Below are 56,262 nucleotides of genomic sequence, written 5' to 3' on the forward strand. Positions count from 1 at the left end.
TTCCTTCGTTTTGTGGGCGCGGCGCGGCGGCGCCCACCCCCCCCCCCCCCCCAACAACCCCCCCCCCCCCCCCCCCCCCCCCACTACCCGATCCCATTCTTGTTCAGGCCGTTGCGACGCGCCCGCCACCCAGCAGCCGCGCCGGAAGCATCAACAGCGCACGCAGGAAGGCAAACAGCGCCGAGAACGTGATGCCGACCAGGCGGAACGGCAGGCTGACCAGCCACACCAACGGCCACGCCACCAGGGCCAGGAGCGCCAGCGGCCAGCACAGCACGAACAGCAGGCACCACACGCCCAGCGCGAACAGGGTCTTCATCGTTGGTCTCCGTTGACGGCACCCTGCCGCCCGGAGACCACCATCGCGCCCTGCCCGGGCGCACTGCAACGGGTTTGCGACGAAGCCCGGCATTTGCCGATGAAACGGTCGTGCCGGCGGCTGGCCGGCTCTGCACGATGACGGTTCCACGGGAGCCGGCCAGCGGCCGGCACTACCGTAACGCCTTCGGCGTTACTCGAACGAACCCACCGAGTCGTGCGACAGGTTGTCGAAGCGGGTGTACTCACCGAAGAACTTGAGCTTGCACGAGCCGGTCGGGCCGCCTCGATGCTTGCCGATGATGATCTCGGCCAAGCCCTTGTCCGGCGACGTTTCCTTGTTGTAGTAGTCGTCGCGGTAGATGAAGACGATCATGTCCGCATCCTGCTCGATAGCGCCGGATTCGCGAAGATCGGCCATCACCGGGCGCTTGTCGGTACGCGTTTCCAGCGAGCGATTGAGCTGGGACAGTGCGATCACCGGCACGTTGAGCTCTTTGGCCAGGCCCTTCAACGATCGCGAGATTTCCGAGATTTCGGTCGCGCGGTTTTCGCTGTTGCCCGGCACGCTCATCAGCTGCAGGTAGTCGATGACGATCAGGCCCAGGTCGTGCTCGCGCTTGAGGCGGCGGCACTTGGAACGCAGGATCTCCGGCGACACACCGGGCGTATCGTCGATGAAGATCTTGGTTTCCTTCAGCATCCGGATCGCACCGGTCACCCGGCTCCAATCCTCATCTTCCAGCTGACCGGTACGCAGGCGCTGGGCGTTGATGCGGCCGTTGGAGGAAATCAGACGCATCGCCAGCTGCGAGGCCGACATTTCCATCGAGAACACCGCCACGCCTTTCTTGGACTTGATCGCGGCGTACTCGGCGATGTTCAGCGCCAGCGTGGTCTTGCCCATGGCCGGGCGCGCAGCCAGGATGATCAGATCGGTCGGCTGCAGGCCGGCGGTCATCGCATCGAAATCGGTATAACCGGTTGGCAGGCCGGTGATGTTGCCGCCGTTCTCGAAGCGGTTGCGCAGCTCTTCAAAGGCGTCTTTCAACGCACCGGGCATCGCCACGAAATCAGTACGGCCACGCGCGCCCTGTTCGGCGATCGCGAACACGGATTTTTCCGCTGCCGAGAGCAGCTCGCTGCTTTCGCGGCCTTCGGGCTGGAAGCCGTCGTTGACGATGTCGGTGCCGACCTGGATCAGCTGGCGCAGCACGGCCTTGTCACGCACGATCTCCGCGTAGGCACTGATGTTGGCGGCCGACGGCGTGGTGCTGGCCAGCTCGATCAGGTACGCGCCATCCCCCACCAGCTCCATCTTGCCCTGCGATTCAAACCACTCGCCCAGGGTCACCGCATCGAACGGGCGATCGCGTTCGGACAGCTCGCGGATCGCGCGGTAGATCATCTGGTGATCGCGGCGGTAGAAGTCGGTTTCGGTCAGCTGGTCGTTGACCCGGTCATAGCTTTCCGGGGCCAGCATCAGCCCGCCCAGCACCGCCTGCTCGGCCTCGATCGAATGCGGCGGCACGCGCAGGGCGTCGATGCGCATCTCATCGCGATCAAAGCGGTCACCGCGGTCTTTGCGGTCGGAACGGAAGCCAGAACGGGCGGACATGGGGGGCGTATTTCCTGCAGTGTGAGGCGTAGGACATGGTAGGCACGCGGGGCGCCCCGCAGCCATGCACAAACCTGTGGATAAGCAGTGGATGAGCTGGGGATACCGGCGCCTGCCGGTACGATCGGCCGGGGCCGTCGCATCGCGTGCGACGGACGCCCTTGCGGCGCCCGTCCACGCCATTATCGCAGATGCATGACCCGCCCGCGGTGGATCAGTGCGTGCCGCCGTGGGTGCCGACCCAGGCGATGAATTTGTCCACGAAGCCCTGCAGGAAGTCCCTGGTGCCCTCATTGCTGATCGTGCCGTGCGCGTCGATCAGCCCTTCCTTGAAGTGCAGGAAGGCCTCGGGCTGGCCCAGCACCGGCATGTCCAGGTAGGCCAGGATGTTGCGCAGGTGCTGCTGGGCCAGCGCCGTGCCGATCACCCCGATCGAGGCGCCGATCACCGCCGCGGGCTTGCCGGCGAAGGCGCTGTCGCCATACGGGCGCGAGCCCAGGTCGATGGCATTCTTGAGCACGCCCGGGACCGAGCGATTGTATTCGGGGGTGACGAACAGCACCGCATCGGCCTCCCGGATCTGCTGCTTCAGGCGGACGCCCTGGCTGGGGTAGTCCTTGTCGAAATCCTGGTTGTACAACGGCAGGTCACCGATCTCCACGTAGGAGAACACCGCCTTGCCGGCGGCGAGTTTCTCCAGCGCGTGAGCCAACGCCTGGTTGTGCGAGCCCTTGCGCAGGCTGCCGACCAGTACGGCAATCTTGTATTCGGCCATCACGTTCGCTCCGTTGGGGGAAAGGCCCAGCCTAGGCGGGCCCACCTTCGGCAACGGTGAAGGCGGCGTCAGCCACGCATGGCGTGGCGCTACGGCCGACACCACATACGGTAGAGCCACCCCATGGGTGGCTGCCTTACGTCTGCACCCGCACGCGCGGCACTACGCGCGCGTCACGTCGGCGCGTGCGTTGCGCCAATGCGCCTGCCAAGCCTGAAACATCAGCACGTTCCACAGATGCGTGTGCCATTTGCGCTCGCCCTGCTTGAACTGCTGCCACAGCGGGGCGACCGCCTCGACGTTGAACACCCCCTCCTCGGCCAGCCGCGCCGGATCCAGCAGTTCATCGGCCCAGCCACGCAGGTCGCCCTTGAGCCACGCGCTGACCGGGGCCCCGAAGCCGCGTTTGGGGCGGTGCACCATATCCTGCGGCACATAGCGGCCCAGCACGCGCTTGAGCAGGTACTTGCTGACGCCATCGCGCTGTTTCATCGCCATCGGCAGCGACCAGGCGAACTCGGCCACCCGCCAGTCCAGCAGCGGTGCACGCGCCTCCAGGCTGACTGCCATGCTGGTGCGGTCCACCTTGCACAGCAGATCATCCGGCAGATAGGTGCTGAAATCGGCCAGCATCATCGCGTCCGCCGGCGAGCCGGCGCCATGCAGCGGATCGGCCAGGTCGTAGAAGCTGCCGGCCGCCCGCGCGCCACGCACGGCGGCCACTGGATCACGCCAACGCGAAATGCGGTTGCGGTAGACATCCCCAATCCCACGCGCGCCGGACTCGGCCAGCAGCGCCGCCAGCCCGCCGGTGCGCGAGGCCTCGCCCTGCGTGTGCGCATGGCGGGCCATCCAGCGCCGCAGCGGCGCAGGCACCTTGCCCAGCAGGCGCCAGTTGCGCATCGCACGCTGGTAACGGGTGTAGCCGAAGAACAGTTCATCGCCACCGTCGCCGGACAGCGCCACGGTCACGCCCTGCCGCGCCAGCTTGGCGACCAGCGCCGTGGGCACCTGCGAGGCATCGGCGAAGGGCTCATCGAACATTGCCGGAAGACTGGGCACGACGGCCAACGCATCGGCACCGCTGACATACAGCTCGGTGTGATCGCAGCCCAGGTGCTGGGCCAGCGACTTGGCCAGCGGCGCCTCGTCATGGTCCGAGCCGGTGAAGCCGATGCTGAAACTGTGCACCGGCTGGCTCGACTGCGCCTGCATCAAGGCGGCCACCACCGAAGAATCGGTGCCGCCGGAAAGGAAGACGCCGACCGGCACATCGGCCACCATGCGCAGCGCCACCGCGTCGCGCAGCACGGCATCCAGACGTTCTTCGGCCTCGGCATCGTTACCGGTGAACGGCGCGGCCAGGGCCTGCTGCATGCGCTCGCGCGCGTTCCAGAACGGCTGCTGCAACTGGTCCGGGCGATGCGCGGCAGCGCCGGCGGCCACCGCCTCGGCATCCAGCCGCAGCACGCGACCCGGCATCAGCTTGAAACAACGTTCGTGGATGCAGTGCGGCGCCGGGATGTAGTCCAGCCGCAGCAACAGGGTCAGCGCATCGCGGTCGACCTCGTTGTCGAAGCCCGGGTGCTGCCACAGGGCCTTGAGCTCGGAGCCGAACACCAGTGTTTCACCGGCCCAGCCGTAGTACAGCGGTTTCTTGCCGACCCGGTCGCGGGCCAGCCACAGGCAGCGCTCCGCGCGGTCCCACAGCGCGATGGCGAACATGCCGTTGCTGCGCTGCAGGGTCTCGTCGAAGCCCCACTCGGTGATCGCGGCGAGCAGCACTTCCGTATCCGAATGGCCGCGGAAGCCATGCTCCAGCGCTTCCAGCTCGGCGCGCAGCTCGGCGAAGTTGTAGACCTCGCCGTTGTAGGCCAGCACGTAGCGGCCATCGGCCGAGGTCATCGGCTGATGCCCCAGCGGCGACAGGTCCAGGATGCTCAGCCGGCGATGCGCCAGCGCGATGCCGGCCGAGGCATCGGCCCACACCCCGCTGTCATCCGGGCCGCGGTGCACCAATGCGTCGCCCATGCGCCGCGCCTGTTCTTCCAGTGCTGCCTGCTCCCTTGCCGGAGCGGGCAGCAACATGCCTGCCAATCCACACATGTATCAATGGTCCTGCGCCAGCGCGAGGGCGGCGTTCAATACCGCATTGTCGCTTGGAAGCACGCACAATGCTGCCCCCGCCAGCGGCGTGTAGGTATCGGCCCCGCATACCCGCCGGATCGGCAGGTGCCCCAACCCGGCCTCGACCAGCGCGGTGATCACGCCCTCCCCCACCCCCGCGCTGTGCCGCCCCTCATCGACCACCAGCACCCGCTGGGCATCGGCAGCCTGGCCAGCGATGAAACCGGCATTGAGCGGCACCAGCCAGCGCAGATCGACCACCCGCACCTGCCAGCCCAGCTGCTGCTCGATCGCCCTCGCCGCCCGCAGGCTCATCGGCACGCCATTGCCGTAGGTGAAGATGACCAGGTCACTGGCCTCCGGCGCGTAGACCCGGCCCTCGCCGGGTACCAGTGCCTGGTCGGCGGCCGGATACGGGAACAGCCATTGGCCATCGCCCGGCGCGTGCAGGTCCTTGGTCATGTACAGCGCGATCGGCTCGAGAAACACCGCGACCCGGCCGTCGAAGGTCGCCAGCGCGGCCAAGGTACGCAGCATCATCGCCGCATCGTCGCCGCGCGAGGGACAGCCGACCACCAGGCCGGGGATGTCGCGCAGCGCGGCGATCGAGTTGTCGTTGTGGAAATGCCCGCCGAAGCCCTTCTGGTAGCCCAGCCCGGCAATGCGCACCAGCATCGGATTGCGGTACTGATCGTTGGAGAAGAACTGCAGTGAGCACGCCTCGCCACGCAGCTGGTCAGCCGCGTTGTGCAGATACGCCAGGTACTGGATCTCGGGGATCGGCAGCATGCCCAGGTTGGCCAGGCCCTGTGCCATGCCCAGGATCATGGTTTCATCGAGCAGGGTATTGAACACACGGCGCGGCCCGAAGGCCTTGAGCAGACCCTTGCTGACTGTGTACACCCCGCCTTTCTGCGCGACGTCCTCGCCGAACAGCAGCGTGGCCGGGTACTTGGCCATCAGATCGTGCAGCGCCTGGTTGATCTGGATCGCCAGATGGCGCGGCGGCTGTGTCTCGGGCAGCTGCGCCTCACCTCCAAACGCGGCGGCACGCGCGTCATCGGCAGCCACCCGCGTGGCTTCGGCATGGACCGCCGCCGGCGAGTACGGCGCCAATGGTGCGATCACTTCCGCGAGATCGGTCAGTTTCGGGCGGCGATCCGCCTCGGCGGCCGCGGCGAAACAGCGCGCGCGCACGCGCTCGTACAGATCGAGCACCTGCGCGGCGGTCATCCACCCGGACTGCAGGGCGATCGCCGCCGAGCGCAGCAGCGGATCGCTGGCCTCGGCCGCGCACAGCTCCGGCAACGGCCGCCATTCGATCTCGAAATCGGTGCCGGCATGGCCCATCAAACGCGTGGTGCGCAGGTGCAGGAAGGTCGGGCGGCGGGTCTGCCGGCAATGCGCCAGCGCGCGCTCGACCTGCGCATGCCCCTCGACCAGATCCAGCCCATCAGCGAAGAAGTAATCCAGGCCCGGGCGGTGCGCGAAACTCTGCGCGATCCAGCCGTCCGGGGTCTTGACCGAAATGCCGATGCCGTTGTCTTCGCAGACGAACAGGATCGGCGCTGGCAGCCGCTGGTAGGCCGCCCACGCCGCCGTGTTGAACGCGGTCTGCGCGGTGGCGTGGTTGGCCGAGGCATCGCCGAAGGAGCAGATCACCACGCTGTCCTCGGGAATCGGCAGCGTGTGACCGATGCGTCGCCCGCTTTCGATGGCCAGCGCGGTGCCCAGGGCCTTGGGCAGGTGCGAGGCGATCGTCGAGGTCTGCGGCAATACCCACAGCGGCTTGCTGCCCCACACTTTGTGGCGCCCGCCGCTGGCCGGATCGTCCCGACTGGCCGCGAACGAGAGCGCCGCGTCCATCACCGGGTCCATGCCGGACAGCTTGCGGAAGCGCTCGGCCATGAAGCCGCCGGAACGGTAGTGCAGGAACGCCGGATCGGTGTGCCGGGACAGGCGCGCCACCAGCGCATTGCCCTCGTGGCCAGACGAACCGATCGTATAGAAGACCTTGTTCTGCACGCGCAGCACGCGTGCCATCAGGTCCAGATGGCGGCTGATCAGCTGCGACTCGAAGAGGTCGGCAAAGCCCTGCGCGTCCAGCGAACTGCCAGGCAGGATGGGGCTGCCGGGGGCTGGCCTCGGCGCAGGATCGCCACGCCACTGCTGCACGAAATCGATGAAGTTGGCGTCGCATATCTCGGCCCGGTTGAGGCCCTTCATGCGCGCGGGAATCGGATCGGGAACCACGGCAAACATGCATCACCCTCCGTGACGTGTTGCGTAGGCGGATAACCGGACGAACTCAGCGGGACTGTGCGAACAGGGCCTGCACCTCCGGCAGCGGTGTGGGCATGGGGACGAAGCGCGGCTGCTCGCGCACGCGCTGCAGCCAGGCCTGGACGGCCGGATACGGTGCCAGCGCGACGCCGCCATCCGCCGCGACATCGGTGTACGCGAACAATGCGATGTCGGCGATGCCGTAGGCGCGGCCACTGAACCACGGCGCCGTGCCCAGATGCTCCTCCATCACCGCCAGCGCCTGGGCCGAGCGCTCACGCAGGCGCGGCAGCTCGGCACGGCGCGGTGACTCCAGCGGCGTCCAGCCGCTGATGAAGCGCGCGACCGCCAGGCATGGTTCGTGGCTGTACTGTTCGAAGAACATCCAGCGCAGCGTCTGTGCGCGCTCCCAGCCATCCGTGGGCAGATACGGTGTGCCCTCGGCCAGCCAGAACAGGATCGCGTTGGATTCGGGCAGCACACGCCCGTCATCGCGCTGCACCAGCGGCACCTTGGCATTGGGGTTCATCGCCAGGAAATCCGGTGTATGGGTCTGGCCGTGCGCACTGTCGACCTCGACCCAGTGGTAGCGCGTGCCCAGCTGCTCCAGCAGCATCCGCACCTTGTGGCAGTTGCCCGATACGGACATGCCGTACACCGTCAATGGAGCCCGCAACGACGTCATCGCTACCCTCTTGCGCATGCACCGCGGGCGGCTCGCCCGCGATGCCGAGTCTGGCCTCACCCGATCGCCTTTGCCAAGCGCGGGTGCAGCATCACCGTTGGCCGGCGCGGCGCTGCTGCCACTGCTGCCGCGACTGGCCCCAGATCTCTATCGGCTTGCCAGCGTGCGGCGGCGGCAGCTCGCCCATGCGCAACAGCGAACTACCCAGCTTGCGCGCGACGACCTTGGAGTTTTCGTTGGCGGCATCGATGGTGTGGATGACCTCGTCCCAGCCCAGCGTGTCGAACGCCCAGTCCATGCTGGCCACCGCCGCTTCGGGCGCATAGCCCTTGCCCCAGCTCTCGCGGCGGATGCTCCAGCCGACCTCGGTGCCCGGCCAGTCCAGCGGCTGCCAGGGGCCCATGCGCCCGACCCACTCACCGCTGCTCTTTTCGATCACCGAAAACATCGAAAACCCGTACAGATGCCAGCTGCCGACCAGGCAGCTGAAACTGCGCCAGGCCTGCGACGGGGCCTGCACACCACCGAGGTGCTGCATCACCTCCGGGTCCGAGCAGAAGCGCAGGAAGGCATCGAAATCCTCGGCGCGCGGTGGGCGCAGGATCAGACGGTCGGTCTCCAGCTGGAGGTCGAAAATGCTCATGGCGTCCTCGTGTGTTGCATGCGTGCCGGCATGATCGCAGATGCCGTGATCGGCAGGCCGTGCGGCGCACCCCAAAACGCAGCACGCCGGCAGTGGCCGGCGTGCTGGTGGTGCTTTCGAGCTGCAGGAACTTACTGCCTGTTCGCATCCAGTGCGGCGGTCTGGGTCACCAGCTGGCCATCGATCACCGGCAGGCGATCGCTGCTCGGCTTGTTGTCCATCTTCACGGTCTTCTCGGCGCCGTCGTAACGGTAGGTCACGTTGTAACCGGTGACCGCATTGGTGGTGCCCATCGGGATGCGGTTGCCCGGCTTGCTGGCCATGCGCATGGTGCCGGTGGTGCCGTCTTCATTGCGGTAGGTGACGTTGTAGCCGGTCACGCGGGTCGACTCGGAGGTGGCGGTTTCGGTGTGGCACTGGCGCTCGGTGCGGTTGACCACGCGGCCACCCACATGGCGCTTGTCCACCTGGTTGCCGATCATGCCGCCAGCGACAGCACCAGCGGCCGTGGCGGCCTTGCGGCCATTGCCACCACCGACCTGGTTACCCAGCAGGCCGCCGATCACGGCACCAGCGACGGTACCGCCAACGTTGCCGTCGCGTTCGGGCAGGCGTTCCTGCACCACCACGTCCTGGCAGACTTCATGCGGGGTCTGGGTGCTGGACGTCTCCCGCACCGGCTCGGTGCCGATCACGGTGGCGTACGCCTTTTCCTTCTTGGTCAACGGATCGACCTTGACGATGTCGGCGTATTCCAGCTTGCCCGCCTTGTCTTCAATGGCCAGCTGGTCGGTGCGCGCGCCATCGTCGGCGAGCGGCGTGGTGTCCAGAGTGGGCCGGGTCTGAGCAGCGGTCACCGCATCGGGCGAGGAACTGCCGCCCTTCATGAAGGCAGCGGTGGCGATACCGCCAACCAGCAGCGCACCCGCAGCGACCAACGCAGTAGTAGTTGTACTTTTCATAACCGGCTCCTTGCGGACGATCCGCAACGTTCTTGAGTGAATTCCAGCACGGCCACCCTGAACGGAATCTCCACGGATCGTGAACATCCTGCCGCCCATTCAGGTTCGGTGAGCCTTCAGCTCGTGATAGCGTTTACAGCATCTGCCCAGGAGTGCCTCATGTCCAATCCCATACTGTTGCAGGTGCTGGAATGGGCGCGTCGGCTGCGCTACCCCACCCTGTTCAAGATCACCGCCGCGCTGTTCGCAGTGACGCTGGTGATTCCCGACCCGCTGCCGTTCGTGGATGAAATCCTGTTCGGCCTGGGCACGCTGCTGCTGGCCAACTGGAAGCGACGCGGCGACAAGCTTCCGCCGCCGCTGCCGGCCAAGCGCCGCGCGTGAGGTTGATCGACAGCCACTGCCATCTGGATGCGGGTGAGTTCGATGCGGATCGCCCTGAGGTGATCGCGCGCGCGCGCGCGGCCGGCGTCATGGCCCAGGTCGTTCCCGCCGTCACTGCCGCCAGTTGGCCCGGCCTGCGCGATGCCTGCCGGCTGGCCGATGGTCTGCACCCGGCCTACGGGCTGCACCCGATGTTTCTGGACCAGCACCGCCCCGAACACCTGGAGGCGCTGCGTGCGTGGCTCGAACGCGAGCGCCCCTGCGCGGTTGGGGAATGCGGGTTGGACTTCTTCGTGGAGGGTCTGGACGTGGACGCTCAGCTGCACTACTTCCTGGGCCAGCTGCGGCTGGCACGCGAGTTCGACCTGCCGGTGATCGTACATGCGCGCCGCGCGGTAGATGCGGTGATCGCGGCGATCAAGCAGATCGGCGGGCTGCGCGGCGTGGTGCACAGCTTCTCCGGCAGCCCCGAGCAGGCACGGCAACTGCACCAGCTGGGCTTCCTGATCGGACTGGGCGGCCCGTTGACCTATGACCGCGCCCAGCGCCTGCACCGTCTGGTCGCCAGCATGCCGCTGGCGCAGCTGCTCCTGGAAACCGACGCGCCGGATCAGCCGGATGCGGGGATCCGCGGAGAGCGTAATGAACCGGCACGCTTGCCGGTGATCCTGGCGACGGTGGCGCGGCTGCGCGGGGAGCGGGCCGAAGTGATTGCCGCGCAGACCACGGCCAATGCGCGCACCCTATTCGGGCTTCACGGCTTCTCCTGAAGCGCGCAACGGGTGGAGTGGCCCCGGCCGCATGCCAGACCAGCACAGGACGCTCGCCAGCAATAACGCTCCCGCCGACATGCCGATCGAGATGTGCATGCCATGCATGAACGCATCCGGCGCGCCATCGCCGATCAGGCTGCCAAACAGGGCGACACCCAGCATGCCGCCGACCTGTCGCGCACAGTTGAGTACGCTGGAGGCGATGCCTGCCCGCGACCGGTCGACCGATGCAAGCGTCGCGTTGGTCATGGTCGGCACCACCAAGGCGACCCCGCTTGCCGCCATCAGCATCGGTACGATCAACAGCGCGTAATGGCCCCCGATGCTCACCCGCATCAACAACAGGTAACCCGATCCTGCCAGCGCAAGACCCATGAACATCAGCAACCTGGGACCGAGCCGCGTAATCAGGCGCCCCGCCACCACATTGAGTGCGACCAGAACGAGGGTCATCGGCAGAAAGGCCAGCCCGGTCTGTTGCGGGGACAGATGCTGCTGCATCTGAAAAAACAGACTGAACACGAAAATCAGACCGTAATAGGCGAAATTCACCGCGACGCCTGCCAGCGAGACGATGGAGAACGTGTGATTTCGAAACAGATTCAATGGCAGCATGGGTGAGGTGCTGTGAGCTTCAATCCAGAGGAAGGCGGTGAGGGACATGAGCGCCAACAGGGCCCCTCCGCGCACCACGCCATGCGCCCAACCCAGCTGACCTGCCTCGATCAGGGTCATGGTCGTCGCTGCCAGCGCAACCATGGCAGCCACCTGCCCACTCCAATCGAGGCCACGCCGATGCCCGCCGCCGGACGGCGCCGCATGCCGAAGCGTCAGGCAGATCCCGATCAAACCAACCGGAAGATTGATCAGAAACACGCTGCGCCAGCCTGCATGCGCTACCAGCACTCCGCCCAGCACGGGACCGGCAGCCAGCGCCGCTCCCCCGAGAGCGCCCCACCACCCGACGGCACGACTACGCGCCTGGCTGTCCGGAAATGCCCGCTGCACCATGACCAGCGAGTTGGGTACCAGCAGCGCCGCGCCCATGCCCTGGATCAGTCTGGCTCCCACCATCACAGGCAGACTGCCCGCAAGCCCGCAGGCAGCCGACGCCAGAGTAAACACCGCCAGGCCCGAGAGATAGAGCCGGCGCGCGCCGAAGCGGTCGCCCAGCGCCCCGCTTGTCAGCAGCAGTGCGGCGAATGCCAAGGTGTAGGCGTTGACCACCCACTGCAGGCCGGCCACATCAGTTGAAAATTCACGCTGCAGGGCATCCAGTGCAACGTTGACCACACTGATGTCCAGCAGCACCACGACGAAGCCGAACGCGGCGGCCCAGAGCGTACCGCGCGCGGAAGCAGAAAAAGCTGCCATTTGGGGTCCCACAAGCATAAGAGACCGTCCATGCTAGGCTTGGTTGGCACCCTCGAAAATTCCCCGAAATCACACTCCAGACCTGCGAAAACGCACCGATGTTCGACTGGGAGAATCTCCGTCATTTCTTGGCGGTTGCGCGCGACGGCACCTTGTCAGGCGCGGCTCGGGCGCTGCATGTCGACCATGCAACCGTCAGCCGTCGTGTTGCGGCCCTGGAGGTCGAACTGCAGGTTGCGCTGGTCGAGCGCTTGCCACGCTCCATCCGCCTTACCGCGATGGGCGTCCAGATTTACGAGCACGCCAAGGCCATGGACACCTCAGCATTTGCTGTCGCCCGCGCGAGCCGGGCCAGCCAGGAGGCTATCAATGCCAGGGTGACCCTTAGTGCACCGCCAGTGCTGGTGGCGCACCTGCTGGCGGAACGGGTTGCCGACTTCCGGGCAGCGCAGCCCGGCATTCAACTTTCCGTGTCGGCCCAAGCCCAGCAGGTATCACTCGCCCGCCGCGAGGCGGATGTGGCTCTGCGGCTCGTCCGTCCCAAGGAAGCCAGCAGCGTTGTGCGCAGAATCGGACGAATGTCGTTCGCTCTCTATGCCAGCCACGATTACGTCGCCACCCGTCGGCCCGAAGAGTGGGCCTTCATTGCCTATGACACGCAGTTTGCTGACATGCCCCAGCAGAAGTGGCTGCTGCAGATCGCAGGAAGCCGTGCCGTGTCGTGCGAACTGAGCGACATCAGCAGTCATCGGGCAGCTGCTCTGGCCGGAGCGGGCGTGGCCGGGTTGCCGCGCTTTCTGGGTGATGCCGCGCCAGGACTGATTCAGCTGGCGCATGACGGAGCGCCGTTCTCACGTGACATCTGGCTGGTGGTGCACCGTGACCTCCGGCGGTCACCCTCGGTACGCACGGTCATGGACTTTGTGGCGACCGTCGTCGCGGACCGGCCCGGCCTTGCGTTGAACGCGTGAGCCGGTCCACTGCCGTGCCGATAGCGGCTCAGTCGGCCGTGACCACCGTGGCCGGCTTCTTCATCAACATCTCCAGCGCCTTCCCGACCGCCGCGAACGCGAACGCGCCGGTGATATGCGTGGCCGCGCCCAGCCCGGCGCCGCAGTCCAGCTTCAGCGCCGCGTCGGCGCCAAGGTTCGGGCGGATGCCGCACACGCTGCCGTCGGCCTGCGGGTACTTCACGTTTTCCAGCGAGTACACCGCCGGCACGCCGAAGTAACGCGAGGCGTTCTTGGGGAAGTTGAAATCGCTGCGCAGCTTCTTGCGGATCAGCGCCATCATTGCGTCGTGTTCGGTGCGCGAGACATCGCGGATCCGCACCAAGGTGGGATCAGTACGGCCACCGGCCGCCCCCACGGTGAGAATGGGCAGCTTGCGGCGGCGGCACCAGGCGATGGTCTCGACCTTGACCCGGAAGCTGTCGCAGGCATCGATCACCAGATCGAAATCGCGGTCCAGCAGCTCGACCATGTTGGACACGGTCAGGAACGAGGCAACCGCATCGACGCTGATGTCCGGGTTGATCGCGCGGCAGCGCTCGGCCATCGCCTCGGCCTTGTTGCGGCCGTACTGGCCGGCCAGCGCCGGCAGCTGGCGGTTGGTGTTGGACACGCAGATGTCATCGGCATCGATCAGGGTCAGGTGCCCGACCGCCGTGCGCGCCAGCGCCTCGACCACCCACGAGCCGACGCCGCCCATGCCCACCACCGCCACCCGGCGGCTGGCGAGCAGATCCACGGTGCCTACTCCATACAACCGGTCGATGCCGGCAAATCGTTCGCGCAGTAAGTCGTTCATGCGCCTATTTTAATGCGCCCAGGCCCGGCCGGGACGCGCCGTGGACAGGACGCGTCGTACCATCGCCGCAGCCACCCTCACCGAAGCCCTCACCATGAACGACCCCGTGACCCCGCAGCGCCGCCCGTCCGCCGCGTACCGCTACCTGTTCGTCGGCCTGCTTGGCCTGGTGATCGGCCTGATCGCCACGGTGATGGTCTCGCGCGCCATCCAGGCCCGCCAGGATCCCTTCCCCGATTCGCTGATGCACGTGATGAACCGCCAGGTGCAGCTGCTGCAGGCCGCGCAGGCGCAGAACCGCTGCAGCCTGGCCGACACCGTGCCGCGGCTGCAGACGCTGCGCTCGCTCTCCAATGATCTGGACCTGGCCTTTCCCGGCCTGAAGGACAGCCAAGGCTTCCAGCAGCACGCCAGCGCCCTGCGCGCCACCCTCAATGAGGCCTTGGCCGCACCGCCGACCGACTGCCCGGGCATGGCCACGCTGGTGGAGAAGATCCAGGCGGACTGCAAGGCCTGCCACCAGGATTTCCGCTGATTCATCTTCCAGCCACGCTGGCGGCCCGGGATTGGCACGCTGTTCACGCAGCACAGGACACGATCTGCTCCATGCGCACCAGACGCATTCGACCACCCCTCTGGCCAGGAGATACACCATGAAGATTCAACTGATTGCCGCCGCTGCCGTTGCCACCGTCGCCCTGGCTGGCTGTGCCACCACCTCGCCGGGTTACGGCAGCAGTGGCTACAACAACGGGTACGGCAATTCCGGCGGCAACTACAACACCAACCGGTGTGCCGACTGCGGCATCGTGACCCGCATCAACCAGGTCGCTTCGGGCCGCAGCGCGCCGAGCGCGACCGGCGCGGTGCTGGGTGGCATCGTCGGCGCGGTCGCCGGCCATGAGATCTCCGACCACACCGGCGGCAGCCGCGGCAACAAGAACATCGCCGCCGCCGCAGGCGCGGTGGGTGGTGCGCTGGCCGGCAACCAGATCCAGAAGAACGTGACCAGCGATACCTTCGACATCACCGTGCGCATGGATGACGGCCGTACCGTGGTCGTCAACCAGCGCGATCTGGGTGGCATCCGCGAGAACACCTACGTCCGCGTGGTCAACGGCAAGGTGATCCTGCGCTGATCGGCGCAACGCACACGTAGACAAAAAAGGGCCCGCGCAAGCGGGCCCTTTTCGTGTTTCAACCAGGCAGGACCCGGTCTGCGCTCAGAGCGGCTTGACCTTGTCGGCCTGCAGGCCCTTCTGGCCAGTGACCACTTCGAACTCGACCGCTTGACCTTCCTTCAGGCTCTTGAAGCCCTGGGATTCGATCGCACGGAAGTGCACGAACACATCTTCGCCGCTCTCACGGCTGATGAACCCGAAACCCTTCGCGTCGTTGAACCACTTGACGGTGCCCTTCTCAGCCATCTCAGCTACTCCCTAACTGTCTTGTTGTTGGATACACCCGTACAGGCGGCTGACAGCAAGGGGAAGCGGGGTGCAACGATGCAGCGGATCTGGAAGATCTACCATCATCAGGCCACGATCCACGGTGACCTTGCCAAGCTCAGCGTCTGCAACTTAACCCGAGCAAAACGAAAAAGCAACTGGCCAAAACCTTCGGATGTCAACCCCATTTCAGGAACCATACTGGACAGCATGGACTATTCATTCATCTTGTACCTGCTAGCCGTCGTTCTGGTGCTCGTCGGCATTGCCGGCGTGATTCTTCCCGCCCTGCCCGGCATCCCGCTGGTGTTCGCCGGGCTGGTGCTGGCGGCATGGGCCGACGATTTCGTCCATGTGGGCTGGCTGCCGCTGACGGTCCTGGGCCTGTTGACCCTGCTGTCTTTCGCCGTGGACATCCTGGCCACGGTGGTCGGCGCACAGCGGGTAGGTGCCAGCCGCAAGGCCCTGTGGGGAACCTTCTTGGGCAGCATCGTCGGGGTGTTCTTCATGCCGATCGGCCTGTTCGTGGGCCCGCTCGCCGGCGCACTGCTGGGCGAGTACTGGCACACCCGCGAGCTGGGCCGCTCCACCAAGGTGGGCCTGGCGACCTGGCTTGGCATCCTGCTGGGGTTCGCGCTCAAGCTGGCGCTGGTGATCGCGATGCTGGGCCTGTTCGCGTTCGCCTGGTTCTTCTGAGGTCACCGCCAGACCGGGGCTTCACGCCCTGACCACACCATTGACCGGCATAAACCGGATCAGATCGACCGTGTCGTGCGCTGGCGGGATTATTCCTCAGCGGCCACACTGTGCCGGTTGACCCATTCATTCTTGTCACGCGGCCCTGCTCCCATGACCATGCCCCATTCCCGTTCCGTCCTGTTCACTGCCCTGGCCTTGGCCGGCACCGCCCTGCCCGCCGCAGCACAGGAGGCGGCACCGAAGCCGGCGTCACCGGAGGCCTGCGCACTGGTGGACACCGACGCAGCGCGCCTGGCCTGCTACGACACGCTGTTCGGGCGCACGCCCGACGTGACGCTGGCCGCCGATGCCGCCGCCACCGCCGCCAAGCAGGAGCGCCGGGAAGAACGTCATGCCGCCCGCAGTGCCGACGCCGACGCGCCCGCGACGCAGCGGGTCAAGCAGCGCCTCGGAGAAGTGTTCAAGAACGACGGCCATGAAGATGCGCTGGCCAATGCCGGCAAGGGCTCGCTGCTCGACAGCCGTTGGGAGCTCGCGCAGGACTCCAAGCTTGGCGCGTTCCAGCTGCGCGCCTACAAGCCGGTCTACCTGCTGCCCGCGTTCTGGACCAGCGACAAGAACCAGATGCCGCAGTCGCCCAATCCGGTCAACACGGTCACCACCTCGCAGCAGCTGGACAGCGCGGAACTGAAGTTCCAGCTCAGCTTCAAGACCAAGATCGTGGAGAACCTGTTCGGCGACAACGGCGACATCTGGGCCGGCTACACGCAGAGCTCGCGCTGGCAGGCCTACAACGCCGACAACTCGCGCCCGTTCCGTGAGACCAATTACGAGCCGGAAGTGATGATGATGTTCCGCAACGGCTACTCGATCGGCGGCTGGCGCGGGCGCATGAGCGGGATCGGCGTCAACCACATGTCCAACGGCCGCGCCGATCCCCTGTCGCGCAGCTGGAACCGGGTGATCGCCACCGTCGGCCTGGACCGGGAAAACTGGGCGCTGGTGCTGCGCCCGTGGTATCGCATCCCGGAAGACCGCAAGGACGACAACAACCCGGACATCTCCGATTACATGGGCCGCGGCGACGCGACCCTGACCTGGAACAAGAACGGCCACGAGGTCTCGCTGATGGCGCGGCACTCGCTGCGCGGCGGTGATCGCTCGCACGGCGCGCTGCAGCTTGATTACGGCTTCCCGATCAGCAACCTGCTGCGCGGCCATGTGCAGATCTTCGATGGTTACGGCGAGAGCATGATCGACTACAACCACAAGGCCACCTATGTCGGCCTGGGTGTGTCGCTGCTGGAGTGGTATTGATGGCGGTGACGATCTGGCACAACCCGCGCTGCAGCAACTCGCGCGGGGCGCTGGAGATCCTGCGTGAGCACGGCATCGAGCCGGTGGTGATCGAGTACCTCAAGACCCCGCCGGACCGTGCCACGCTGGCAGGGCTGATCACGCGCATGGGCATCGCCCCGCGTGCGTTGCTGCGCAACAAGGAGCCGGCCTATGGTTCGCTCGGGCTGGACGACGATGCGTTGTCCGATGCCGCGTTGATCGAGGCGATGGTCGCCCACCCGGAGCTGATCAACCGCCCGATCGTGGAGACCCCGCGCGGTGCACGCCTGTGCCGGCCGCCAGAGACGGTGCTGGAGATCCTACCGGCGTAAAACCGCGCCTCAGCTGCCGCCGCAGCGGCTGGTACACCGGTTGTTATCCTCCCCGCAGGTCAGCGCCGGCAGCCGGTTGCGGCAGTAGTCGCTGCTGGCCTGGCATGATTTACGCAGGTCCGGGTTGTCGATCTTGTCGCACTTCGCATCGCGCTGGGTCGCCACCCCGGCGCCACAGCTATCGCCGCTGCCAAATCCCGTACGGTTGGTCATGCAACTGTCGTACTGGCGTTGGCACTGCTGCATGCACTGGTTGGCGGCGGTGACCTCGCGCAGGCTGGGCGGGGCGGTGTGGAAATCGCCATCACTGCTGCAGGCGGTGACCAGCAGGATCAACAGCAGGGCGGAAAGCATCCTCGGCATCGTCGTGCTCCGTGTGGAAAGCATCCGGCCGTGGCCGGCATGTGTGCATGCCCGGAATGTAGCACTGCTTGTTTTCCGAATTAAGGCCGGGGTTCCCGGCGCGGTCGCAGACGCCTGTTGCGTTACATCGGCTGCGGCGCGCGTCGCATCTTCGACGCGCACATCGACTGACGTCCTTCAACGCCAGTCGGTGATGCCCTCGCGCCGGTAGACCTCGGCGAACGCCGGCCGTGCTTTCAGACGATCGGCGTAGGCCTTCAATGCCGGCCAGGTGTCACTGGGCGTGGGCATGTTGCGCGACCAGCGCATCAGCATCACCAGCATGAAATCGACCACGCTCAACGACTCGCCCAGCACATACGGGCCGCGCGTGGACAGATGCTCGGCCAGATGCTGCCACGCGCCTTCCAGCCGCTCGCGCGCCCGCTGGCGGGTCGCGTCCACGTGCTCGGGGCCCGCCATTTCCTGCGGGTAGAACCACGCCCGATACGCCGGTTGCACGGTATTGGCGCACCAGAACATCCAGCGGTACGCCTCGGCACGGTCGGCAGTCCCCGGGGCTGGCAGCAGGGCCGCTTCCGGATGGCGGTCTGCCAGATGCAGCGCGATCGCTGCCGCTTCGGTCAATACCTGCCCGTCCAGCACCAGCGTCGGCACCAGGCCCGCCGGATTCAAGGCGAGATACGCTGCATCCTTGTGCTCGCGCTTGTCGAAATCCAGCAGCACCAGATCGTGCTCGATCTGCAGTTCCAGCAACAGCCAATGGACGACCAGGGCGGCGGTACTCGGCGATCCATACAACGTGGTGCGCATGCTCAGGGCCTCTTGAGGGAGGCGCACAGTATGCGCTCGCGCTCCGTGCCATCACATGGGTACAGAGCACGGGCGATGGGGACGCGTTCTGTCTCTGCCACTGCGCCGCGGACGCTCGCAGAATGCGTCTTCTGCCCCGCCGCCAGCCCAGGATCCTCCCATGCCCGATTCGTCCGCTCTGCTCGCCTTCGGTCTGATTTCGCTGGGCATGGTGCTGACGCCCGGGCCGAACATGATCTATCTGATCTCGCGCTCGATCTGCCAGGGACGCACCGCCGGGCTGATCTCGCTGGGCGGTGTCGCGCTGGGTTTTCTGGTGTACCTGGTGTGCGCAGCACTGGGCATCACCGCGCTGCTGATGGCAGTGCCGCATGCCTACGATGTGTTGCGTTTCGCCGGCGCGGCGTATCTGCTGTACCTGGCCTGGCAGGCGCTGCGCCCTGGCGGACGTTCGCCGTTCCAGCTGCGCACGCTGGACCATGACAGCCCGCGCAGATTGTTCGGCATGGGGCTGTTCACCGCGCTGCTCAATCCGAAGATCGCCGTGATGTATCTCTCGCTGCTGCCGCAGTTCATCCAGCCCCATGGGCATGGCAGCGTGATGGTGCAATCGGTGGTGCTCGGGCTGGTGCAGATCGCGACCAGCGTCAGTGTCAACGCACTGATCGTACTGGCCGCCGGCAGTATTGCCACCTTCCTGGCCGGACGCCCGCGCTGGCAGACGGTGCAGCGCGGCCTGATGGGTACGGTGCTCGGCGCGCTGGCGGTGCGCATGCTGGTGGACGCGCGCCGCTGAGGAGAAGCACTGGCCAACGGTCGGTGCCTGCCCGCCTCAGCCACGAAAAACGGCGCCCTTGGGGCGCCGTTTTCGTGTGCAGCGTTATCGCGACGGGAAGCCTCAGGCGACGACGACCGGAATCTTGCCGATGCGGGCCTGCCACTCGCGCGGGCCGGTCTGGTGCACGGACTCGCCGGTGGAATCCACCGCCACGGTCACCGGCATGTCCTGCACGGTGAACTCGTAGATCGCTTCCATGCCCAGATCCGCGAAGCCGACCACCTTGGCCGCCTTGATCGCCTTGGAGACCAGGTAGGCCGAGCCGCCGACCGCCATCAGGTAGGCCGACTTGTTGTCACGGATCGCCTCGATCGCCGCCGGGCCGCGCTCGGCCTTGCCGACCATGCCCAGCAGGCCGGTCTGTTCCAGCACCTGGCGGGTGAACTTGTCCATGCGGGTCGCGGTGGTCGGGCCGGCCGGGCCCACCACTTCGTCGCGCACCGGATCGACCGGGCCGACGTAGTAGATGAAGCGGCCCTTGAGGTCGACCGGCAGCGGCTCGCCCTTGTCCAGCATCTCCACCATGCGCTTGTGCGCGGCGTCGCGGCCGGTCAGCAGCTTGCCGTTGAGCAGCAGGGTCTGGCCGGGCTTCCAGCTGGCGACGTCTTCCGGAGTGATCGTGTCCAGATCGACCCGGGTGCCCTTGGAGGCGTCATAGGTGATCTGCGGCCAGTCTTCCAATGACGGCGGATCGAGCATCACCGGGCCGCTGCCATCCAGCGTGAAATGCGCATGGCGGGTGGCCGCGCAGTTCGGGATCATCGCCACCGGCAGGTTGGCCGCGTGGGTCGGGAAATCCTTGACCTTGATGTCCAGCACGGTGGTCAGGCCGCCCAGTCCCTGCGCGCCGATGCCCAGCGCGTTGACCTTGTCGAACAGTTCCAGGCGCAGTTCTTCGGCACGGTTGGAGGCGCCACGGGCCTTGAGCTCGTTGATGTCGATCGGCTCCATCAGCGACTCCTTGGCCAGCAGCATCGCCTTCTCGGCGGTGCCGCCGATGCCGATGCCGAGCATGCCCGGCGGACACCAGCCGGCGCCCATGGTCGGCACGGTCTTGAGCACCCAGTCCACGATCGAGTCGGACGGGTTGAGCATGGCGAACTTGGACTTGGCTTCCGAACCGCCGCCCTTGGCCGCGACGATCACCTCGACGGTGTCACCCGGCACCACCTTGACGTTGACCACGCCCGGGGTGTTGTCCTTGGTGTTGATGCGCTTGCCGGCCGGATCGGCCAGCACCGAGGCGCGCAGCTTGTTGTCCGGATAGTTGTAGGCGCGGCGCACGCCTTCGTTGGCCATGTCCTCCACGCCCATCGTGGCGTCGTCCCAGCGCACGTTCATGCCGATTTCCAGGAACACGGTGACGATGCCGGTGTCCTGGCAGATCGGCCGGTGGCCTTCGGCACACATGCGCGAGTTGATCAGGATCTGGGCCATCGCCTCCTTCGCGGCCGGCGACTCTTCGCGCTCGTAGGCAGCGTTGAGGCTCTTGATGTAATCGACCGGGTGGTAGTACGAAATGTACTGCAGCGCGTCGGCGATGGACTGGATGAGGTCTTCCTGCTTGATCGATGTCACGACTTGCTCGCTTGCTGGAGGCTGGCGGGGTTGAACCGCCGATTTTAACAAGGACCGCCACGCGGCGTTGAGAATCGCTCGCGGTGGCCCGGTTTGGTGCACAGTGGCTGCCCAGCCTTGTCACAGCGGTCTGCCCGGCCGCGTCCTTCCGGCATGACCCCGACCGATACCTTCCAGACCCACCGCCCCCGCCTGTTCGCCCTGGCCTACCGCCTGCTGGGCAGCCGCAGCGACGCCGAGGACACCGTCCAGGACGCCTGGCTGCGCTGGCAGGGCACCGACACCGCCGTGATCCGCGATCCGGAGGGTTGGCTGGTCACCGCCACCACCCGGCTCGGGCTGGACCGGCTGCGCGCCCGGCGCAGCGCGCGCCTGGACTACGTGGGGCCGTGGCTGCCCGAGCCGCTGGAGATCACCCTGGACCCGGATCCGCTGCAGGACCCGGCCCAGCGCCACGCGCTGGCCGACGAGGTTTCCGTGGCGTTCCTGGCGCTGCTGGAGCAGCTCACGCCGGACGAGCGTGCTGCCTTCCTGCTCAAGGACGTGTTCGACTACGACTACCCGGACATCGCCCCGCTGCTGGAGCACTCCCCCGCCAACTGCCGGCAACTGGTGCACCGGGCGCGGCAGCGGCTGCAGACCGGCGCCCCACGCTTCGCGGTCTCGCCCGCGCAGCACCGCGACCTGCTGGCACGCTTCATGGACGCCTCGCAGCAGGGCGACCTGACGGCGATCCGCTCGCTGCTCGACGCCAACGCCGAGATGATCTCCGATGGCGGCGGTCGCGTGACCGCGGCGATCCGCCCCCTGCTGGGCGCTGAGCGTATCGCGCAGCTGTACTGGGCGATCGCCCGTCGCAATGGCCAGCATCCCGCCCAGCTCGGCCAGGTCAACGGCGAGCCGGCGATCCTGCGTTTTGCCGGGGACCAGTTGCACTCGGTCACGATGATCACGGTCGATGGGGAGCGCATCGTGCGCGTGCTCAGCGTGCTCAATCCGGAAAAACTCACCGCGCTTGTCACAGCGCGCGAGGCTGGCGCGTCCTCCTGATGAAGACGGCCATTGCGGCCGTCATGGAGTACTCACATGTCCGCTTCGCCCCGCGTTCCCTACACCCGTCTGGCCGCTGAGGCCTTCAAGGGCCTGCTGGCCACCAGCAAGGCCGTCCACGACAGCTCCATCGATCCTGTATTGATGGAGCTGGTGTTCATGCGGGTCTCGCAGATCAATGGCTGTGGCTACTGCATGGACATGCACGGCACCACCCTGCGCAAGGGGGGGATCGAACCGCGCAAGCTCGATACGCTGCCGGCCTGGCACGAGAGCCGCTTCTTCGATGCGCGCGAGCGTGCCGCGCTGGGCTGGGCCGAAGCGCTGACCCGGCTGAGCAGCGCAGCGCCGTCCGATGCGGCCTACGACGCACTGGCCCTGCATTTCGATGAGAAGGGCATCAGCGATCTGAGCATGGGCATCGCGGTGATCAACGCCTGGAACCGCCTCGGCGCCGGCCTGCTGCCGCCGCTGCCATAAGGAAAGGGTAGTGCCGGCCGCTGGCCGGCTCCGCATGATCGTCGTGCTGCACGGGTAGTGCCGGCCGCTGGCCGGCTCCGCACGATCGTCGTGCTGCACGGGTAGTGCCGGCCGCTGGCCGGCTCCGCACGATGCTGGATGCAACCTGGCGCCGGCCAGCGGCCGGCACTACCGGGCTGCGGTCCGCGTGCACTGAATTCATGCATCAACCACGGTCACGGCGCGCACAATACCGCCCATGCCCGCCTCCCCCGCTGCCGGTGCACCCGGCCAGAAGAATCCCAGCCTGCGCGAGCGCGTCAATGCGATGCGCAACCTGCCCCCGTTCCTGCGCCAGGTCTGGCAGACCAGCCCCGGGCTGACCCTGGCCAGCCTCGGGCTGCGTGTGATCCGTGCGTTGCTGCCGGTGGCGATGCTGTATGTCGGCAAGCTGATCATCGATGCGGCGGTACTGCTCAGCCAGCACGATGCGGGCTTCCCGCCGTTCGGCGAGGCGCTCTCCAGCGGGCTGCTGAACCCGCTGCTCGGGTTGCTCGCACTCGAGTTCGGCCTGGCCATGGCCTCGGACCTGCTCGGCCGCATGGTCAGCTACGCCGATACGTTGTTGTCAGAGCTGTTCACCAACGTCACCAGCGTGCGCCTGATGGAACACGCCGCCGAGCTGGACCTGGAAGATTTCGAAGACCCCGACCTGCAGGACAAGCTGGACCGCGCACGGCGCCAGACCATGGGCCGGATGAACCTGATGAGCCAGCTGTTCGGCCAGGTGCAGGACAGCATCACCGTGGCCAGCCTTGCGGTCGGCCTGATCGTGTACGCGCCGTGGTTGATCCTGCTGCTCGCGGTGGCGCTGATCCCGGCGTTCATCGGCGAATCGCATTTCAACGCCGCCGGCTACAGCCTCAATTTCCAGTGGACGCCCGAGCGTCGGCAGCTGGAGTACCTGCGCCAGATCGGGGCCAGCGTGGAAACCGCCAAGGAGGTGAAAATCTTCAACCTCCATCGCTTCCTGATCGACCGCTACAAACGGCTGGCCGAGAAGTTCTACCTGGCCAACCGCGCCCTCGCGCGCAAGCGCGCGATCTGGGGCACGCTGCTCGCCGCGCTGGGGACGCTCGGGTACTACGCGGCGTATGCCTACATCGCCTGGCGCACGGTACGCGGCGATTTCTCGATCGGCGACCTCACCTTCCTGGCCGGCAGTTTCCTGCGCCTGCGCCAGCTGCTCGAAGGGCTGCTGATCGGCTTTTCGCAGGTCGCCGGGCAAGCGCTGTACCTGGACGATCTGTTCTCGTTCTTCCAGATCGAACCGGAGATCCATTCGCGCCCGGACGCGGTCGCCATCCCGCAGCCGATCACCCAGGGCTTCGTGTTCGAGAATGTCGGATTCCGCTACCCCGACGCCGAAAGCTGGGCGGTACGCCATCTGGATTTCGACCTGCGTGCCGGCGAAGTGCTGGCGCTGGTCGGCGAGAACGGTGCCGGCAAGACCACCCTGGTCAAGCTGCTGGCCCGCCTGTACGACCCCGACGAAGGCCGCATCCTGCTTGATGGCCGCGACCTGCGCGATTACGACCTGGATGACTTGCGCGCCAACATGGGCGTGATCTTCCAGGACTTCGTGCGCTACAACCTCAGCGCCGGCGAGAACATCGGCGTCGGCCTGGTCGAGGCGATGACCGACGACGCCCGCATCCGCGATGCCGCGCGCCGCGGCATGGCCGATGAAGTGATCGCCGGCCTGCCCGGCGGCTACGACCAGCTCATCGGCCGCCGCTTCAAGATGGGCGTGGACCTGTCCGGCGGTCAGTGGCAGAAGATCGCGATCGCGCGTGCCTACATGCGCGATGCACAGGTCATGATCCTGGATGAACCGACCGCGGCGCTGGATGCGCGCAGCGAGTTCGAGGTGTTCCAGCGCTTCAAGGAACTGTCCGACAACCGCACCGCGGTGCTGATCTCGCACCGGTTCTCCTCGGTGCGCATGGCCGACCGCATCCTGGTGCTGGCCGGCGGCCGGATCGAGGCCAGCGGCACCCATGCCGAACTGATGACCCAGGGCGGACGGTATGCCGAACTGTTCGAGCTGCAGGCCGCCGGGTACCGCTGAAACCCAGACGCGACAGGCCTGTCCGGCCAGTCAATGAGAATTTATCTCATTTGAGATAAACTAGACCCGACGAAACCGACCAGAACCCCACCCCCATGTCTTCCGCTTTTGGCGCCGAAACGGTGCTTGAGGTCCGTCACTGGACCGACGCCTACTTCAGCTTCACCACGACCCGCGACAGCGGCTTCCGCTTCGAGAACGGCCAGTTCGTGATGATCGGCCTGGAAACCGAGGCGCGCCCGCTGCTGCGCGCGTACTCCATCGCCAGTGCCAACTGGGAAGAAAACCTGGAGTTCTTCAGCATCAAGGTCCAGGACGGCCCGCTGACCTCGCGCCTGCAGCACATCAAGCCGGGCGACAAGGTGCTGGTCGGCAAGAAGCCTACCGGCACCCTGCTGATCAGCGACCTGCACCCGGGCAAGCACCTGTACCTGCTCGGCACCGGCACCGGCCTGGCGCCGTGGCTGTCGGTGATCAAGGACCCGGAAACCTACGAGCGCTTCGACAAGGTGATCCTCACCCACGGCGTGCGCTACGAAAAAGACCTGGCCTACCGCGACCTGTTCGAGAAGGAACTGCGCGAGCACGAATTCCTCGGCGATATGATCGGCGACAAGCTGCTGTACTACCCGGCCGTCACCCGTGAGGCGTTCCCCAACCAGGGCCGCCTGACCTCGCTGATGGAAAGCGGCGAGATGCAGAAGACCCTCGGCCTGCCGCCGCTGGATCCGGAAAACGACCGCGTCATGATCTGCGGCAGCCCGCAGATGCTGGCCGACCTGCGCACCGTGCTGGACAGCCGCGGCTTCCAGACCTCGCCGCGCATCGGCACCCCGGGCCACTACGTCTTCGAGCGCGCGTTCGTCGAAAAGTAATCGCGGCGCCGGGCTCCGCCCGGCTGATCGACGAACCTGCGCGCCAGCCGGGCAGCGCCTGGCTCTACGGGGCTGATTCGCCAACCGCAGCCCTGCCGGGTAGAGCCGACCGTTGGTCGGCTCCCGCGGCAACGATCGCATGCACGTTGGGCTATATTCCGCGTCAGCCCGGCAACGGCCGGGCCTGACCTGGAGCCGTACCGATGATCAGGAAGATCCGCCCCGCCCTCGCCTGCCTGCTGCTCGCCATGAGCCTGGCTGCCAGCGCCGCCGCGCCCGCAACGCCCTCACCGAAAGCCGGCGATATCCCGCCGCAGATCCTGGGCAAGGACCGCCGGGGCAATGTGGTGGACCTGGCCAGCCAGCGCGGCAAGGTCGTCATCGTCACGTTCTGGGCCTCGTGGTGCGGCCCGTGCCGCAAGGAACTGCCGATCCTGGGCCAGCTGCAGAAGGTCATCGGGCATGACGCGCTGCAGGTCTACGCGGTGAACCTGAAGGAACCGCGCGCCGATTTCGCCGCCATCGCCCGCAGCCGCAACGCCCCGCCACTGGACTACATCCACGACGCCAAGGGCGAGGTCAGCGACCAGTACGGCATCCAGACCATCCCGCACATGTTCATCATCGGCCACGACGGCAGCATCGCCGGCGTGCATCGCGGCTACTCCGAGCAGAGCCTGCCGAAAATCGTCGACGACATCCTCGCCCTCCTGCCCGAAGACGTGCGCAACCGGAAAGCAGGCGGCTGATTCCACCGCTGCGGTGTAGAGCCACGCCATGCGTGGCTGGAACGTCGGCGATCCGATGATGCGAGCCGGTAGAGCCACGCCATGCGTGGCTGGAACGTCGGCGATCCGATGATGCGAGCCGGTAGAGCCACGCCATGCGTGGCTGGAACGTTGGGCGAACCGGTGATGCGAGCCGGTAGAGCCACGCCATGCGTGGCTGGAACGTTGGGCGAACCGGTGATGCGAGGAGCCGGCCAGCGGCCGGCACTACCGGGATCACGGAGCCGGGCAGAGCCCGGCGCTACGCCGGCGCTGCCTCGCTCCGGCGTTACGCCAACGCCGCCTCGATGTCGCCGCGCAGCGACTCGGGCTTGTCGGTCGGCGCATACCGCGCCAGCACCTGCCCATCGCGCCCGACCAGGAACTTGCTGAAGTTCCACTTGATCCCGCGCGTGCCCAATACCCCTGCCTTCTCGGCCTTGAGCCACTGCCACAGCGGATCAGCGCCGGCGCCGTTGACCTCGACCTTGTCCGACATCGGGAAACTGACCCCGTAGGTCAGCGAGCAGAATTCCCCGATCTGCGCCGCATCGCCCGGCTCCTGGTGCCCGAACTGATCGCAGGGAAACCCGACCACCACCAGCCCCCGTGGCCCGAACTCCCGCCACAGCGCCTCCAGCCCCTCGTACTGCGGCGTAAAGCCGCACTTGCTGGCCACATTGACCAGCAGCAACACCTTGCCCCGGTACTGCGCCAACGCCTGCGGCTGGCCGGACAGGTCCACGAACGGGAAGTCGAAGGCAGTGGTCATGGCAGGGGATTCCGGTGGAAAGACCTCATCTTAGCTTGCCTGCTGGGCTCGTCCTGCACGGCTGGGGAGCCGGCCAGCGGCCGGCACTACTGCTCCCAATCTGGCCACACGCCGCTTTTTAAGGCGCCAATCAACTGTCCGGCGCCGCAGTTGCTTTCGCCATGCCCCGGCCGTGGTCCGGCCAAAACATGCCTTTCGACACAAGCCCCTCCGCAACGGCTCGGGTTACCCTCAAAGACTTGTCTGACCGGAGAATTCCCCTTGACCACCCGTCTTGCCCTCGCCGTCGCCGTGACCCTCGGCCTTGCCCTGCCCGCCTATTCGGCCACCGCCGCCACCCCGGCCGCGACCAGCGCCCAGCAGGCCAACCCGTTCTTCGCCGACAGCCCGCTGCCGCTGCACTTCCCGCAGTTCGACAAGATCAAGGACAGCGACTTCGCGCCCGCCTTCGACGCCGGCATGGCCCAGCAGCTGAAGGAAGTCGAGGCGATCGCCAACAACAAGGCCAAGCCGACCTTCGACAACACCCTCATCGCCCTGGAAAAGAGCGGTGAGACCCTGGACCGCGCCACCACCGTCTTCTTCAGCCTGGTCGGTGCCGACACCAACGACGCACGCAAGAAGCTGCAGGCCGATTACTCCGCCCGCTTCGCCGCGCACAGCGACGCGATCGCGCTGAACGGCAAGCTGTTCGCCCGCATCCAGACCCTGTACGACACCCGCGCCCAGCTCGGCCTCGACGCCGAGGGCGTGCGCCTGGTCGAGAAGTACTACGAGAGCTACGTCCGCGCCGGCGCCAAGCTGTCCGAAGCCGACAAGACCAAGCTCAAGGAAATGAACGCCGAACTGGCCAACCTGGGCACCAAGTTCAGCCAGAACGTGCTGGCCGAAGTGAACGCCTCGGCGATCACCGTCGATGACGTCAAGGAACTGGCCGGCCTCTCGCAGGAGCAGATCTCCGCCGCTGCCGAAGCCGCCAAGGCCCGTGGCCAGGACGGCAAGTACGTCATCACCCTGCTCAACACCACCGGCCAGCCGCCGCTGACCAACCTGGCCAACCGCGCGCTGCGCCAGAAGATCTACGAAGCCTCCATCACCCGCGGCAGCCGCGGCGGTGAGTACGACAACACCGCCCTGGTCTCGCGCGTCATGCAGCTGCGTGCCGACAAGGCCAAGCTGATGGGCTTTGCGAACTTCGCCGCCTACAACCTGACCAACCAGACCGCCAAGACCCCCGAAGCGGTCAACGCCATGCTCGGCCAGCTCGCCCCGGCCGCCGTCGCCAACGCCAAGCGCGAAGCCGCCGACCTGCAGGCGATGATCGACAAGGAGCAGAAGGCCGCCGGCAAGCCCACCTTCAAGCTGGAAGCCTGGGACTGGGCGTTCTACAGCGAGAAGGTCCGCCAGGCCAAGTACAACTTCGACGAATCCCAGCTCAAGCCGTACTTCGAAATGAAGAACGTGCTCGAAAACGGCGTCTTCCACGCCGCCCAGCTTGAATTCGGCCTGACCTTCAAGCAGCGCACCGACCTGCCGGTCTACCACGAAGACGTCACCGTCTATGACGTGTTCGATGCCGACGGCAGCCAGCTGGCGATCTTCATCTTCGACCCGTACGCACGCGCCTCCAAGCGCGGCGGTGCGTGGATGAACTCGTACGTCTCGCAGTCCGAACTGACCGGCTTCAAGCCGGTGGTCGCCAACCACCTCAACATCCCCAAGCCGCCGGCCGGCAAGCCGACCCTGCTGACCTGGGATGAAGTGACCACCACCTTCCATGAATTCGGCCATGCCCTGCACGGCATGTTCTCGAACGTGAAGTACCCCTACTTCTCGGGCACCTCGGTGCCGCGCGACTTCGTCGAGTTCCCCTCGCAGGTCAACGAGATGTGGGCCGATGATCCGGTCATCCTGAAGAACTACGCCAAGCACTACCAGAACGGCACGGCCATGCCGCAGGCCCTGCTCGACAAGGTCGTCGCTGCCGCCAAGTTCAACCAGGGCTTCGCCACCACCGAGTACCTCGGTGCGGCCATGCTCGATCAGCGCTGGCACCAGATCGGCCCGGACCAGGTGCCGGCTGCCAAGGACGTCATGAAGTTCGAAGCCGATGCCCTGGCCAAGGACGGCATCTTCTACGCGCCGGTCCCGCCGCGTTACAAGACCCCGTACTTCAGCCACATCATGGGCGGCTACTCGGCCGGCTACTACGCCTACATCTGGTCCGAAGTGTTGGATGCCAACACCCAGAAGTGGTTCCGCGAGAACGGCGGCCTGAGCCGCAAGAACGGTGACCACTTCCGCCAGACCCTGCTCTCCAAGGGCGGCAGCGTCGATGCGATGGAGCTGTTCCAGAACTTCGCCGGCCACGCCCCGCAGATCGAGCCGCTGCTCGAAAAGCGCGGCCTGACCTCCGGTGACAGCAAGAAGTAAGCGTCCGCTGCAACGACGTGCAGTACAAAAAACGCCCGGCACTGCCGGGCGTTTTTTTTGGTTCTTCTACCCATGGCGATACGGACGTGACGGTAGGTACCAACCGTTGGTTGGTGCGACCCTCAATGCGCCTGCGGGTCGAACCAGGCTTCCCAGGTAAACGGTGAGGCAGCCATCGTGCGCGCCTGTTCGAACGCCGCCCTCGCCTGCGCCGTGCGCCCGGTATTGAGCAACGCCACGCCAAGGTTGAATGCCGCATGCCGATCGTCGCTACCCAGCGCCAACGCCCGCTGCAACACCTCACGCGCACGGGCGTACTGCGCGCGGTCACAGGCAACGGCGCCGAGCCCGGTCAGGAGCAGCGGATCTTCGCTGTGTGCCGACAACGCGGCCTCCAGCGTGGCCGTGGCCGTTGCAAGTGCAGCGTCCGCATCACGCGTACCGGCGAACGCGGCCTCCACCTCGCTGCGGGCGCTCAGCAACGCGTGGACTACGACGGAAGAAACGGCGTCATGCATGCGGCGCAATGCTAACGGGAAACACACCCGACCGGCGATGCCGGGCGGGATCAACGCGGCTGCCAGCGCTGTGCCGGCAGCCGCAACCGCGCTTAGTTCGAGGCGGTGGTATAGACGTAACCCAGCGGCGATCCTGCCTGGTCAACCTTCGCCTTCACCTTGAAGTGGAACGCCGGCAAGTTGGAGCCGCTCATCCGGCAGTTTTCGGTCTCGGTCACATTGCAGGTGTACGCCTGCTCGGTCGGCTCGAAACCCATGCCGATGTACATGTCCAGATCTGGATTGGTGCGCAGCATGGTGGTGGTGTAACGGTTCGCCCTCGGCTTGATCACACCGGAGATCGTCTCACCTGCCATCAGCGTTACAGTCATGCCCGCCGTGCGTGAGCCGCCCGGCGCCGTCTGCAGGTTCCAGGACAGGCACACCATGTCGGACGGATCAGTGCACGCCACTTCTTCCACGTCGTAGGCCTTGCGCGCGGCCGACGCCTGGCTGGCCAGGGTGCAGGCGAACAGCACCGCGATGGCGCTGGCGAAATGGGTTTTCTTGTTGCTCGTCATCTGTTGATCAACTTCATGTTGGGAACGGATGCCATCGCGAACCGCAGCCGAGAGGCCACGGCGCGCAACGACCGCGCCAACTTGGCCATGCGGCGGCGGCGAAAAACTGCGCACCGAGCCACGTATCGTCCGGTCCCGCAGCGCAGCGTGCCCGCGAGGCATTGAACGACCCAACCGCGACACATCGTGATTCTTTCAGCCTATCGAAACTGAACGAATGCAATCCCGTAATAACGCCTCGAGGGGCGACACGCGGTATCCATGCCGATCCCGTCAGCGCGGCGCCACATACCCACCCGGCACCCCATGCGGCGACAGCACCAGCTGCCACAGCTGCGCATGCCGGCAACGGAAGCTGGCCATCGAGGCGGCCAGGTAGAAACGCCACATGCGCTTGAAGCGTTCGTCGTAACGCTGCGGATCCAGCTGCGGCCACGCGTTTTCCACGTTCAACCGCCACGCCTGCAGCGTCCGGTCGTAATCGGTGCCGAAGTTGTGCCAATCCTCCAGCACGAACAGCCCTTCAAACGCGGCGGTGAGCTGGGCGGCCGAGGGCAGCATCGAATTGGGGAAGATATAGCGCGCAATCCAGGGATCGGTGCGGTGGCGCGACTGGTTGCCGCCGATGTTGTGCAGCAGGAACAACCCGTGCGGATGCAGGCAGCGCCGCGCCACCTCGAAGTACCCGCGATAGTTCTTGTCGCCCACGTGCTCGAACATGCCCACCGAGAAGATCGCGTCGAAGGTCTCGTTGAGGTCGTGGTAGTCCTGCAGGCGGATTTCGATCGGCAGACCGGCACACAGCTGGCGCGCGTACTCGGCCTGCTCCTGCGAAATGGTGATGCCCACGCCGGAGACGCCATAGCGTTCGGCGGCGAACTTCAACGCTTCGCCCCAGCCACAGCCGATATCCAGCACGTGCTGGCCGGGGCGCAATTCCAGTTTGCGGCAGATCAGGTCGAGCTTGGCCTCCTGCGCCCCGTCCAGGTCCTGCGCGTCGCGCCAGTAACCGCAGCTGTAGACCAGGCGCTGGCCGAGCATGGCCTCATACAGGTCGTTGCCGAGGTCATAGTGGCGCTTGCCGACTTCGAAGCTGCCACCGCCCGCCTGCAGGTTGAACAGGCGCGCCTTGAGTCCATCGGCCACTTCGCGCCAGCTGTGCACGCGCTCGTCCAGATGAGCCTGCATCAGGTGATACAGGAAGCCGTCCAGCGAGGCGGCGTCCCACTGGCCGTCCATGTAACTCTCGCCCAGGCCGAGCGAGCCCTGGGCCATGACCCGCGCGTAGAAGCGCGGGTCGTGCACCGTGATGTCCTGCGGCTGGTCACCGTCAACGGTGACCCCCGCCTCATGCAGCAACCCTGTGACCCGTCGTTGCAGCCCAGCGTCCACGTCGCCTCCGTCGATCAGCCCCGGGCGAACAACCCCGCGACATCCTGCCCCACGTGCGGCACCAGCACGGCGGCCGGGACGTCCACGGTCTGCGTGCCGTCCGAGTACGGCCCTACCTGGTAGGGCGGGAACACGAAGCGTATCGCAGAGATGCGCCCGTCGGAACCGGTCAGCGGCTGGAACTGCCTGAAGTTGTCGGCACTTGGCCCGGTGCCGTCGGCGATCATCCGGCTGGCATTGCGCAGCGATTCCTGCATCTGCGCCGGTTCCATTTCATCGCCGCTCAACCGGGTCGCCACGCGCTTGCGCAGCTGGTCGGCCACGTAATCGCTGATCGCCTTCCAGCCCTTGGCATCGGCCACCAGCTTGTCGGCGGTCAGCATCTGCTGCTGCTCCGGCAGCCACACAAAGCGCGCCACCAGCGGCTCACCGTGGGCGCCGCCGGTATAGCGGCTGCCATCGGCGGTCACCACCACCAGCTGCGGCGTTTCCAGCACCTTCTCGAAGGTCAGCGAAAGCTCGTAGGGCATGGTCGGCTTGTCGTTGCCCAGCCCGTCCAGCGCCTGCTGCAGCTCTGCCCGCGCACTGTCGGCATAGCCACCCAGCGCCTTGGCCAAGCCCGGATACCGGGCGATGTCCGGCGGGTAGGTGATCCCGACCACGGCCTGCGGCGAGGTCTCGATCACATCGCGCAGCTCGACCGGTGCGTCTGGAGCCACCGCGGGCGCGACGGCTTCGGCGGCCGTGTCGACCGGCGCCGCCGGTGCTTGTGTGTCGCCGTCGTGCTTGTTGCAGCCTGCCAGCACCACCACGCCCATGGCCATGGCCAACGCGCTGGCGCGCAGCGCGCGACGGTTTCCTGCGATGTTCATCCTGAAATCCCCTTGTTGTAACCCACCATCATGATCGGCCATCCCTGAAGCATGACCCGCTGTCGTCATCGGACCAGCAGGTCGTCGTACTCCTCGTGCCGCTGCAGGAACGCCTCGGCGTAAGCGCAGGCCGGCACCACCTTGAATTTCTGTTCGCGCGCATAGCGCAGCGCCACCTTGGTCAACTCACCCGCCACGCCACGGCCGGCGATCGGCTCCGGCACCTCGGTATGGGTGATGATCATCCGCTTGCGCTTGATCTGGTAATCCAGCAGCGCCAGATGCCCTTTGACCCGTGCCTGGAAGCGGTGATTGGCCAGATCGTGCTCCACCTCGTAAGCCAGTCCGGGCGGCGTGACCGAAGCCATGAGCGGTGTCTCCTGCGGCGACTGCAGCGATAGTGCGCAGCCGGCCGCCATGATCGCGTGAAGCCTGAACAGGGGCAAGCAGCGACGTGCTGCGTCACATCCCGCCCTAAAGCCCGGCGCCTGCAGGCCGATACCGGAGTCGGACAGGGCGTGAAAGCTGGCATGGCTTTTGCGAAGACCTGCCTGTACGCACCCGCTTTCCGGAGGTCCGCATGGACAACACTGCACCTGCCCCCGCCCCCCACGGCGACGCCGACACATCCCTGCTGGAGGGCTTGTTCCAGTTGGCCGTGAATGGCCAGACCCAAGGCTGGGAATTCGACCAGATCGACAACGAGGTCTATGCCCGCCTGCTCAGCACCTATGGCGTAGACGGCAAGAAGGCCGCCTGACGGTTGCCGGGCTCACGACCAACGGTCGTGAGCTACCCCGGCCAGACACGTCGTCGTAGGTACCGACCGTTGGTCGGTACGCCCCACCCCGCGCCAGATACCACGTCGCAGGTACCGAACGTTGGTCGGTACGCCCCACCCCGCGCCAGATACCTCATCGTAGGTACCGACCGTTGGTCGGTACGCCCCACCCCGCGCCAGATACCTCATCGTAGGTACCGACCGTTGGTCGGTACGCCCCGACTCAACCGCCGAGGCGGAAGGTCGGGTTGCTCAGCTCACGCAGGAAGTGGCTGAAGATGCTCGGCTGCATGGCCAGCATGAACAGCACACCGAAGGCCGCACCGGCCAGATGCGCGCTGTGGTTGATGCGATCGCCGCCGCGGCGGTCCATCCAGATGCTGTAGCCGACATAGAACACGGCATAGATGATCGCCGGCGCCGGAATGAACAGCACCAGGATGATCGACCACGGCTTGATCAGGATGAAGGCGAACAGCACCGCCGATACCGCGCCCGATGCGCCCAGGCTGAGGTAGTTGGGGTTCTTCTGGTTCTTCAGATAGCTCGGCAGGATCGACACCAGCAACGCACCCAGGTAGAACGCCGGATACGTCAGGTAGCTGCCGCTCAGCTGCAGCATCACCTGTTCGATGAAGCCGCCGAAGAAGAACAGCGTGATCATGTTGAACGCCAGGTGCGACAGATCGGCGTGGATGAACCCGTACGTGATCAGGCGATCGTACTGACGGTTGCGGTCCACCGCCGGCGGCCACAGGATCAGGCGGTCGGCGAGCGCACGGTTCTTGAACGCCATCCACGACACGATGACGGTAATGGCGATCAGCAGCAGGTTGACTGGGGTCATGTCAGGCTCAGGCGGTGCGGTAGTTGTCGACCATACGATAGCGCTTGGCATACCAACCGAAGGCCAACGCCGCCAGGAACGCAAAGCCGGCGAAGAAGAACATCAGGAACGCCGCCTCGCTCAAGCCGGTACTGGCGATCTGGTGGGTCACCGTATCGTTGCGCACCGCCGCGTTGGACAGCAGCACCCACAGGTTGCCGATGGTGGTGGTCAGGTTCCAGAAGCTCATCACCACGCCCTTCATGGCCTGCGGCGCCTGGCTGTAGGCGAACTCCAGGCCGGTGGCCGATACCAGCACCTCACCGAAGGTGAGCAGCGCGTAGGGCAGCATCTGCCAGAAGATGGACATCACGTTGCCGCCATCCATCATCACCTGGATGCCACCGACCACGATCCAGGCCAGGCCGCTGAAGGCGATACCGGCGGTCATCCGGCGCAGCGCGGTCGGCTCGAAGCCGAAGCGGCGCAGCATCGGGTACAGCACCAGGTTGTTGAACGGGATCAGGATCATCACCAGCAGCGGGTTCAGCGCCTGCATCTGCGACGCAGTGAACCAGCTCGGCATGGCCATCTGCTGGCCCTGCAGCACCCAGGTCGAGGCCTTCTGGTCAAACAGCGAGAAGAACGGCGTGGTCAGGGCGAAAATCACCAGCACGCGCAGCACCGAGCGCACGCCCTCGACCGCTTCGGCCGGATGCACCGCACGGGCGCGGTCCAGCTGGATCCAGGTACCGCCACCGATACCGGCCAGCAGCAGGACCAGCGCGATGCACAGGCAGATCACGATGCCCAGGCTGCCCACCAGCCCCATCGAGGCCACCGCCAGCACCGCGCCGAGAATGGCCAGGGTACGCCCCGGACGGCCCTTGCCCGGCACCTGTGCCGACAGCGCGGTGCGCACCACGTTGCCGAACGAATGCGGGTCCTTCGGCGGCAGCGGCACAAGCACATAGCGCTTGCGGCCCATCCAGAACACGAAGGTGGCCACGAACATCAGAATGCCCGGGATGCCGAAGGCCCACGATGGGCCCAGGTTCTTCAGCGCCAGCGGGATCAGCAGCGAGGCGAACAGCGAGCCGAAGTTGATGATCCAGTAGAAGGCGTCGAACACGACCTTGGCCAGATGCTTGTTGCTCTGGTCGAACTGGTCGCCCATGAACGAGGCCACCAGCGGCTTGATGCCGCCCGCGCCCAGCGCGATCAGGCCCAGGCCGACGAAGAAGCCCTGGCGGCTGTCCTCGAAGATGGCCAGACAGGCGTGACCGGCGCAATAGATCAGGCTGAACCACAGGATGGTGTGGTACTTGCCAAAGAATTTGTCGGCCAGCCAGCCACCGAGCAGCGGGAAGAAATACACGCCGATCATGAAGCTGTGCATGATGTCCTTCGCCTCACCGGCGCGGCCATCGGCGGTGATCTCCTGCAGCAGCAGCGAGGTGATCAGGAACTGCACCAGGATGTTGCGCATCCCATAGAAGCTGAAGCGTTCGCAGGCCTCATTGCCGATGATGTAGGGAATCTGGCGCGGCATCTTGCCTTTGCCTGCGCTGGCGGCTGCGATATTGCTCATCCTGTGGGGCTGTCCTGCGAACACGAAAGGACCAAGATTACCGGAACCCCCTACCCCAGCGCACGCTGCACAGCTGCATGACAGGCGGCGCCGGACATGGCAGGCGGGCCCGAAACGACCGCGCGGGATGGCGCCCATGTCACGGATCGTCGACGGGGGAAGCGTAAACTTATCGTTATGCGCACGCACATCAAGGGTCAGACCCGACGTTGGACCGGCTGGATCCTGCTGCTGTTGCTGGCGGCCCCCGCCGCAGGCGCGCATGCGCGCCAGGCCGAGGAGGCCCTGCCCTCGCTGAAGATCGCCACGCTGGAACTGCCGACCCAGGACGATGCGCAGTGGCAGCAACGGCGGGACCAGGTGCTGCAGCTGCTCGAATCCATGCAGCCGGACGTGATCGCGGTGCAGCGCGTGCTGCAGACCCAGGGGCGCAATCCGGCCTGCTGGCTCGCCAGCCGGCTGCGCTACAGCTGCGATTTCGTCACCGCCGATCCGCCCAGCCAGCCGTTGCGCCATGGCAGCGCGATGCTGACCCGGTTGCCGGTCACCGATGACGCCGTCACCCTGCTGCACCCGCCCGGGCAGTTCAGCGCGGCCGGCATGGTACGGATCAAGCTGCGCGAAGAGCTGATCAACATCTACGTGGCCCGGCTACGGCCGGAGCCGGATGACGCGCAGATCCGCCGGCACCAGACCAGCGACCTGATGACCTGGATCGGCGCGACCGCCGAGGGCCTGCCCTCGCTGATCGCCGGCGATTTCTCCGCGGAGATCACCGAACTGGTGGGCAGCACGCCGGGCTTCCAGCCAGCCCGCAAGAACCCCGGCGAACGCGTGGACCCGCCCTCACTGGCCGGCGCAGCGCGTGGGCACGGCCTGGACGTGCTGTTCCAGGTGAAGTACTTCGGCGGCATCCGCCAGGACAGCATCAAGCTGCCGGCCAGCGAGAGTGACCCCACCGCGATGCGCCTGGGAACCATGGCGACCCTGCGCCTGCAGACGCCGGAAAGCACCAGCGCGCCCTGACGTCGCAGCGCTGCGGGCGGCGCAACGAAAAACGGCCAGGCATCGCTGCCTGGCCGTTCGCGTTTCAGGTGACCGTGCCGATCAGGCAATGGCTTCCTGGTAACGACGCTCGACTTCATTCCAGTCGACGACGTTGAAGAACGCGCCGATGTATTCCGGGCGACGGTTCTGGTACTTCAGGTAGTACGCATGTTCCCACACGTCCAGGGCCAGGATCGGCGTGTTGCCGTCCATCAGCGGGCTGTCCTGGTTGGCGCTGCTTTCCACCACGACCTTCTTGTCCGGGGTGACGCTCAGCCAGGCCCAGCCGCTGCCGAAACGGGTCAGGGCCGCCTTGGTGAAGGCTTCCTTGAACTTTTCCAGGCCGCCCAGCTGCGAATCGATCGCCTTGGCGACATCACCGACCGGCGCGCCGCCGCCGTTGGGCGACATCACGGTCCAGAACAGGGTGTGATTGGCATGGCCGCCGCCGTTGTTGCGCACGACGCCCTGCAGATTTTCCGGCAGCGACTTGGTCTTCTTGACCAGCTCTTCCACCGGCAGGTCGGCGAACTCGGTGCCTTCCAGCGCGGCGTTGACGTTGTTGATGTACGTCTGGTGATGCTTGGTGTGGTGGATTTCCATCGTCGCTGCGTCGATATGCGGCTCGAGCGCGTCGTAGGCGTAGGACAGCTTGGGGAGGGTATAGGCCATGTGGTTCTCCTGGTAGCTCACTCACCCGGCAAAGACCGGGCGTTGCGGAGTCGATGATGGGGATGGCCGATAAGCTTACCAAGGGCCATGTAAAGGAAACTTCGTCCTGCGCGGTCGATCGCGTGTCCGGATCGTGACGCGACAGTGACGGGGCACGCCGGGCACCGCGGGCTCCTTCGCCGTACAACACGCCTGTTCGGCTGGGCCTCACCGTGCGGGGCGATGATCGCAGTAGAGTAGTCGCCTCGCCCATCGCCCCTGGCCCCTCATGCGCAAGCCACTGCTGTTGTTGATCGCCATCGCGCTGCTGGTGGGCGGCCTGGCCGCCATCAAGCTGGCCCAGCGCCCGCCCGCGCCGCAGTTCGCGCCCTCGCTGACGCAGCCGGATGCCGCGCCGCCCGCCGGCGCCGCGACGTCATCACCGGCATCGACCCAGGCAGTGCGCGATCCCCTGCCCCCCTTCCTGCCCGCCGAGGCGCGCGACACCATCGCGCTGATCCAGCGCGGCGGCCCGTACCCGCACCGGCAGGACGGCAGCATTTTCAGCAACCGCGAACAGCGCCTGCCGCAGCGGCCGCGCGGCTACTACCACGAATACACGGTGGACACGCCCGGCGCCGGCAATCGCGGCGCGCGGCGCATCGTCACCGGCGGCACACCCCCTACTGGCTGGTTCTATACCGATGATCACTATGAAACGTTCCGCAGTTTCGACGTTCCACCTGCCGGGAGCTGGCAATGACGCATGACGGATTCGAATTGGGCCTGCACGACATCAACAATGCCGGCATCTATGCGATCGGCAACGATGATGTCGCCCCGTTGTCGGCGGCGATGCGCGATGCCGGCCTGCGCGTGATCCAGATCGATCTGGACGGCTGCCACGACAAACGCACGCTGCTGATGCGCCTGGCCGCCCGCCTGGATTTTCCAACCGGCTTTGGCGGCAACTGGGATGCGCTGACCGACAACCTGCGCGACCTGGCCTGGCTGCCGGCCAACGGCTATGCGCTGTTCTTCAGCGACGCTGATGCCCTGCGCAGCGATGCCGGCGCCGATTTCGATACGCTGCTGGATGTACTCGACGAAGCCAGCCGCTACTGGAGTGACGGCAACGTGCCGTTCTGGGCGTTCGTGGCATTGCAGGATGCGGACGTGGAACCGGACGCGGACCCCGCACCGTAACGCCCAGCATCCGGTAGAGCCACGCCATGCGTGGCTGCGAGGCGCCTGATGCCTGACCCTAGGGCAGCCACCCATGGGGTGGCTCTACCGCCGATGAGGCGCAGCCTCATCGGCTGCCGTTGTCTTCCTGCAGCTCTTTCTTGAACGGGATGTCCGGCGGCGGCCGCGCGATGGCCGGCTGATCCTGCATGTTGGGATCGCTCAGGCCGCACCCGCCACCGAACTGCAACACGGAAATCACGCAGGAAATGGACGAACTCGTGCCCGGGATCGGAATCTCCACGGCCTTGATGCCCTTACGCACCCACTCGGCCAGCAACGATTCGTTGGGGGCCCAGTACTTGTCGAACGAGGTCGGCGTGTAGTCGTACGGTGGGCGCTTGAGCCATGTGCCGGACTGTGCGATGCGCTCCTTGCTCCAGCCGTCCTTATCGCCGCCCGGTGCGCCACGCTCGCTGTTAGCGTGCCCGTCCTGGCCTGGCACGCGCACGCTGCCGTCGGCCTTGAACAGGCTGCCGCCCGTACCTTGGGTCGCACTCACGGCCCGGCCATTGAGGTCGGCATCCTGCGGATGATTGGCCGCACCCCAGTCGTCGGACCGGTTGGGCGTGGTCCAACTGCCCGGGGGCGCCCTGGAGGGGCTCGACGCGGCGCGCGCTGCAGTCGCCGCCGTGGATGCACTCGCCGTACTGCTGGCATTGCTTGCCGCCGCCGGTGATGGCGGTGCCGGGCGCGGGGCGGCGTTGGGCACCGCGCGTTCGCGTACGGCGACCTCCGGCGATCGACCGGGCACCGCCACCTCGCGCGTGGGCACTGTGGCCACGCTCACCGCCGGCGCGGTCACCGGCCGGATCTCGCGTTCGCGCACCTGCACGTCACGTTGCGGAACGGTGGCCTCCACCCGTGGCCCGGGAATGGCCACGGTCGGTGTCGGCGCTTCTATCACGGTGACCTGCCGCTCCTGCACGCTCAGCTCGGGCGTGCGCACCTGCGGTTCGGCCGGGCGCGGCGCCGGTACGGTGGCACGCGGCGTCGGCGCCTTCACCGTGACCACGGTGCGCTCACGGACGGCGATGTCCTGTGGCTCGCGCGTCATCACACGCACGGCGGTGCGCGGGACGCTGGTCGGCGGCACCACGAAATCGGTCGTGGCCAGGGCCACCTCGGTCGCCTGGACGGGCTGTTCCACCGCGGGCGTGGCCGGCGCGGGTGGCGCCGGTTGCGGCTCGCTCGGCGGCGCCGGCGCTGCGGTCGGCTGCGGGGCCGAGGCTGTCTGCGCATCGGCCTCGGCCTGCGCCATCGCCTGGGCATTGGCCATCGCCGCAGCGACCGCCGCTTCCGCCGTGGCCGGCTCGGCAGCGGCGGGTTGCGCGCCTTCCTCCTGCTGTGGCGTGCCGCGTCCAACGAACGCCACCTGCACACGCCCGCTCTCACCGCCCTGGTCCGGTTCGGCAGGCGGCCGGATCAAGGCGACCCACAGCAGCAACAACGCGAACATCAGATGCAGCAACGCGCTGATCACGGCCGAGGTCCAGCGCATCCAGCGCTGATCGCGCGGCGCCGGATCCCAGCCCTGCCAGAGCAGGCGCCGCATCGCCTGGACGAAACTCAGTTCCGGCAGGCGCCCGCCCTGCGGAAGCGGCTCGCGCTGGGCCAGCTCGGCCAGCACTTCGCTGGCCCGGAACGGCCGCGGCAATGGCGACAACGCGCGCAGCCACAGGCCCCATCCATAGGGGAGGCCGGTGGTTTTTTCGAGAATGCGCTTGTCCGGCTGGCGAGCCAGCAGCCAATCGAGGATGTCGTCAGCCCGGCGCAGTGGCACGCAGCGCGATCAGGCTGCCGTGCCGCGGGGAATGTACGGCGCGTCGCCACTCTCGTGGTCGGTCGCATCGCGTACCGCGGTGATGCCGGGCACACGCCCCATCAGGGTTTTTTCGATGCCCTGCTTGAGCGTGACGTCGGCCATGCCGCAGCCCTGGCAACCGCCGCCGAAGCGCAGCATCACCACGCCATCGGCCGAGACTTCCTGCACCGCGACCTTGCCGCCGTGCGAGGCCAGCTGCGGGTTGACTTCGTTCTCCACCACCCAGCGCACGCGCTCGACCAGCGAGGAGCCTTCGGTCGGCGCCTCGCCCTTGATCTTGGGGGCCTTGATGGTCAGCTGCTGGCTGCCCGTGGCATTGGTGACGAAATCGATCTCGGCACCATCGAGCCAGGCCACGCTGGTAGCGGCCACGTAGAGGGTGAAGCCATCGCAGTCCACGGCCCACTCGTCACCGAGCAGCTCACCGGGATCGGCGAACTCCAGGCGGGCATCGGCGCGCGGGGTACCCGCATCGACGGCGGTGAGGCGTACGCCCATGCCGGGCACGGCCTCACGTTCGATCAGCTTGCGGAAATAGGATTGGGCAGTGTCGGATATCTGGATCATCGGGCTATTCTAGCCAATCCCTTGTTATGCGCTCATTCGGTTTATACACCTGACCGCGCATTGTTCAGTCATACAGATGTGGAGGAACCCATGGCCGACCTGATTCCGCTGGCGCAAGCCCACTGCGTGCCGCGCAAAGGCAGCGACCACAAGCTCGGCACCGCCCGGGTCACCGAGCTGCTGGCGCAGATTCCCGGCTGGGAGCTGGCCGAGGCCGGCCAGGCGCTGACCCGCACCTTCCGCTTCGACAACTACCACGGCACCATGGCCTTCGTGAACGCCCTGGCCTGGGTGGCCCATCGTGAAGATCACCACCCGGACCTGGGCGTGCATTACGACCGCGCGGTGGTGCGCTTCTCCACCCACGATGTGGGCGGCCTGAGCGAGAACGACTTCATCTGCGCGGCGAAAGCCTCGGCCCTGACGGAGTAAGCCCATGAAACTGCAGTACCTCCTGCTGTCCAGCCTTGCCCTGGCCGCCCTGGCCGGCTGCAACAAGACACCCGCCGAACCGGCCGCCCCGGTCGCGGCACCCACCGAGGTCGCCGCGGTCAAGACGCCACCGCCGGAGTACCCGATCGAACTGGCCTGCCAGGGGATCGGCGGCACCAGCACCTTCAAGGTGACCATCGCCGCCGACGGCCAGCCCAGCCAGGTCCAGCTCGCCAGCGGCAGCGGCAACGCCCAGCTCGACGAGCAGGCGCAGAAGGCCGTACAGGCCTGGCAGTTCAAGGCGGCCACGCGCGCCGGGCAGACGGTTCCGACCACGATCCAGGTGCCGGTCAGCTTCAATCCGCCGCAGCCCAAGCCCGACCAGTGCTTCGCGGTCGAAGAACGGCTGCGTCGCGGCGGTTGATCGCCGCGTTGTGTTGAGGTCAGCCGCCGCAAACCTCGTGCTCCCTACTCCGCGCCCCGGTGATGTTGCCCGGGGCGCGCTGCACTTCTACAAGGACGCGTTGGCGGATGCCTGATATTTCCAGTGAAAACGTATGGATCGCCCTGGCGGTCACCCTGGCCGCCGGCCTGGCCACCGCCCTGGGCAGCCTGATGGTGCTGTTCTCGCGCCGGCCCAACCCGCGCCTGCTGGCGTTCGGACTGGCCTTTGCTGGTGGCGCGATGGTCTTCGTCTCGCTGACCGAGATCCTCAACAAGGCGATCGACTCGTTCACCCAGGCCTACGACGCCCGGCTGGGCTTCGCCTATGGCACGGCGGCCTTCCTGGTCGGCGTGCTGCTGATCGTGGTGATCGACCACCTGATCCCGAACCCGCACGAGAGCCTGGACAAGCAGGACCCGCTGTTCCGCGACAACAACAAGGCCTACATCAAGCGGGTCGGCCTGCTGACGGCGGTGGCGATCACCGCGCACAACTTCCCCGAGGGCCTGGCCACGTTCTTTGCCACGCTGGAAAGCCCGTCGGTGGGCATGCCGCTGGCCTTCGCCATCGCCATCCACAACATCCCCGAGGGCATCGCGATCGCGGTCCCGGTGTATTTCGCCACGCAGAACAAGTTCTACGCGTTCGGCGCCAGCCTGCTGTCCGGCCTGGCCGAGCCGATCGGCGCGGCAATCGGGTATGTGGCCCTGTCCGGCGTGCTCAACCACGCCACGTTCGGCTGGGTGTTCGGGATCATTTCCGGGGTGATGGTGTTCCTGGCCCTGGACGAACTGCTGCCGGCGGCCAAGCGCTACGCCAAGGGCCACGAGACCGTGTACGGCCTGGTGGCCGGCATGGGCAGCCTGGCGATCAGCCTGGTGCTGTTCAAATGGTGAGGCCCGGGCGCTACCCCGATAACGCCGGACGCTGTTGCCCGGATAACGTCGGCGCCGGGCCCACCGCCCGGTAGTGCCGGCCGCTGGCCGGCTCTTCCCGATGTCGATCAAGGCTGGGCAGAGCCGGCCAGCGGCCGGCACCACCCGCCGATCGGCGCGGGCTTATCTGCCGGCGCTTACTTCAACCGGTTCAACACCTCGACCAGCTCCTCGGCCAGCGGTGCATTGATCAGATACGGCGTCTTGCCTGCATCCAGCGCGAACTCCAGCGATGCGGCGTGCAGGAACAGTCGTTTCAGGCCGATCTGCTCACGAAGTCGCTTGTTGACGTCCGGATCGCCGTACTTGTCGTCACCGGCCACCGGGTGACCCAGATGCTGGGCATGCACGCGGATCTGGTGGGTACGGCCGGTTTCGATGCGGACCTCGCAGTACGAATGCCCACCCTTGCGCTCCAGCACCTTGAAGTGGCTGATCGATTCCTTGCCGATCGGATTGACCTGCACGTGGCGCTCGCCGCCCTGGCGCAGACCCACGTGCAGCGGGGCATCCACGGTCATCGTGCCATCGGGCATGCGGCCGGCCAGCAGGGTCAGGTAGCGCTTGCGGATGCCGGCGCCGTGGTCTTCGCGCAGCAGTGCCTGCAGCTCGCTCAGCGCCGAGCGCTTCTTGGCCACGATCAGCAGGCCCGAGGTATCCCGGTCCAGCCGATGCACCAGCTCCAGGGTCTTGCCCGGGCGCAGGGCACGCAGCGTTTCGATGGCGCCGAAGCTGATGCCGCTGCCGCCGTGGCTGGCCACGCCCGACGGTTTGTTCAGGGCCAGCAGCCGATCGTCTTCGAACACGATGGCATCTTCCAGCCTTTTCATGAACGCCGCGGGCGGACCGGCCTTGTCGCCTTCCTCGTTGAGACGGACCGGCGGGACCCGGACTTCGTCGCCGCCCTCGAGCTTGCGCTCGGCCTTGGCGCGGCCGCCATTGACGCGGACCTGGCCACTGCGGACGAGCTTGTAGATCAGGCTGCGCGGTGCACCCTTGAGCTGGCCGAGCAGGAAGTTGTCCAGGCGTTGCCCGGCGCGGTCGGCCGGGACAGTGATGATACGTACGCTGGTCATGGCTTCAGCGGCTTTGGGGGTGGGCTCGGTAACGGTCATTGGCCTTTTATTCTGTTACACTCGGCGGGCGAGATAAGGGATTGATTTCGTTGGAAGTTGTTCTGGGCCAGAAGCCCGACTTCCCGCGATTCCGGCACAGTGCGCAGCCACCGCCCCCGGGGCGGCCATGTTAGCGGCTCACCGGCGGTCCCGGCCATCGCCGGATGTCTGACACGCATTCGCGCTGAACATGTCCCTGTGGCGCTCCAGCCTGGCTGAAAGCTGCCTCCGGCCCCGTTACACCCAAACCAAAACAAATGAAGCGCTCCCGCGGCCTGCCGTGGTGTTGTAGCGCTGGAAACCCAAACCGCCCTCCCCGCGCATGCGCGATGGGCGGTGAAGCGTGACCAGAAGCGAAACCCCATGGCGTTCCGCGCGGTAGCAGCGCGCGAGGAACGCAAGAATGAAGCGAATGCTGATCAATGCCACGCAGGCTGAAGAGCTGCGGGTAGCCATCGTGGATGGCCAGACGCTGTACGACATCGACATCGAACAGCCGTCCAAGGAACAGAAGAAGTCGAACATCTACAAGGGCCGCATCACGCGCCTTGAGCCTTCGCTGGAGGCCGCTTTCGTCGAATACGGCGGCGAGCGCCATGGCTTCCTGCCGCTGAAGGAAATCTCCCGCGATTACTTCCAGGCCGGCGTCGACCACAACAAGGCCGGCATCCGCGAGCTGCTGCGTGAGGGCCAGGAAGTCGTGGTCCAGGTGGACAAGGAAGAGCGCGGCAACAAGGGCGCTGCCCTGACCACGTTCATCTCGCTGGCCGGCCGTTACATGGTCCTGATGCCGAACTCGCCGAGCGCCGGTGGCGTCTCGCGTCGCATCGAGGGCGAAGACCGCGCCGCGCTGAAGGAAGCGCTGGACAAGCTGAACATCCCCGACGACATGGGCGTGATCATCCGCACCGCCGGCGTCGGCCGCGATGCCGAAGAGCTGCAGTGGGATCTGGATTACCTGCTGCAGGTCTGGAAGTCGATCGCCGAAGCGGCGCTGACCAAGCCGGCCTCGTTCCTGATCTACCAGGAATCGCGCCTGATCGTGCGCGCCCTGCGTGACTACCTGCGCGCCGATGTCGGCGAGATCCTGGTGGACACCGAAGAGCTGTACGAGACCGCCCAGGAGTTCATGCAGCAGGTGATGCCGCAGACCCTGCGCAAGCTCAAGCATTACAAGGACGACATCCCGCTGTTCAACCGCTTCCAGATCGAATCGCAGATCGAAGGCGCGTATGAACGCAACGTCCGCCTGCCGTCGGGCGGCTCGATCGTGGTCGACCAGACCGAAGCGCTGACCGCCATCGACGTCAACTCCTCGCGCGCCACCAAGGGCAGCGACATCGAGGACACCGCCTTCCAGACCAACCTGGAAGCGGCCGAAGAAGTGGCCCGCCAGCTGCGCCTGCGCGATCTGGGTGGCCTGGTGGTCATCGATTTCATCGACATGGCCTCCAACAAGCACCAGCGCGAAGTCGAGAACCGCCTGCAGAACGCGCTCAAGTACGACCGTGCGCGCGTGCAGCTGGGCCGCATCTCGCGCTTCGGCCTGATGGAAATGAGCCGCCAGCGCCTGCGTCCGAGCCTGGGCGAATCCAGCCAGATCGTCTGCCCGCGTTGCGACGGCCATGGCCGCATGCGCAGCGTCGAGTCGCTGTCGCTGTCGATCATCCGCGTGGCTGAAGAGCATGCGATGAAGGAGAACACCGGGCAGGTGCTGGTCCAGGCCCCGGTCGAGATCGCCAACTACCTGCTCAACGAAAAGCGCAGCGCGCTGCGCGAGATCGAACAGCGCCATGACGCGCCGATCGTGATCGTCGCCGACGAGCAGCTGCACACCCCGCATTACGAAGTCACCCGCCTGCGTGAGAACGAGCTGGGCGAAGAAAGCGGCAAGCCGAGCTACCAGCGCGGCACCCCGCGCAAGCTGCCGGTGCACGCACTGACCAAGGCCCAGCTGAACATCCCGGTCGCCCCGGTGGTGACCCAGGTCAAGCACAGCCAGCCGGCCCCGGTGCGTGAAGCGCCGGAACCGGAAGCCGCACCGGCCCCGGTCGCCGCCCCCGTGGCCGCCCCGGCGGCAACCGGCGTGGTGGGTTGGCTCAAGCGCATCTTCGGTGGCGAACCGGCCCCGGCCGCCGCACCACAGCCGGGCAACCGCCCGGGCCAGGACGGCAACCGCAACGGTCGCAACAAGGACCGCAACGGCAAGGACCGCAACGGTCGCCGCGATGAGCGTGGCGAGCGTGGTGGCAACGGCAATGCGCAGGCGCAGGGCCGTGGCAAGGACCGTGGTGAGCGCGGCGAACGCGGCCCGAAGGGCGAGCGTCGCGACGAGCGCCGCCAGGACACCGCCGCACCGGCCAACGGCAATGCGGCACAGGTGCAGGCACCCGCCCAGGGCAAGCCGCGCAACGAGCAGCAGCCGTCCAAGCCGCGCAATGAAGCGCGCAATGACCAGCAGCAGCCGAAGCTGAAGCAGAAGCAGGGCCAGAACGGCCAGGCCAAGCCGCAGCAGAACGACGGCGACAAGCCGGCCGTGAGCGAGAAGCCCGCGCGTCAGCCCCAAGCCGATGCACCGAAGCCGACCACCGCTGCGCCGGTCGCTGCCGACGCCGCCGTGATCGCTGCGGCTGCCGTGGTCGCCACCGATGCCGCCGCGCCGGCCGCCCACGTCCAGGAAACGGCCAAGGCCGCTCCGGCCGAGGACGCACAGCTGGGCGACACCGACGCCACCGAACAGGGTGACGCGCCGGCCAATGCCGAAGACGGTACCGGTGAAGGCGCTTCGCGTCGTCGTCGCGGCCGTCGCGGTGGCCGTCGTCGTCGTCGTGGCAATGGTGAGCAGGCTGCCGGCAGCGATGGCCTGAACGGTGACGACAACGGTCTGGATGACGAGGGCGACGACCAGGACGGCGATCAGGACGGCGATACCGCCGCCCCGGCCGAGCGCCAGGTCGCCAACAACGGTCAGCCGCAGCCGGAGTTCGAGTTCGACGACGAATCCGGCAACGCGCCGGCCGCCGCGCCTGCGCCGGTCCAGGCCCCGCGCCCGGCCCCGGTGGCGGCAGTGGCTGCCGCCGCTCCGGTCGCCGTGGTCAGCAGCCCGGTCGTGACCGCGGGTCATGCCGAGCCGACCCCGGCACCGGTGGCCGACAAGGCCCCGACCCCGGTCGTCGAGAAGGCTGCTTCCCCGGCCGTCGAGCCGGTCGCCGAGAAGGCCCCGGCCTCCTACAACGACCCGGTGCCGTTCGTGGAAAGCCCGAAGCCGACCCCCGCTGCTGCCCGGCCGGCTGCGCCGGTGGAAGCCGCGCGTCCGGTTGAACCGGTCGCTGCTCCGGCAGCCCCGGCCCCGGTCGCTGCTCCGGTGGCGCCGGCTCCGGTCGCTGCTCCGGCGGCTCCGGCGCCGGTCGCTGCTCCAGTGGCGCCGGCCCCGGTTGCTGCTCCGGCGGCCCCAGCCCCGGTCGCTGCTCCGGCGGCGCCGGCCCCGGTTGCTGCTCCGGCGGCTCCGGCTCCGGTTGCTGCTCCGGCGGCTCCGGCTCCGGTTGCTGCTCCGGCGGCCCCGGTCGTTGAGACCACCCCGCAGGAAGTGAAAGAGCCGACCGTCGCACCGGTGCAGACCAGCATGCTGGATGCCGTGGATGCGACCCAGGCCCCGGCACAGCCGGCGGCCCCGCAGGCCCGCACCGAATCGGCCCCGGCAGGCCCGGTCGTGCACAACGGTCAGCTGTTCGGTTCGGCCGCCAGCGAAACCCCGGCGGCGACCAACGCTGCCGAACAGGCCGCGCAGGCCGAAGCCCGCGAGGACATCCCGACCGATGCCCCGCAGGCCGAGGAAGGCGACAAGGCCGACCAGGAAAAGAAAGACACGCTCTGATCCTGAGTGACTGACGCAACAAACAGACAGCGGCCTTCGGGCCGCTGTCTGCGTTTGGGGTGTTGGATGACGCAGGCATCGGCGTGCGTCAGGCGGTCATGAGGGCGGCACTGAGAGCAATCCACGCATGGCGTGGATCTACACACGCCATCGGACGCAACAAGGGTAGACCCACGCCACGCGTGGATCCTGCACGGGATACATCAAATGCAGAGCCACGCCATGCGTGGATGCGGCCGTTTGCGTGCTACGCCGTCACCGACGACGCGGCGCGCACCTCAGGGCGTCGTCGCGCCGGCGTTTCCGGTGCCCGGCGCGAACTGCAGCCGGGTCCACACGCCGTAATGATCCGACGCCCAGCGGCCGTCTGCGTACGGTTGGTCGAACAGGATCTTCGCCTCACGGGCGAGCAGTCGATCCTGCTGGAAGAAGATGTGGTCGATGCGCGAGGGCGCGTCGTAGTAGTGCCGGTTGAGCGTACTGACCTGGGCCAGTTCGTTGTTGACGTGCACGCTGCCGTAGCTGTCCCCGTAGTGGTTGCGCAGCTCGCTCAGGTCACCGGCATCCACCAGTGCATTGAAGTCCCCCGCCACGACCACCGGCGCGTCGCCTGCGCTCTGCGCGATGAAGGCCAGCAGATCCGCCACCTGCTCTCCACGGATGCGGCTGCCCACCTCGTCCGAACGCTCATTCAAGTGCGTTGCGTAGACGTTGACCGGGCGACCCTCCACGTCGATGCGCAGATGCGCCACGGTGCGGTAGTCGCCCAGCGGTGCCAGCAGATGGTCGTTGCGCGACAGCACCGGCCGCCGGGTCAGCAGGGCATTGCCGTAGCGCTTGAAACGCCCCGGCGGATCGGTCGAGACGAACTGATACTCATAGCCCAGCTTGCGCGCCAACCATGCGGCCTGGTTACGCACATGGGGCTTCTGGATCACTTCCTGCAGCGCGATCGCATCGGGCTGCAGTGCCTGCAGTTCACGCAGGATCACCTGGCGGCGGGCCGGCCAGTTCTCGCGATCGTGGTGAAGATTGAAGGTGACCATGGTCATCTCCTGCGCGGGTGCCGCCACGGCGCTCTGCGCCAGTGCAACCAGGGGCGCGGACGCCAGCACCGCGGCCAGCAGGCCGCGCATCATCATCTTCCTCATTACGGTGCCTTGCGTTCCGCCCGGCGTACCGACGCCGGAATCTCGATCTCGACCTTGGCCGGCACCTGCATCACGCGCAGTTCGCCGCCCACCCATTCCGCCGGCTCACCATTGACGGTGGTGGCGCCCGGCTCGCCGCTGTACGGCCACGGCAGCACCACGCCACCGACCGGCGGCACCAGGCCGGCCGACACGGTCAGGGTGAGCTGCTTGTCGTTGCGGAGCAGCGCGTAGTTGAGCTGCCCGTTCGGGGTGCGCAGGCCCTGCACGCCGACCCCCTTGCCTTCCAGCCAGCGCGACGGCACGCCCGCGGCCAGCACCAGGCTGTCGTCGATATCGCGGCTGTAGGCGAACATGTCCAATGCCGAACGCACGAAGTCCGAGGCCACCCACGCATGGGGCAGGTCCCCCAGGAAGAACGGTTTGCGCGGCGTGCGCGAGACCACTTCGGCCCACTGGTTCCACGGCTGCGGTGCACGGTCCTTGAAGAAGAACTCGGTCGCCTGCCAGGCGCGGTCGCGCCAGCCCAGGCGCACGAAGGCGGCCACGTTGCGCCACTCGTACGGGGTGTAGTCCTTCCACTCGCGCTTGCCATCGCGGCGCGCTTCGAACTCGCTCCAGTAGCGCTCGAACGTGTTGTTCAAGTAGGGCTGCGGCAGGCGCCCCTGCTCACCGGCCGGCGCCAGTGCGATGGTGGTCGATGTGGCATCGAAATCACCCAGCTCGGCCGAGCCGGGCAGGTAGTCGATCTTGTGCTGCGCGGTCGCCGCCAGCAGCGAAGCCTGCAGGTCGTCACGAAACTGATCGCGCGACTCACTGATCTGCATCGCTTCGGCCTTGCCGAGCGTGCTGGCGATGATCGCCGCGTCCTTGTAGCCGCGCAGCGCCCAGAAGTTGTCCCAGTACGAATGCATCGGCTTGGCCGAATAGCCTTCGTGGCTGATCGAGACCGGCATCATCCCGTAGAAGGCGGGGTTGCGCGCCCGATTTTCTTCGGTGCGTTCGCTCAGGCGCAGCTGCTCCATGTACTGGTAGGCGCCCTGCACGTGTGGCCACATCACCTCCAGGAAGGTGGTGTCACCGGTGTAGCGCCAGTACTCGGCGATGTTGAAAATGAGCTCGCCATGGCTGTCGTTCTCCGGCACCGGATCGCTGCCGCGCGAATCGACGCAGCACGGCACCTTGCCATTGTCGAACTGATACGGCGCATACCAGTTCACGTACTGCCGCACCGCATCGCTGCGGCCCATGCGCAGCAGCCCTTCGGAGATCATTGCGCCATCGCGGATCCAGCTGCGCGAATACGAACGCGTGCCCGGCTGCAGGCTGGGGCCGATGCGCGAGATCAGCATGTGCGCCAGCGCGGTGCGCAGCGTATCGGCCAGCGGCTTGCCGGCCGCCGGGACCTGCAGCGTCACCTGGTCCAGCTTGGTCCGCCACATCGAGGCGACCTGCTGCTGCGCCTTGGCCGCATCGAAGGCCTTGGGCATCACCCAGTTGCCGGTCTGCGGCAGCACGATGGCGACCTCGCGGCTCTGGCCAGGCTCCAGCTTCCAGCGGTACAGCAGCGCGCCCGAGGCCAGGCCGGTGCTGTCCTTCACTTCGGTGGTGCCCGGCAGCTTGCCGCTGGCCAGGTGGACCACGTCGAACTTGCTGTCGAACGCGGTGGCGAAGGCCGCGTCCGGTGCCTGTGCCGGGTACAGGCGCGGCGTGCCGTTGACGTCGACATGGGTCGGGTCGAAGGACAGGTTGTTGATCGGGCTGACGCCGCCGACGGTATTGAGGAACTGGGTCGGCGGGTTCACCTGCCACGGGCGCACGGCCAGGGCCAGGGTGTACTCGTGGGCGACCTTGTCGGGGTTGCGCAGGGTGTAACGACCGACCAGCTGCGCGTTGTCCGGCGTGCCCTGCACGAAGCCGGTCACCTGCAGGCCAGCCTTGTCGTGGGTCCAGCCGACGTTGGCGATCGGCAGGTAATCGTCCTGCAGCGACTGGTCGGTCTTGACGTCGGCCCAGCTCAGCAGTTTGTTGTCCACCAGCACGAACGGTTCGACGCTGAAGCTGGCCTTGGCCACTTCCAGCGCACCGTCTTCGCCGATCAGGGCCTGCTCGCGGCCGCCATCCAGACCCAGCAGCGTCCAGTACGGCTGCTCGCCGGTGAAGCCGCGCGGCACCGAACCGCGCGGCAGGTCGGCACCGACCGAACGGACGAAATCATTCGGGGTATCGGCGAACTCGAGCGGCTTGAGCGTGATATCGCGGATACCATAGCGCCAGCTCGGGCCGCCCTTGAGGTCGAAGCGCAGATAGCGCGCGTCCGTATCCGGCAGCGCCAGCCAGTCGCGGCCACCGCCGCCGGCGGTCACCTCACGCAGCGTATTCCAGCTGCGCCCATCGGCCGAGGAACGCACCACGTAGCGGGTGGCCTCCAGTCCGGGCAGCCATTCGATCACCGCCCCGCCAAACTCGCGCACCTTGTGCAGGTCCAGGCTGATGGTCTGTTCGGCCACGCCGCCGCTGATCCAGACCGTGTCCGGCTTGCCATCGACGATGCGGTTCTGCAGCGCGGTGGCGGTATCGGCGATCACCGACGGGCTCAGTGAAGACGTATCGGCCGGCGGCAGTCCCTGCAGCGTGAGCCGGTCGAAACAGACCGTGCCCTTGCCGCCGACCTTGCTGTAGATCGTGAATTCCACGGCCGCGCTGCGCTTGAGCGTCTTGTCGGTCTCCGGGCCCCAGGCCTTGTCGATCTGGCGCTTGCGGTACTGCACCGGCGTCCAGGTTTTGGGGAACGCATAGCCGGGGCGGTTGACCCACCACACGTTGTCGCCGCTGGCGTCGATCAGCTTGAACTGCAGATCGTTGGCAGGGGAATCGCCGCGCAGCTGGAAGCCGAACTTGTAATTCTCCGGGTACTGGATGCCCAGCTCGCGGCGGATGCCGACATAGCCGGACACGTTGTGGAAGTCGTAATCCACGCACAGCGCGCGGCCTCCGCCACTGCCGGCCACGCTGCGCAGCGAGCCGCTGACCTGGTCGGAGACGACCAGCTTCCACGGCGACATGTCATCGAAGCTGTCCAGCACCTTGGGTGCGGGCAACACCGGCGTCGCCGGCGGTGCGGCTGAGGCCGCCAGTGACCAGACCAGACCCAGACCCACCGCGACGACGGCATGCTTCACCCTTTGACACTCCCCAGCAACAGACCTTGGATGTAATAACGCTGCAATGCCAGGAACAGCAGCAGCACCGGAACCACCGTGACCACCGCGCCGGCCATCATCATTTCAACGTCCATGATGTGCTCGCGCGAGAGCGTGGCCAGGGCCACCGGGAGAGTGTAGTGCTCCTGGTCGGTCAACACGATCAAGGGCCACATGAAATCGTTCCAGGCAGCCATGAAGGTGAAGATCGACAGGGTCACCAAAACCGGCTTGAGCATCGGCAGCACGATCTGGAAGAAGATCCGCAGCTCCCCTGCCCCGTCGATGCGGGCCGCTTCGAGCAGCTCGTCCGGGATCGAACGGGCGTACTGGCGGACCAGGAAGATGCCGAACACCGTCGCCAGCGCCGGCACGATCACGCCACCGAAGTTGTTGACCAGGCCCAGCTGCTTCATCAGCAGGAACAGCGGCAGCATCGCCACCTGCGCCGGGATCACCAGCGCGGCCAGCAGCAGCTGGAAGATGCGCTCGCGGCCGGCAAAGCGCAGCTTGGCGAAGGCATAGCCGGCCATGGTGTTGAGCAGCAGCGAGCCGAAGGTGATGGCCAGCGACACCATCAGGCTGTTGACGAAGTTGTTGGCCATGCCGGTGCGCGCGAACAACTCATGGTAGTTCGCGGTGGTCAGCGAGGACGGCAGCAGCGGCGGCGGAAAATGTGCCGCTTCGCCGGTCGGCATGAACGACACCGACAGCATCCACAACAGCGGCGCCAGGCTCAGGACCGCCAGCACCACCAGGCCACCATTGACCCACCAAGCATGCCAGCGCGATTGACCGATTTCACGACTCATACCAACTGCCTCTTGCGGCCGAAACGCAGCATGATGCTGGTCACGCCCAGGATGATCAGGAACAGCAGGAACGCCACCGCGGAGGCGCGCCCCAGGTTCCACCACTTGAAGCCTTCTTCAAACATGAAATACAGCACGCTGACAGTGCTCTGCAGTGGGTCGCCACGCGTCATCACGTAGGGCTCTGCAAACAGCTGGAAGTAGCCGGACACCGTGATCACGCCGACCACCAGCAGCACCGGGCCGAGCATCGGCAGGGTGATGTGCAGGAACTGCTTCCAGCGCGAGGCACCGTCGATGCGCGCGGCCTCGTACAGGTCATGCGGAATCGCCTGCAGGCCGGCCAGGAAGATCACCATGTTGTAGCCGAAGTTCTTCCACACCGCGAACAGCATGATGGTCGGCATCGCCCAGTTCGGGTCGCCCAGCCAGTCGATCGGGCTGATGCCCAGATGGCCCAGGCCGTAGTTCACCAGGCCGTAGCTGGTATGGAACAGGTAACGCCAGATCACCGCCACCGCGACCAGGGTGGTCACCACCGGAGCGAACAGCGCGGTACGGAACAACGCTTTGAAACGGGCGGCCGGTGCATTGAGCAGGATCGCCGCACCCAACGACACCGCGATCGACAGCGGCACACCGACGATCACGAAGTACGTGGTATTCCACAGCGACTTCCAGAACATCGGGGTCTGCAGCAGATCGATGTAGTTGCCCAGGCCGACGAAGCGCAGGTTGTCACCGTCGGCCAGTGCGTACAGATCGAAATCGGTGATGCTCAGCGCCAGCGCCGAGAACACCGGCAGGCCGAAGAACACCGCGATGACCAGAATGGCCGGACCGGCGAACATCCAGCCGGCAAGCGAACGCTGCTTCATGGTGCCGCCTCCGTGGCCACCGCACTGGAGTGCGCCGTGTCGCTCGCCCCGGAGGATTCCTGCCGGTGCTGCTCATGCATCCAGCGGCGTTTGGCGAGGACCTTGTCCACGCGTTCGTCCAGCTCTTTCACTGCTTGATCCTGGTCTAGGCCACCACGCACCACCTGTTCGGTGGTGATCCGCATTTCCTGGGCGATCCGCTCCCACTCCAGCACCTTCGGGGTCGGCTTGACCCGCTCGAGCTGGTCGCGGAACGGCTGCGCCAATGGGTCGTTGGCCAGCGAGGGGTATTCCCAGGTGCTGCGCCGCGGCGGCAGGTCGCCGATGATCGAATGGAAGCGCTCCTGGATCGCCGGGCGCGACAGGAACTCGATCAGTTTCCACGAGGCTTCTTTCTGCTTCGAATCGCGGAAGATCACCAGGCTGGTCCCGCCGGCGATGCCCGCGCCCGGGCCATCCGGACCCGGCAGTGCGGCGGTGCCCCACTGCCCTTCCAGTTCCTTGGGCTGCAGCTTCTTGAACTCGCGGATGTTCCAGGGGCCGGACACGTAGAACACATTGAAGCCGCGGAAGAACTCGTCCCAGACGTTGGAGATCTGCGTCTCGGACATGCGCGGGGCCCAGCCCTGCGCGAACATGTTCTCGTAGAAGCCCAGCGTCCTGCGGAAGCCCGGGCTGCTGAAATTGCCACGGGTGTCTTCATCGCGCAGCAACGGATCGGGCTGCTGCAGCGCGAAGGACAGCTGCTGCTCGAACTCGTTGATCGGCATCAGTACCGCGTAGCGGTTCGGGCCCTGCATGGCCTTGATCGCCGCCATCATCTCGTTCCACTCGGCCCAGCTGCGCGGCGGGTGGTCGTAGCCGGCCTTGGCGAGCATGTCCTTGCGGTAATACAGCAGGCGCGTATCCACGTACCACGGCACCCCGACCAGTTCGTCGTGGATGACATTGGTATCCCAGATGCCCTGGAAGTAGTCGGCCGGGTCCACCACCTTGGACTGCGCCACGTAGGGCTGCAGCGGGGTCAGGGTATTGAGTTCGGCGAACTCGGGGATCCAGGTATTGCCCAGCTGGCACACGTCCGGCAGCCCTTCGGCGGCGAACGCGGTCAGCAGCTTTTCATGCGCGGCCGTCCACGGGATGTTCTGCACATCGACATGGATGCCGGGATTTTCCGCTTCGAATTCACGGACCAGGCCGGTGACGACTTCGGCCTCGCGGCCCATCGCCCAGAAACGCACGGTGACCCCTTCCGGTTCTTTCCGGCAGGCACTCAACAACAGACTGCCGGCAATCAGCAGCAACAGACTCAACCCCAGCTTCGGGCGCGACGACAATGGCACTGCTTACTTCCCCTGCTGCTGGTTGCGGTTCGAATTGGAATTGTTCTTCTGTTCCTGGGCGGCCGCCGCGCGCGATTCGGCGATGCCGACCGAGCGGGCCGAGGCCGCCTTTTCATCTTTCTGCAGTTCCATCGGCTGATCCTCGCCTTCCGGGGTCAACCAGCCACCGCTGAAGCCGGCACGCTCCAGACCCTTGCGGATATGGGCGTTCTTCTTCATCACATCCCAGACGAAATCGTTCCGGTAGTTGGCGATCATGGTCAGGATCGGGCCCTGGTCGATACCGATGTAATCGCTGGCCACCCAGCCGCGATCCGGCACCAGGCGACCGGTCTTGATCGGAATGTCGTAGTTGAAACTCGGGTTGAACGAATCCAGGAAGCCGTAGCTGGAATAGATGTAGTCGCCATAGCGCTTGTGCATCTCCACCGCGGCCGGGATGACTTCTTCCGGCGCGAACACGATCGAGGCGATCGCCGCGGTCGGCGCGATGGTGCCGTCATCGAAGTTCTCGCGCAGGCCCGCGCCGCGCGAGGAGTAATGGCGGAACTG

The 56,262-nt window shown here is 66.5% G+C and carries 55 protein-coding genes (1 of these 55 only partly in view); 23 read left to right on the plus strand and 32 right to left on the minus strand.

What is annotated here, in order from left to right; all coding sequences use genetic code 11:
* Nucleotides 1-103: 103 nt before the first annotated feature.
* The 8 genes from ABE422_RS06930 to ABE422_RS06965 form a co-directional block, all read right to left on the minus strand.
* Complete coding sequence (locus tag ABE422_RS06930) at nt 104-319, minus strand: hypothetical protein (protein ID WP_102787997.1); 216 nt, start codon at nt 317-319, stop codon at nt 104-106.
* Nucleotides 320-511: 192 nt separating this feature from the next.
* A complete protein-coding gene (locus tag ABE422_RS06935) occupies nt 512-1,936 on the minus strand; it encodes a replicative DNA helicase (protein WP_121037974.1) in 1,425 nt (474 codons plus the stop codon).
* Nucleotides 1,937-2,150: 214 nt separating this feature from the next.
* Nucleotides 2,151-2,711 (minus strand): NADPH-dependent FMN reductase, encoded by a 561-nt coding sequence (locus ABE422_RS06940; RefSeq protein ID WP_313210278.1) that lies wholly within the window; start codon nt 2,709-2,711, stop codon nt 2,151-2,153.
* A gap of 162 nt (nt 2,712-2,873) precedes the next feature.
* Nucleotides 2,874-4,817 carry an asparagine synthase (glutamine-hydrolyzing) gene (asnB, locus tag ABE422_RS06945; protein WP_346482720.1) on the minus strand — a complete coding sequence of 648 codons (1,944 nt, stop codon included), beginning with the start codon at nt 4,815-4,817 and terminating at the stop codon, nt 2,874-2,876.
* 3 nt (nt 4,818-4,820) lie between these two features.
* Complete coding sequence (locus ABE422_RS06950; RefSeq protein WP_346482721.1) at nt 4,821-7,100, minus strand: thiamine pyrophosphate-dependent enzyme; 2,280 nt, start codon at nt 7,098-7,100, stop codon at nt 4,821-4,823.
* Between the two features lie 46 nt (nt 7,101-7,146).
* On the minus strand, nt 7,147-7,806 hold the full coding sequence (locus tag ABE422_RS06955) for a glutathione S-transferase family protein (RefSeq protein ID WP_313210284.1): 660 nt from the start codon (nt 7,804-7,806) through the stop codon (nt 7,147-7,149).
* A 91-nt stretch (nt 7,807-7,897) separates the two neighbouring features.
* Nucleotides 7,898-8,449, minus strand: coding sequence for a GNAT family N-acetyltransferase (locus tag ABE422_RS06960; RefSeq protein WP_313210286.1), 552 nt, complete (start codon nt 8,447-8,449; stop codon nt 7,898-7,900).
* 131 nt (nt 8,450-8,580) lie between these two features.
* Nucleotides 8,581-9,411: a glycine zipper 2TM domain-containing protein gene (locus tag ABE422_RS06965; RefSeq protein ID WP_123730792.1), complete on the minus strand. Its 831-nt coding sequence runs from the start codon at nt 9,409-9,411 to the stop codon at nt 8,581-8,583.
* A gap of 159 nt (nt 9,412-9,570) precedes the next feature.
* Between ABE422_RS06965 and ABE422_RS06970 the strand changes: the two genes are divergently transcribed.
* Nucleotides 9,571-9,795, plus strand: coding sequence for a DUF6116 family protein (locus ABE422_RS06970; RefSeq protein WP_346482722.1), 225 nt, complete (start codon nt 9,571-9,573; stop codon nt 9,793-9,795).
* Nucleotides 9,792-10,565 carry a TatD family hydrolase gene (locus ABE422_RS06975; protein WP_346482723.1) on the plus strand — a complete coding sequence of 258 codons (774 nt, stop codon included), beginning with the start codon at nt 9,792-9,794 and terminating at the stop codon, nt 10,563-10,565. Before ABE422_RS06970 ends, ABE422_RS06975 begins: the two co-directional genes overlap by 4 nt.
* On the opposite strand, the gene ABE422_RS06980 is transcribed toward ABE422_RS06975, so the two are convergent.
* Entirely contained in the window at nt 10,539-11,942 is a 1,404-nt protein-coding gene (locus ABE422_RS06980) for an MFS transporter (RefSeq protein WP_346482724.1), read from the minus strand. The genes ABE422_RS06975 and ABE422_RS06980 overlap by 27 nt on opposite strands.
* 98 nt (nt 11,943-12,040) lie before the next feature.
* Between ABE422_RS06980 and ABE422_RS06985 the strand changes: the two genes are divergently transcribed.
* Nucleotides 12,041-12,913 carry a LysR family transcriptional regulator gene (locus tag ABE422_RS06985; RefSeq protein ID WP_346482725.1) on the plus strand — a complete coding sequence of 291 codons (873 nt, stop codon included), beginning with the start codon at nt 12,041-12,043 and terminating at the stop codon, nt 12,911-12,913.
* 28 nt (nt 12,914-12,941) lie between these two features.
* Here the strand turns inward: ABE422_RS06985 and ABE422_RS06990 are convergent, their stop codons facing one another.
* Entirely contained in the window at nt 12,942-13,751 is an 810-nt protein-coding gene (locus ABE422_RS06990; RefSeq protein WP_346482726.1) for a tRNA threonylcarbamoyladenosine dehydratase, read from the minus strand.
* Between the two features lie 94 nt (nt 13,752-13,845).
* On the opposite strand from ABE422_RS06990, the gene ABE422_RS06995 reads away from it, so the two are divergent.
* A complete protein-coding gene (locus ABE422_RS06995; RefSeq protein WP_346481735.1) occupies nt 13,846-14,286 on the plus strand; it encodes a hypothetical protein in 441 nt (146 codons plus the stop codon).
* A gap of 118 nt (nt 14,287-14,404) precedes the next feature.
* Nucleotides 14,405-14,890 (plus strand): glycine zipper 2TM domain-containing protein, encoded by a 486-nt coding sequence (locus tag ABE422_RS07000; RefSeq protein WP_019185918.1) that lies wholly within the window; start codon nt 14,405-14,407, stop codon nt 14,888-14,890.
* Between the two features lie 84 nt (nt 14,891-14,974).
* Here ABE422_RS07000 and ABE422_RS07005 read toward each other — a convergent pair whose 3' ends face one another.
* Nucleotides 14,975-15,178 carry a cold-shock protein gene (locus ABE422_RS07005; RefSeq protein WP_019185917.1) on the minus strand — a complete coding sequence of 68 codons (204 nt, stop codon included), beginning with the start codon at nt 15,176-15,178 and terminating at the stop codon, nt 14,975-14,977.
* A 231-nt stretch (nt 15,179-15,409) separates the two neighbouring features.
* On the opposite strand from ABE422_RS07005, the gene ABE422_RS07010 reads away from it, so the two are divergent.
* From ABE422_RS07010 to arsC, 3 genes are all read left to right on the plus strand, one after another.
* Entirely contained in the window at nt 15,410-15,895 is a 486-nt protein-coding gene (locus ABE422_RS07010; RefSeq protein WP_346482778.1) for a DUF456 domain-containing protein, read from the plus strand.
* A 153-nt stretch (nt 15,896-16,048) separates the two neighbouring features.
* On the plus strand, nt 16,049-17,215 hold the full coding sequence (locus tag ABE422_RS07015; RefSeq protein ID WP_346464624.1) for a phospholipase A: 1,167 nt from the start codon (nt 16,049-16,051) through the stop codon (nt 17,213-17,215).
* On the plus strand, nt 17,215-17,568 hold the full coding sequence (gene arsC / locus ABE422_RS07020; protein ID WP_313218836.1) for an arsenate reductase (glutaredoxin): 354 nt from the start codon (nt 17,215-17,217) through the stop codon (nt 17,566-17,568). The genes ABE422_RS07015 and arsC overlap by 1 nt, the downstream gene beginning before the upstream one ends.
* Nucleotides 17,569-17,577: 9 nt before the next feature.
* Here the strand turns inward: arsC and ABE422_RS07025 are convergent, their stop codons facing one another.
* Complete coding sequence (locus tag ABE422_RS07025; RefSeq protein WP_346482727.1) at nt 17,578-17,931, minus strand: hypothetical protein; 354 nt, start codon at nt 17,929-17,931, stop codon at nt 17,578-17,580.
* Between the two features lie 177 nt (nt 17,932-18,108).
* Nucleotides 18,109-18,744, minus strand: coding sequence for a glutathione S-transferase family protein (locus tag ABE422_RS07030; RefSeq protein WP_313218839.1), 636 nt, complete (start codon nt 18,742-18,744; stop codon nt 18,109-18,111).
* Between the two features lie 160 nt (nt 18,745-18,904).
* On the opposite strand from ABE422_RS07030, the gene ABE422_RS07035 reads away from it, so the two are divergent.
* Nucleotides 18,905-19,540, plus strand: a complete 636-nt coding sequence (locus ABE422_RS07035) for a LysE family translocator (protein WP_313218840.1) — start codon at nt 18,905-18,907, stop codon at nt 19,538-19,540.
* A gap of 102 nt (nt 19,541-19,642) precedes the next feature.
* On the opposite strand, the gene ABE422_RS07040 is transcribed toward ABE422_RS07035, so the two are convergent.
* Entirely contained in the window at nt 19,643-21,160 is a 1,518-nt protein-coding gene (locus ABE422_RS07040) for a fumarate hydratase (protein ID WP_019185911.1), read from the minus strand.
* A gap of 153 nt (nt 21,161-21,313) precedes the next feature.
* Here ABE422_RS07040 and ABE422_RS07045 point away from each other — a divergent pair, with 153 nt between their 5' ends.
* The 5 genes from ABE422_RS07045 (at nt 21,314) to ABE422_RS07065 (ending at nt 26,424) form a co-directional block, all read left to right on the plus strand.
* Complete coding sequence (locus tag ABE422_RS07045; RefSeq protein WP_346464626.1) at nt 21,314-22,210, plus strand: RNA polymerase sigma-70 factor; 897 nt, start codon at nt 21,314-21,316, stop codon at nt 22,208-22,210.
* A 36-nt stretch (nt 22,211-22,246) separates the two neighbouring features.
* Nucleotides 22,247-22,690 (plus strand): carboxymuconolactone decarboxylase family protein, encoded by a 444-nt coding sequence (locus ABE422_RS07050; protein WP_346464627.1) that lies wholly within the window; start codon nt 22,247-22,249, stop codon nt 22,688-22,690.
* A gap of 238 nt (nt 22,691-22,928) precedes the next feature.
* Nucleotides 22,929-24,800, plus strand: coding sequence for an ABC transporter ATP-binding protein (locus tag ABE422_RS07055; protein ID WP_259261553.1), 1,872 nt, complete (start codon nt 22,929-22,931; stop codon nt 24,798-24,800).
* Nucleotides 24,801-24,895: 95 nt separating this feature from the next.
* Entirely contained in the window at nt 24,896-25,675 is a 780-nt protein-coding gene (locus tag ABE422_RS07060) for a ferredoxin--NADP reductase (protein WP_346482728.1), read from the plus strand.
* A gap of 203 nt (nt 25,676-25,878) precedes the next feature.
* Nucleotides 25,879-26,424, plus strand: coding sequence for a TlpA disulfide reductase family protein (locus ABE422_RS07065; protein ID WP_313210322.1), 546 nt, complete (start codon nt 25,879-25,881; stop codon nt 26,422-26,424).
* 307 nt (nt 26,425-26,731) lie between these two features.
* Here the strand turns inward: ABE422_RS07065 and ABE422_RS07070 are convergent, their stop codons facing one another.
* The gene (locus tag ABE422_RS07070) at nt 26,732-27,214 is read right to left on the minus strand and encodes a glutathione peroxidase (RefSeq protein ID WP_313210324.1); all 483 of its coding nucleotides are present in this window, start codon (nt 27,212-27,214) and stop codon (nt 26,732-26,734) included.
* Between the two features lie 261 nt (nt 27,215-27,475).
* Between ABE422_RS07070 and ABE422_RS07075 the strand changes: the two genes are divergently transcribed.
* Entirely contained in the window at nt 27,476-29,647 is a 2,172-nt protein-coding gene (locus ABE422_RS07075; RefSeq protein WP_346482729.1) for a M3 family metallopeptidase, read from the plus strand.
* 122 nt (nt 29,648-29,769) lie between these two features.
* On the opposite strand, the gene ABE422_RS07080 is transcribed toward ABE422_RS07075, so the two are convergent.
* From ABE422_RS07080 to ABE422_RS07100, 5 genes are all read right to left on the minus strand, one after another.
* Nucleotides 29,770-30,165 carry a tetratricopeptide repeat protein gene (locus ABE422_RS07080; protein ID WP_346466671.1) on the minus strand — a complete coding sequence of 132 codons (396 nt, stop codon included), beginning with the start codon at nt 30,163-30,165 and terminating at the stop codon, nt 29,770-29,772.
* A 92-nt stretch (nt 30,166-30,257) separates the two neighbouring features.
* The gene (locus ABE422_RS07085; protein WP_346481734.1) at nt 30,258-30,839 is read right to left on the minus strand and encodes a hypothetical protein; all 582 of its coding nucleotides are present in this window, start codon (nt 30,837-30,839) and stop codon (nt 30,258-30,260) included.
* 159 nt (nt 30,840-30,998) lie between these two features.
* Nucleotides 30,999-32,117: a cyclopropane fatty acyl phospholipid synthase gene (cfa, locus tag ABE422_RS07090; protein ID WP_346482730.1), complete on the minus strand. Its 1,119-nt coding sequence runs from the start codon at nt 32,115-32,117 to the stop codon at nt 30,999-31,001.
* 14 nt (nt 32,118-32,131) lie between these two features.
* A complete protein-coding gene (locus ABE422_RS07095; protein WP_346482731.1) occupies nt 32,132-32,989 on the minus strand; it encodes a DUF3298 domain-containing protein in 858 nt (285 codons plus the stop codon).
* Nucleotides 32,990-33,054: 65 nt separating this feature from the next.
* Nucleotides 33,055-33,357 (minus strand): GNAT family N-acetyltransferase, encoded by a 303-nt coding sequence (locus ABE422_RS07100; protein ID WP_121041132.1) that lies wholly within the window; start codon nt 33,355-33,357, stop codon nt 33,055-33,057.
* A 212-nt stretch (nt 33,358-33,569) separates the two neighbouring features.
* On the opposite strand from ABE422_RS07100, the gene ABE422_RS07105 reads away from it, so the two are divergent.
* A complete protein-coding gene (locus ABE422_RS07105) occupies nt 33,570-33,749 on the plus strand; it encodes a hypothetical protein (protein WP_313210339.1) in 180 nt (59 codons plus the stop codon).
* 244 nt (nt 33,750-33,993) lie between these two features.
* On the opposite strand, the gene ABE422_RS07110 is transcribed toward ABE422_RS07105, so the two are convergent.
* The gene (locus ABE422_RS07110; RefSeq protein ID WP_019182898.1) at nt 33,994-34,617 is read right to left on the minus strand and encodes a rhomboid family intramembrane serine protease; all 624 of its coding nucleotides are present in this window, start codon (nt 34,615-34,617) and stop codon (nt 33,994-33,996) included.
* A gap of 7 nt (nt 34,618-34,624) precedes the next feature.
* Nucleotides 34,625-36,187, minus strand: coding sequence for an oligopeptide:H+ symporter (locus tag ABE422_RS07115; protein WP_070470348.1), 1,563 nt, complete (start codon nt 36,185-36,187; stop codon nt 34,625-34,627).
* Nucleotides 36,188-36,364: 177 nt separating this feature from the next.
* Between ABE422_RS07115 and ABE422_RS07120 the strand changes: the two genes are divergently transcribed.
* Nucleotides 36,365-37,213 carry an endonuclease/exonuclease/phosphatase family protein gene (locus ABE422_RS07120; RefSeq protein ID WP_313210343.1) on the plus strand — a complete coding sequence of 283 codons (849 nt, stop codon included), beginning with the start codon at nt 36,365-36,367 and terminating at the stop codon, nt 37,211-37,213.
* 81 nt (nt 37,214-37,294) lie between these two features.
* Here ABE422_RS07120 and ABE422_RS07125 read toward each other — a convergent pair whose 3' ends face one another.
* A complete protein-coding gene (locus ABE422_RS07125; protein ID WP_123730769.1) occupies nt 37,295-37,906 on the minus strand; it encodes a superoxide dismutase in 612 nt (203 codons plus the stop codon).
* A 268-nt stretch (nt 37,907-38,174) separates the two neighbouring features.
* Here ABE422_RS07125 and ABE422_RS07130 point away from each other — a divergent pair, with 268 nt between their 5' ends.
* Entirely contained in the window at nt 38,175-38,648 is a 474-nt protein-coding gene (locus tag ABE422_RS07130; protein WP_313210346.1) for a ribonuclease domain-containing protein, read from the plus strand.
* Nucleotides 38,645-39,091, plus strand: a complete 447-nt coding sequence (locus ABE422_RS07135; RefSeq protein ID WP_346482732.1) for a barstar family protein — start codon at nt 38,645-38,647, stop codon at nt 39,089-39,091. Before ABE422_RS07130 ends, ABE422_RS07135 begins: the two co-directional genes overlap by 4 nt.
* 106 nt (nt 39,092-39,197) lie before the next feature.
* Here the strand turns inward: ABE422_RS07135 and ABE422_RS07140 are convergent, their stop codons facing one another.
* Entirely contained in the window at nt 39,198-40,913 is a 1,716-nt protein-coding gene (locus tag ABE422_RS07140) for a hypothetical protein (RefSeq protein ID WP_346482733.1), read from the minus strand.
* Between the two features lie 9 nt (nt 40,914-40,922).
* Nucleotides 40,923-41,522 (minus strand): NfuA family Fe-S biogenesis protein, encoded by a 600-nt coding sequence (locus tag ABE422_RS07145; protein WP_346482734.1) that lies wholly within the window; start codon nt 41,520-41,522, stop codon nt 40,923-40,925.
* A 90-nt stretch (nt 41,523-41,612) separates the two neighbouring features.
* Between ABE422_RS07145 and ABE422_RS07150 the strand changes: the two genes are divergently transcribed.
* The 3 genes from ABE422_RS07150 (at nt 41,613) to zupT (ending at nt 43,295) form a co-directional block, all read left to right on the plus strand.
* A complete protein-coding gene (locus ABE422_RS07150) occupies nt 41,613-41,954 on the plus strand; it encodes a 4a-hydroxytetrahydrobiopterin dehydratase (protein ID WP_019182889.1) in 342 nt (113 codons plus the stop codon).
* A 4-nt stretch (nt 41,955-41,958) separates the two neighbouring features.
* A complete protein-coding gene (locus tag ABE422_RS07155) occupies nt 41,959-42,378 on the plus strand; it encodes an energy transducer TonB (protein WP_313210355.1) in 420 nt (139 codons plus the stop codon).
* A 107-nt stretch (nt 42,379-42,485) separates the two neighbouring features.
* Nucleotides 42,486-43,295 (plus strand): zinc transporter ZupT, encoded by an 810-nt coding sequence (zupT, locus tag ABE422_RS07160; protein ID WP_019182887.1) that lies wholly within the window; start codon nt 42,486-42,488, stop codon nt 43,293-43,295.
* A 176-nt stretch (nt 43,296-43,471) separates the two neighbouring features.
* Here zupT and ABE422_RS07165 read toward each other — a convergent pair whose 3' ends face one another.
* Nucleotides 43,472-44,410, minus strand: a complete 939-nt coding sequence (locus tag ABE422_RS07165) for an RluA family pseudouridine synthase (RefSeq protein WP_019182886.1) — start codon at nt 44,408-44,410, stop codon at nt 43,472-43,474.
* A gap of 442 nt (nt 44,411-44,852) precedes the next feature.
* Between ABE422_RS07165 and ABE422_RS07170 the strand changes: the two genes are divergently transcribed.
* Nucleotides 44,853-48,323 (plus strand): Rne/Rng family ribonuclease, encoded by a 3,471-nt coding sequence (locus ABE422_RS07170; RefSeq protein WP_346482735.1) that lies wholly within the window; start codon nt 44,853-44,855, stop codon nt 48,321-48,323.
* 278 nt (nt 48,324-48,601) lie between these two features.
* Here ABE422_RS07170 and ABE422_RS07175 read toward each other — a convergent pair whose 3' ends face one another.
* The 6 genes in view from ABE422_RS07175 to ABE422_RS07200 are tightly spaced (at most 27 nt apart) and all read right to left on the minus strand, a layout consistent with a single transcriptional unit that may run on beyond the window.
* Nucleotides 48,602-49,465 (minus strand): endonuclease/exonuclease/phosphatase family protein, encoded by an 864-nt coding sequence (locus tag ABE422_RS07175; protein WP_346481739.1) that lies wholly within the window; start codon nt 49,463-49,465, stop codon nt 48,602-48,604.
* Nucleotides 49,466-49,473: 8 nt separating this feature from the next.
* Nucleotides 49,474-52,656: a discoidin domain-containing protein gene (locus ABE422_RS07180; RefSeq protein WP_346482736.1), complete on the minus strand. Its 3,183-nt coding sequence runs from the start codon at nt 52,654-52,656 to the stop codon at nt 49,474-49,476.
* Nucleotides 52,653-53,489 carry a carbohydrate ABC transporter permease gene (locus ABE422_RS07185; protein ID WP_123730759.1) on the minus strand — a complete coding sequence of 279 codons (837 nt, stop codon included), beginning with the start codon at nt 53,487-53,489 and terminating at the stop codon, nt 52,653-52,655. Before ABE422_RS07185 ends, ABE422_RS07180 begins: the two co-directional genes overlap by 4 nt.
* Nucleotides 53,486-54,367, minus strand: coding sequence for a sugar ABC transporter permease (locus ABE422_RS07190; protein WP_123730758.1), 882 nt, complete (start codon nt 54,365-54,367; stop codon nt 53,486-53,488). Before ABE422_RS07190 ends, ABE422_RS07185 begins: the two co-directional genes overlap by 4 nt.
* Nucleotides 54,364-55,686: a sugar ABC transporter substrate-binding protein gene (locus ABE422_RS07195; protein WP_313210393.1), complete on the minus strand. Its 1,323-nt coding sequence runs from the start codon at nt 55,684-55,686 to the stop codon at nt 54,364-54,366. Before ABE422_RS07195 ends, ABE422_RS07190 begins: the two co-directional genes overlap by 4 nt.
* Nucleotides 55,687-55,713: 27 nt before the next feature.
* Nucleotides 55,714-56,262, minus strand: the end of a protein-coding gene (locus tag ABE422_RS07200; RefSeq protein ID WP_121038093.1) for a glucoamylase family protein. Its footprint extends 1,065 nt past the window's final position; the window shows 549 of its 1,614 coding nt (coding positions 1,066-1,614); its start codon lies off the right edge, out of view; it ends in the stop codon at nt 55,714-55,716.

Origin of the sequence: Stenotrophomonas sp. TWI1151 (genome assembly GCF_039673135.1) — a bacterium.
GTDB lineage: Bacteria > Pseudomonadota > Gammaproteobacteria > Xanthomonadales > Xanthomonadaceae > Stenotrophomonas.

Excerpts from the sequence above, each read along its gene's own strand:
- ABE422_RS07025 (WP_346482727.1), bottom strand. The coding sequence starts at position 17,931 with ATGCCGAGGATGCTTTCCGCCCTGCTGTTGATCCTGCTGGTCACCGCC.
- ABE422_RS06930 (WP_102787997.1), bottom strand. The coding sequence starts at position 319 with ATGAAGACCCTGTTCGCGCTGGGCGTGTGGTGCCTGCTGTTCGTGCTG.
- ABE422_RS07080 (WP_346466671.1), bottom strand. The coding sequence starts at position 30,165 with ATGCATGACGCCGTTTCTTCCGTCGTAGTCCACGCGTTGCTGAGCGCC.
- ABE422_RS06940 (WP_313210278.1), bottom strand. The coding sequence starts at position 2,711 with ATGGCCGAATACAAGATTGCCGTACTGGTCGGCAGCCTGCGCAAGGGC.
- ABE422_RS06970 (WP_346482722.1), top strand. The coding sequence starts at position 9,571 with ATGTCCAATCCCATACTGTTGCAGGTGCTGGAATGGGCGCGTCGGCTG.
- ABE422_RS06965 (WP_123730792.1), bottom strand. The coding sequence starts at position 9,411 with ATGAAAAGTACAACTACTACTGCGTTGGTCGCTGCGGGTGCGCTGCTG.
- ABE422_RS07060 (WP_346482728.1), top strand. The coding sequence starts at position 24,896 with ATGTCTTCCGCTTTTGGCGCCGAAACGGTGCTTGAGGTCCGTCACTGG.
- ABE422_RS06995 (WP_346481735.1), top strand. The coding sequence starts at position 13,846 with ATGAACGACCCCGTGACCCCGCAGCGCCGCCCGTCCGCCGCGTACCGC.
- ABE422_RS07055 (WP_259261553.1), top strand. The coding sequence starts at position 22,929 with ATGCCCGCCTCCCCCGCTGCCGGTGCACCCGGCCAGAAGAATCCCAGC.
- ABE422_RS07155 (WP_313210355.1), top strand. The coding sequence starts at position 41,959 with ATGAAACTGCAGTACCTCCTGCTGTCCAGCCTTGCCCTGGCCGCCCTG.
- ABE422_RS07030 (WP_313218839.1), bottom strand. The coding sequence starts at position 18,744 with ATGCGCACCACGTTGTATGGATCGCCGAGTACCGCCGCCCTGGTCGTC.
- ABE422_RS06935 (WP_121037974.1), bottom strand. The coding sequence starts at position 1,936 with ATGTCCGCCCGTTCTGGCTTCCGTTCCGACCGCAAAGACCGCGGTGAC.
- ABE422_RS07135 (WP_346482732.1), top strand. The coding sequence starts at position 38,645 with ATGACGCATGACGGATTCGAATTGGGCCTGCACGACATCAACAATGCC.
- ABE422_RS06960 (WP_313210286.1), bottom strand. The coding sequence starts at position 8,449 with ATGAGCATTTTCGACCTCCAGCTGGAGACCGACCGTCTGATCCTGCGC.
- ABE422_RS07050 (WP_346464627.1), top strand. The coding sequence starts at position 22,247 with ATGTCCGCTTCGCCCCGCGTTCCCTACACCCGTCTGGCCGCTGAGGCC.
- ABE422_RS06985 (WP_346482725.1), top strand. The coding sequence starts at position 12,041 with ATGTTCGACTGGGAGAATCTCCGTCATTTCTTGGCGGTTGCGCGCGAC.
- ABE422_RS07000 (WP_019185918.1), top strand. The coding sequence starts at position 14,405 with ATGAAGATTCAACTGATTGCCGCCGCTGCCGTTGCCACCGTCGCCCTG.
- ABE422_RS07095 (WP_346482731.1), bottom strand. The coding sequence starts at position 32,989 with ATGAACATCGCAGGAAACCGTCGCGCGCTGCGCGCCAGCGCGTTGGCC.
- ABE422_RS06990 (WP_346482726.1), bottom strand. The coding sequence starts at position 13,751 with ATGAACGACTTACTGCGCGAACGATTTGCCGGCATCGACCGGTTGTAT.
- ABE422_RS07175 (WP_346481739.1), bottom strand. The coding sequence starts at position 49,465 with ATGATGATGCGCGGCCTGCTGGCCGCGGTGCTGGCGTCCGCGCCCCTG.
- ABE422_RS06980 (WP_346482724.1), bottom strand. The coding sequence starts at position 11,942 with ATGGCAGCTTTTTCTGCTTCCGCGCGCGGTACGCTCTGGGCCGCCGCG.
- ABE422_RS07005 (WP_019185917.1), bottom strand. The coding sequence starts at position 15,178 with ATGGCTGAGAAGGGCACCGTCAAGTGGTTCAACGACGCGAAGGGTTTC.
- ABE422_RS07185 (WP_123730759.1), bottom strand. The coding sequence starts at position 53,489 with ATGAGTCGTGAAATCGGTCAATCGCGCTGGCATGCTTGGTGGGTCAAT.
- ABE422_RS07065 (WP_313210322.1), top strand. The coding sequence starts at position 25,879 with ATGATCAGGAAGATCCGCCCCGCCCTCGCCTGCCTGCTGCTCGCCATG.
- ABE422_RS07115 (WP_070470348.1), bottom strand. The coding sequence starts at position 36,187 with ATGAGCAATATCGCAGCCGCCAGCGCAGGCAAAGGCAAGATGCCGCGC.
- ABE422_RS07110 (WP_019182898.1), bottom strand. The coding sequence starts at position 34,617 with ATGACCCCAGTCAACCTGCTGCTGATCGCCATTACCGTCATCGTGTCG.
- ABE422_RS07105 (WP_313210339.1), top strand. The coding sequence starts at position 33,570 with ATGGACAACACTGCACCTGCCCCCGCCCCCCACGGCGACGCCGACACA.
- ABE422_RS07125 (WP_123730769.1), bottom strand. The coding sequence starts at position 37,906 with ATGGCCTATACCCTCCCCAAGCTGTCCTACGCCTACGACGCGCTCGAG.
- arsC (WP_313218836.1), top strand. The coding sequence starts at position 17,215 with ATGGCGGTGACGATCTGGCACAACCCGCGCTGCAGCAACTCGCGCGGG.
- ABE422_RS07130 (WP_313210346.1), top strand. The coding sequence starts at position 38,175 with ATGCGCAAGCCACTGCTGTTGTTGATCGCCATCGCGCTGCTGGTGGGC.
- ABE422_RS07150 (WP_019182889.1), top strand. The coding sequence starts at position 41,613 with ATGGCCGACCTGATTCCGCTGGCGCAAGCCCACTGCGTGCCGCGCAAA.
- asnB (WP_346482720.1), bottom strand. The coding sequence starts at position 4,817 with ATGTGTGGATTGGCAGGCATGTTGCTGCCCGCTCCGGCAAGGGAGCAG.
- ABE422_RS06955 (WP_313210284.1), bottom strand. The coding sequence starts at position 7,806 with ATGACGTCGTTGCGGGCTCCATTGACGGTGTACGGCATGTCCGTATCG.
- ABE422_RS07100 (WP_121041132.1), bottom strand. The coding sequence starts at position 33,357 with ATGGCTTCGGTCACGCCGCCCGGACTGGCTTACGAGGTGGAGCACGAT.
- ABE422_RS07035 (WP_313218840.1), top strand. The coding sequence starts at position 18,905 with ATGCCCGATTCGTCCGCTCTGCTCGCCTTCGGTCTGATTTCGCTGGGC.
- ABE422_RS07145 (WP_346482734.1), bottom strand. The coding sequence starts at position 41,522 with ATGATCCAGATATCCGACACTGCCCAATCCTATTTCCGCAAGCTGATC.
- ABE422_RS07190 (WP_123730758.1), bottom strand. The coding sequence starts at position 54,367 with ATGAAGCAGCGTTCGCTTGCCGGCTGGATGTTCGCCGGTCCGGCCATT.
- ABE422_RS07045 (WP_346464626.1), top strand. The coding sequence starts at position 21,314 with ATGACCCCGACCGATACCTTCCAGACCCACCGCCCCCGCCTGTTCGCC.
- ABE422_RS07070 (WP_313210324.1), bottom strand. The coding sequence starts at position 27,214 with ATGACCACTGCCTTCGACTTCCCGTTCGTGGACCTGTCCGGCCAGCCG.
- zupT (WP_019182887.1), top strand. The coding sequence starts at position 42,486 with ATGCCTGATATTTCCAGTGAAAACGTATGGATCGCCCTGGCGGTCACC.
- ABE422_RS07165 (WP_019182886.1), bottom strand. The coding sequence starts at position 44,410 with ATGACCAGCGTACGTATCATCACTGTCCCGGCCGACCGCGCCGGGCAA.
- ABE422_RS07015 (WP_346464624.1), top strand. The coding sequence starts at position 16,049 with ATGACCATGCCCCATTCCCGTTCCGTCCTGTTCACTGCCCTGGCCTTG.
- ABE422_RS07170 (WP_346482735.1), top strand. The coding sequence starts at position 44,853 with ATGAAGCGAATGCTGATCAATGCCACGCAGGCTGAAGAGCTGCGGGTA.
- ABE422_RS06950 (WP_346482721.1), bottom strand. The coding sequence starts at position 7,100 with ATGTTTGCCGTGGTTCCCGATCCGATTCCCGCGCGCATGAAGGGCCTC.
- ABE422_RS07010 (WP_346482778.1), top strand. The coding sequence starts at position 15,410 with ATGGACTATTCATTCATCTTGTACCTGCTAGCCGTCGTTCTGGTGCTC.
- ABE422_RS07120 (WP_313210343.1), top strand. The coding sequence starts at position 36,365 with ATGCGCACGCACATCAAGGGTCAGACCCGACGTTGGACCGGCTGGATC.